Genomic DNA, 57671 nt, shown 5'->3' with positions numbered 1-57671 from the left:
CAACATATGAAACAGTCATGGTGGTGCTAACAGCGTTAGCATTTATTGTGTCTATTATAGGAATCATTGTAAAGTTACTTCTTATCATCATAGATAAAAGTGCAAAAAAATAACTACCTCACCCTCTGGAAAAGTATGAGTTAGTTATTTTAACAAAAATACAAAATCCAAGGACAACCGCTTACTGGCAGTTCCTTTTTTCAACTACATTATAGTTTATACAAAACTGAAAGTCAATATACTAGTTCGTCAGTAAATGCATACCTACAGTATATCTACTGTATAGCTACGGGCATTTATGATTGCTTGTAAATTCAAGAATATTTGATGAAAAAATGAATGTAAAATTGTAATTAGAATGATGAAATTTATAAATTTAAAATTATATATAATAGAGAAAAACGGATGCAGATGTATCCTTTTTTTGTTGGAGGAAAATAAAATGTGAATAAGAAAAGAACAACGATCTGGCTAAGTCAAGATGTGATGGACAGACTGGATGAAATGACAAAAACGGATGACAGTAAAAGTCGAAGTGAGTTTATTGAAAGAGCAATTAAGTTTTATGATGGGTACAATCGTTCAACGTTGGAAAATCAGTATTTGCCTGTTGCTATTTCAAGTGCTGTTCAAGGAACTGTTAAGTCAAGTGAAGATCGTATTTCAAAATTGCTTTATAAAAATACAGTGGAGCTTTCAATGGTCATGAATGTTCTTTCAGCAATAGCTGATGTTGATAATGACACTCTTAAAAAATTAAGAGTGAAATGTATGAACGAAGTTAAAGCAACCAATGGCAAGATAAGTTTTGAAGAAATAAATAAATATCAAAAAGGTTCCTGATTCATAATAGCTATATAAAAACTGTTGTGATAGTATGTCGTCTAGAAAGGAATGATCTACATGTCAAAACAGGATGAATTTATAAAACAACTTTATTATGGAGATGACTTATTCTATGAAAATACTAGAAAGGATTCTTCAAAAAAATGTGAGTTAAATAAAATCAGAGATGAAATTCATAAAAAAATTATGAAGGCATTGATACAAGTATATGGTGAGGAAGAAGCAAGCAAAATAAATGAAGAATGGATAGGATGTTCATCAGAAATAGAACTTGAAAATGAAATAGTTATTTTTAAAGAGGCATTGTATTTGGGATATGATCTTGCAGATGTATTTTTTAATAGAAGATAGGAAGTATATGTTAGGAAACTTTAAAAAGGTTTCCTTTTTTATTTGGTAAAGATTATGGTAAGGATTATTGTTAAGTCAGGATATATGAAAGGTAAAAGTCATAAAGAATATTATGTGAATTATATTGCTACCAGAGAAGGCGTAGAAAAGTTCAAAAGTGATTATGGAAATATGAAGGCAACAAAGAAACAGCATAAACTTATTCAGCAGCTTATAAATGATTATCCAACTGCAACAGGGATGTTTGAATATAATGATTTCAAAGAAAATCCAACAAGAGAAAATGCCAGTGAATTTATATCGAGTGTGATAGATACTAATCTTGATGATATTGCAACAAAGGAAAATTATATAGATTATATTTCACATCGTCCTAGAGTAGAAAAACTTGGTGAGCATGGTTTGTTTTCAGATGCAGGTCTTCAATTTGAACTGAATGATGTTGTCAAAGAAATAGGAGAACATGAAGGCAACGTCTGGACACATATCATTTCTATAAAAAGAGAGGATGCTACCCGTTTAGGCTTTGATTCAGTTCAAAGCTGGATGTCACTTTGTCAGGAAAAAAGAAATGATCTGGCAAAGGCAATGAAGATAGATCCGAACAATCTCAAATGGTTTGCTGCTTTTCATAATGAAGGGTATCATCCTCATATTCATATGGTTGCCTATTCAAAGAATCCTAAAGAGGGTTATTTAACTAAAAAAGGAATAGAGTCAATCAGAAAACAGTATGCTGGAAGTATTTTTAAAAATGATCTTTTACATATTTATGAAAATCAAACTGCCAATCGAGATGAAATAAAAAAATACAGTAAAGAAAAAGTCGTTGAAATTTTAAATGGAATGGATCATGAACATTTTGACAGTTCACAGATTTTTAATGACCTTTTAAAACTCAAAATGAGCTTGAAAGATTATCATGGAAGAATGATGTATGCCTATATTCCAAAGGAATCAAAGCAGATCATCAGTGATATTTTAAGAGAACTTGAAAAGGATGAAAATATTGCACAGCTATATGAACAATGGTATCTATATAAACAACAAGTCAATGAGACATATAATGACACTGTCCTTGAACGTTTACCACTTCTTGAACAAAAAGAATTTAAAAGCATCAAGAATATGATTTTAAATATGGTCATGCAGGATTTTGAAGATATTCATAATTTCGGCAATAGTGAATTGGATGATGTGACTAATGAATTAGGTGTGGAATTTAATGAAGAAAATAGTTTGTTGAAAGAATATAAAATAAGGCGGGACTATAGAAAAATAGGTGATATCAATTTAGCAATTAAAAACAATGAATTTGAAATGATTCCAGAAAGTATAGAATGGCTTGAAAAATGTGAACTTCCATTATCTAAATATATACTTGGTAAAATCTATCATGATGGATTCTATATAGATCGTGATTTGGATAAGGCAATAGAATGTTATAAACAAAGTGGTGATAACAAATTTGCTTATAACCGACTAGCAAATATCTATAGGGAATTAGGGGATGATGATTTGTATGTTCATTATCTTTATCAGTCGGCAGATGAAAATTTTTCAGTAGCACAATTTAAAATTGGTAAAATTCTTGTTGAAGGTGAAGTTACTGAAAAGAATGTAGAGCAGGGAATTTATTATTTGAATAAAGCCTGTGAATATAGAAATGAATATGCACAGTATTATTTAGGCAAAATGTACCTTTTAGGAAAAGATGTTGAAAAGGATAAAGAAAGAGCTATAAAGCTATTAACATTGGCCGCTGAAAATGGAAATGAATACGCTCAATATTTTTTAGATCATATAGATGATATAAAAGAAGTTCCATTAAGTATGATGACAACAAGAATGTTTCGTCATATTGGAAGAATCATTGAAAATGAGTTGCCAATAAGAAATACCATTCTTACAGGAGTCGAACATAAACTCAAACAGAAATTAATAAGAAAACGAAGTGCAACGGGTCATAGAGAAGATGATCATTCATTTCGTTTTTAATTTGAAGAAAAAGGTGAAAGATATGAAGGATAAAATTAAAAGCATTACGCATATACAAAAAGATGAATCTATGAAAGTAAAGTCAATCAAAGGTAAAAAGCAAAACAAAAAGAAAAAAGCAGGGAGGCATCAGTAATGGCAAGAATGTTCAGTGAAGAACAGATTGCAATGGCTAATTCAGTTGATATTGCATCTTTTCTTCAAATGCAAGGTGAAGCACTCATAAAATCAGGAAAGGATATGAGATGGGCAAGGCATACAAGTATTACTGTAAGAGGTAATCGCTTTTATGATTGGAAGGCAGAAGCAGGTGGTTATCCAATAGCGTTTGTTCAAAGATATTTTAACTATAATTTTAAGCAGGCTGTGGAATTTCTTCTATCCAATGTGGGTGATCTTCAAATGTCAGTTCCTTATGAAAAAACAGAGAAGGCAGAGTTTAAACTTCCTGAAAAAAATGAAACTTTAAACAGGGTCTATGGATATCTTTTAAAAACAAGATTTCTTGATAAGGAAGTCATTGATGAATTTGTAAGAAAAGGTTTGATCTACGAAGATAAGGAATATCACAATGCTGTATTTGTTGGTTTGGATGAAAATGGTGTGGCTCGTCATGGGCATAAAAGAGGTACTGCAACTTATGGTAAAAATCAGTCATTTAGAGGAAATATAGAAGGCTCTGATCCATTATATCCGTTTCATTATAAAGGATCATCCAACAAGGTCTATGTTTTTGAAGCACCGATTGATATGCTTTCCTATATTTCTTTAAACAAAGAGAATTGGATGGAAAACAGTTATATTGCTTTGAATGGACTTTCTAAAATAGGACTGGATCATTTTTTAGATGTTTATCCAAATATTAATGAAATTTATTTGTGTCTGGATCATGATATTGCAGGTATCGAAGGAGCAGAGAGAATAAGTGATTTTCTAAATGAAAAAGGCAGTTACACTATTTCATGTATTCGTGCAAGAAATAAAGATTTTAATGAAGATCTGAAAGAACAAAACAATGTTGAATTTATTAAATCAACGGACAGTCCCAAATATCAGGAAGCAATGAAATATGTTTCAAATATTAAAAGTGATTTTAAAACAATTGTAAAAGACAGATTTCAAGAAGATGAATTTGATTCGCTTTTTGCCAAGTTCTATTATTCTTTTAATGGAAAAGAACCACGAGATGATTTTAAGTTTCAGACGCAGTTGGATAGACTTTTAAAAATGACAATGATTCATGAGCATTCTCTTTTAGGATTCTCTCACCCATTATCAGATGATTCACCAGTCTGGTCATATTTGAAACAGGATTATAGAAGTTATAGGGACAATGGCAATACAAAAAAGATGTTTGAAAATGTTTGTCAGTCAGTAGCTGACTATAAAAACTGTGTTAAAGAAAATAACAGAAATAATCTAGTAAAGGCGTGTAGAAATTTATCTACAGGTCTTTTTTATATGGATGTTCATTATAGAAGGGAGATTTATAAAGCTATGGAAAATAAACAGGCATATGGTCTTCTTGAAGAAGAACGACCAAAGGCAAAGATGATAGGTGAAGATGGAAATATTTTTAATCTTATGGGTATTGCCTCAAGAACATTGAAAAGTGCAGGGTATGAAGAAAAAGCCAACGAGATGTTTGAAAGAATAACTTTCAATGCGAAAAGCTATGATGAGGCTTTGAATATTATCAGTGAATATGTTGAACCAGTTGAAAATTATGAGGAGTCTTTTCAAATGAAAGGATTTGAATGAATAGGTGAAGAAGGTGAGAAAAAAAGATGACAAAATCACAAGGAATATTTATAGCGTTTGGTATTTTATTTTTTCTTTTTATAGGATGTGCTGTGTATTTTAATGGAAACTATAATCTGAATAAGATCAAATCGAAAACAGTTGGTGATGGACAATACGGAACAGCTCGATTTGCGACAGATAAAGAGGTTCATCAAAGCTTGAAATATATTGAATTTGACAGTGTGAAGTGGAGAAAAGGTATTGATCTTCCGAAATCACAGGGATTGGTTGTAGGAAGTAAAATAAACTTTGGAAAAACATTTGGATATGTTGATTGTGATGATATTCATTTGTTGATGATTGGTGCAGCTGGTGTTGGAAAAACAGCCCATTTTTTATACCCAAATTTAGAATATGCCTGTGCCAGTGGAGTCTCTTTTATAACAACAGATACAAAAGGTGATCTGTATCGTAATTATGGTGGAATTGCTCATGACTATTATGGGTACAATATTTCAGTTATTGACTTAAGAAATCCTCTTTTTTCAGATGGAAACAATATGCTTCATATGGTCAATAAATATATGGATCAGTACAAACAAAACAGAAATGATTTGTCTTTAAAAGCCAAGACAGAAAAGTACGCCAAAATAATTGCTAAAACAATTATCTTTTCTGATGGAGAAAGCGCATCAAGCTATGGTCAAAACTCATTCTTTTATGATTCAGCAGAGGGACTTCTTACAAGTATCATTTTAATTATTTCTGAATTTTGTGATGACGGAGAAAGGCATATTGTCAGTGTATTTAAACTTGTTCAGGATCTGTTGAAACCTTCTGGAATAAAAGGGAAAACACAGTTTCAGATCCTGCTTGATTATTTGCCTGACAATCATAAAGCAAAGTGGTTTGCTGGAGCTGCTTTGAATACAGGAGAACAGGCAATGATGTCTGTTCTTTCTACTGTTTTATCTCGTTTAAATGCATTTATTGATTCTGAGATTGAACAGATATTGTGTTTCGAAACCACAGTTGATATAGAGAAATTTTGCAGTGAAAAATCTGCAATCTTTCTGGTAATGCCTGAAGAAGATAATACAAAACACTTTTTGATTTCTCTTTTTATTCAACAGTATTATCGAGAAATGTTGGTTTGTGCTGATAGTCAGGGTGGAAGATTAAAAAGAAAGGTTATTATGTATCTAGATGAAATTGGAACTATCCCTAAAATTGAATCAGCAGAAATGATGTTTTCGGCATCCAGATCAAGAAATATTTCCATAGTGGCAATTATTCAATCATTGGCACAGTTAGAAAAGAATTATGGAAAAGAAGGAGCGAGTATTATTGTGGATAACTGTCAGGATACACTATTTGGCGGTTTTGCACCTAATTCAGAAACAGCGAAAGTAATGAGTGAAAATCTTGGATCAAAGACTGTCATGAGTGGATCAGTTAGTAAAGGGAAAAATGATCCATCACAGTCTTTACAAATGATAGAAAGACCTCTTATGACAACAGATGAATTAAAGAGTATGCCAAAGGGTCATTTTATTTTGATGAAGACTGGAATGCATCCAATGAAAACAGTATTAAGATTATTCATTAAGTGGAAGATAAAGTTGGACAAGGAATATCAAGTCAACCAAAGAGTACAGAGAGAAGTTAAATATGCAGATATAAATAAGATCACATCAATTTTAAAATATAAATTTGAAAAAGATGACAATATAAAATTCGATCTTAAAAAAATAATAAATGAGGCGGGTGTCAAAGTTGAATAAGGATTATATGTATTTTTATACAAAAGTATCAAGTGCAAATGTAACTCCAGCAGGAAGAATGGTATATAGAGCATTACTACGATACGCAAACAGGAAAACATGGTCTTGTTTTCCATCAGTTAAAACAATTGTCAATGATACAGGACTGTCAGAAAGAACAGTAAGAAAGCAAATAAAGATACTTGTAGAAGAAGAACTCATAATAAAAATCCCAAGAAAAAGAGAAAACAATGGAAATACATCTAACATGTATTTTTTTAATTAATCTTTATCTTGGGATATTTGTAATTATATAAGTACATAGGGATGGTGCAGTTATGTCATCCCTGTAACTAGTTGCCTAAAAATTATTACAGGAAGTAAAATGCTTTATATATTAGAAATAGAATAAGTAAACTTATATTATTTTTCTTAATTGACCATCTGAAACAGGTAATTGTTGTCTGTAGGATTTTGTAAATATAAAATCTTATTCAAAAAGATATGTCATATGGTTCATTAAGTTATTTTTCAAAAGCTACGTAACTTGAATTGTTTAATTTCGTTGATTTATTTATGAATAATATACCATCAAATTACACAATATGTTAATAAAATTGAGAATATGAAAATTATAAATTATATTTTAAAAACTAGATGTTGATATTATATGGTGTTTACATGATCATTAAATTCTCATTATAAAGCTTTAAGGTGGAAAAAATGAAACATAAATATGTATTATTTAAAATATATGTTACAATTGTTCGTGATAAAAGAACTGACGTATCGTGTTAGGCATTTATAATAATGGATAAACTCTTATTTGAGGTGAACTATTATGTCTAAAAATACGAACTCAGCAGGAAATATAATTAAAGAGGCGAGAGAAAGTTATAATTATACAACGGAAGAATGTGCAGAAAAATTAGGAATTTCTACTAGATATTTACAAAAAATAGAAAATGAGGGTAATTTGCCTAGTTATGGAACATTACGAAATATAATACAATTGTTTTCAATTGATGCAAATTATTTATTTTATGATAACTATGATAAAGAAGATTTTTTAAGGAGCAATGTTATACAAAAAATTAGATTATGTAATGATTATGAATTAAATGTAATTTCTGCAACCCTTAATGCATTACTTGATAAAAATAGAAGGTGAACATAATGTTAAAAATGATAATTTGTGATGATGATAAGATATTTTGTTCTAGTTTTGAAGATTTAGTCATAGAAATATGTAGAGAACGGAATTTAAAATATGAGATTTTCATGTTTTATGAAACAACAAAATTAAAGAAGTTCTTAGAAGATAATAATGACATAGATCTAATTTTTTTAGATATTGAATTAAAAAAAACATTGGGATATGAATTAGGAAGTTACATAAGGAATGTGCTTAATCTACAAAAAATAGATATAGTATATATATCAAATAATTCGTCTTATGCAATGGCATTATTTAAAACGCGTCCTATTGATTTTCTTATTAAACCTATTAAAAAAGAGGATTTAAGAAATGTTTTAGATCAGTATCTTAAATTGAATAAAGAAAAGAAAGAATTTTTTAAATTTAAAAATAAAATAGGTTATCAAAGGATAGATGTACAAGATATTTATTACTTTGAAAGTGAAAATAAGATAGTTAAAATTCATTGCATAAATAACATTATAAAGTTTTATGGCAAGTTGAATGATGTTGAACAAAAGTTAAATGATTCATTTATAAGAATTCATAGTTCTATTTTAGTGAATACTGTTTATATTGCACAATTTAAATATAATGAAGTAAAGATGATAAATGGAGAGTTGCTACCTATAAGTCAAAGTAGAAGACAAGATATAAGAAAAAAACAAATGGATAGATGGGAGAATAATTCATGAAAGATATTTTACATCTAAATATGTATCTTATAACGAATTTATTGACTGTATATACTGTTTTTAAATTTTTTAAAATATTTTTTGATGAAGAAAGATATCAAAAATACAAAATTGCAGTTTATTTTTTATATTATATAACCACAACGAGCGTATATTTGTTTTGCCATAATTCACTTTTGACATTAGTAACTAATATTATTTGTATGTTTGTGATTACTAATTTGTATAAATCAAGTTTATCAAAAAAGTGCATTGCGGTTGCTTTAGTATATGGTGTTTCAATGTTAGTAGAATGCATTGTTGTTTTGATTGGTATTTTTTTAAAATGGGGTAATGTGGAAATAACAGGACTTATTGTAAGCAGAATTATTTTGTTGATAATAGTTCAAATACTACATACAAATACATTCATACAAAAAGAGATTCTAATTCCAAAGATACAATGGATTTCAATAATAGTATTTCCATGTGGAACCGTACTACTTTTTTTACTCTTAGATAAGGGTGATTTTTCTAATAATTTGCTTTTACCAAGTGTAATGATTTTATTATTTTTTAATATTCTAATTTTTTATATATTTGATAAGCTTAATAGCGAATATATAAAATCCATTGATGAAAAAATAAAAGCAAATAAAAAAGAATTAGAGGCAAGATATTATTTACAAGAAAGAAATGTTTTTTATAATCAACTTTTAATTGCACAAGATACAGGGGAAAAAGTAAAAATGATACAACATGATATTAAAGGACATGTATTTGCTTTAAGAAAAATATTAGAGAATAATTGATATACAAGAAGCGCTAATTTATTTGAAAAGAATTGATGATTCTTCGAAAAATAAAGATGATTTTGTAAATACAGGAAATACTGTTATATCAAGCATTTTAAATTATTTTATAAAAAATGCATTATCAAAGGGAGTTTCTGTTGATTATAGCATTAAAATTCCAGAAGAAATTAGTATTGAGCCGTTTGATATAAGTAGAATTCTAATAAATGTTTTACAGAATTCAATAGAGGCAATAGAAAAATGCTCTAATGATAAGTATTTAGATATAAAAATGAAATATGATAAAAATATCTTATATATCATGGTAAAAAATACATATAATAGCACAATAACGAAGATTGATGGGAATTTACTAACAACAAAAAAAGATAAAAGAAACCACGGAATTGGAATTCAAAGTATAAAAAATAGTGTTGATAAATATGATGGTACGATGGAATATATATACGATGATAGGTATTTTAAAACATATATAATGCTTTACTTAAAATAGGTAAGGTTGGTGTTGGTTCAGGCAAGATTCAAAGAATCTTGTCTTTTTTTGTAGATTTCACCAAAAAAAGTTTAAATTTCGGCAATATTACTTTGCAAATCATAATATGGGATATTATGTGATAAAGAATGGAGGGAGAATATATATGAAAAAAAAACTATTAAAATTATTAGCAGGGTCAGCATTTTTGATGACATTATGCAATGTAAACATGACATGCTTTTATTGGATCAATCAACCAACTGTACCTGAAAAAGCAAAAAAATTGAGAAGATTCTAAAATGCTTTCAAAAGTATGTAATAAAATAGTAAATCTGCTAATTGAAAATCATATTATTCAAAAGGATGATCGAGAAATTTATTATTTTGGTTTGTACCAGATGATATCTTTTATTTTTAATACAATTACTACTTTAGTAATTGTTTCATTTTTTAATATGTATATAGAAGGTTTACTATTTTGTGTATTTTATTACTTATTACGTTGTTACGGTGGAGGATACCATAGTAAATCAGTTATAGTGTGCTATATTTTATCAATTTTATTAATAATAGCAGTTTTATGTATAACTATTAAAATAAAGCTAAGTATGTTGTTTTTATCTATTTTTGTAGCAAGCTTTATTTTTGTATTCCTCGTATCGCCAGTCGAAACAAGTACAAAAAAATTAGATGAAAAAGAAAAAAAAGTTTATCAGGGAAAAACAAAAGTTATTCTTATTGTTGGAATAATAGTAATTGTGTTGATGCTAATAAAGGACTTCTATCAAGGAGTTATCAGTATGTCACTATCAATTATTATCGAAGCATTTATGCAAGTAATTGGATTAATAGATAATAAATGTGGAAAACAACAATTTAAATTGGGAGGATAAATTATGCGTTTTAAGAAATGGACGACAAGAAATATTATTGTTGGACTCATCGTATTTTTATCAGTTGTTGGTGTAAGTGGTGTCGTTTATTATCAGACAAGTCAAAAAACACAGGCAATTGAGGATAATGGCTATTATGAATGCAGTGGGAAATTTGACAGTAAAATGACACCTGTATCTAATATGCTTATTATTTTGAAAATAATAAACGGAAGTAATTTCTGTGACGATGGGTGGTATCAAGAAGTTCAGGAATGTCAGAGTATTTTAAATAAACAGATTCAGGAAAACTCTAACAGTAAAGATCCTTATGTCAGACAAATGATGGAGCTGCAACAGGCTATCGTAAAGAAGCTTCATTCATTTTCGACAAAAGCATGGGTCGATATGTTATGTGAAAAAGATGTAGATGATCTTCAAAAAGCATACAATGCCTACCATGATTATTATTATCAACATTATAGTAATGAGGAGGCTGTTTAGATGAAAGCTGTACTTAATAAAATAAAGATAGCCATCATTTCTATGATAGTTCTAGCTATGGCAATTGGTCAGCTTGAACTGTTTGGAAAAGTATATGCAGAAGAACTTGAAAAAATCAAGGAACAGGATCCATATGGAGAATATTATGATGAAAATATCAATAATGTTCATAAGACATCTGCACAAATAATAGAAAAAGGAAATCCTGATGTTATTACAAAAGAACCTTCGGTAGACGAAGAAGATACTTCCAGACAAAATGATCAGGAAATCGTTAAATTAAGAACGGAAAACACAAAAACTTATAAACTGTCAAGCGGGGAATATGTGACAGATTTTTATTTCGAGCAGATACATAAAAAAGAAGATGGAAAATATGTTGAGATTGATAACGATATAGAAAAGAAAGCATCGTTATTCAGATCAACATCCTCTTATGAAAATAAAGATGGTCTTTATGACATCAACATTCAAAAAGGCGTATTAGAAATTACAGATCCTAAAGACAATGTGCTTACAGTTATGCCTTCTGGAAGTCTTACAAATTATGCTATCAAAGAAAATGTTATTCTGTATTCAGAAGTAGAAAAAAATTTAGATTTAGAATATAGAATCAATTCAAATACGGTTTCACAAAATATCTATATCAATGGGGAACTTGATAAAGATACTTATTCATTTGAAGTTTACAAAGATGACTATAATGTCAGTAAAAATGATGCAGGATCTATTGTTTTTAAAAAAGATAAAAAAGAAGTCTTTGTATTAAATGCGCCTTATCTTGTTGATAAGGATGGAAACAGAAATCAGGAAGTAGGATATGACTATAAGGAACTTGATAATGGCAATATCAAAGTTACATTGTCATTAACAACATCTTGGTTAAGTGAAGAAGACAGAGTCTATCCTGTTGTTGCCAGATCAAATGTGGCAGTTGAAAATGTGGATGTTATTGATCTTGAATCAAGCTATATCCGTTCAGGAAGACCAAATATCCAAAGTCAATATTCAGATTTGTTTGTTGGATATGATGATAACTTCTATGGTGGTAAAAACAGTAATATTAAAATTGCAAGAACATTCATCTATTTTGCAATGCCAAATATCGGTGAAAATCAAAGAGTTGAAAATGCTGTTTTGAAACTTTATAAGGAACAGGATCTGGATCGTGCCAATGAGTTAAATGATATCAATATCTATAACTCCAGCTATGTTGATCCTGGTAAGGTTACATGGAATACACAGCCGGCAGATAACCAAAAACAGTTTATTTCAAATACCAAGTTTTCTAAACCAAAAGGATTTAAAGAATTTGATATTACAAAGCACGTCCAAGAATTAAAGGATGGGCAAAAGAAAACATTGATTCTGCAAGTTACGGATGAATCGCCTAACTGGAAATGTAATGTTTTTAATTCAGAATCAACAGGAAATCTGCCAAAGGTAGAAATTTATCATTGTGATGATTTTGATGTCGATCCAAATCTGGACATCAACGAGTTTGACAATGAATTAAGAGTTTACAGTAAAGACGGTCAATATTTCGAAGCAATCAGCATGGATGGTATTGCCAAACCAAACAGTGATATTGATTTTGATCTTTATGCCAAAACAAATGAAACAGATTTTGAACTTGTAAAATCACAGCATGCCAAAGAAAAAAGTTCACCTTATTTCATTGATCCAGTTTATATAACTGATCCAATTGATGGAACCCAAAAATATGAAAAGGGTGAAGTCAACTATACGACAAGCTATCTAAAAATTGGAGATATTCCAAAATACGATACGTTCTATGAATATCGAATGAAAGTTAAAAAGGATGGCACTGAGTCAGAAAAAGAACTGATTACAGACGGGTTTATTATCTATAAGGTAAAACTTGGAGATAATCTTAAATCTATTGCATCACACTATGGCTTGAAGGTAGATGATATTAAAAAAGACAATAATACATCTACAAACAAGGTCAAAGAGGGAGATGTTCTTTTCTTAAGATTTGCAAAAGATAATCCAAAAGTACCTAAGGATGTCTACAGACCACCATTAAAGCTTTCATCTTTTGAGGCAAAATATGTTTACAGAGGGCCTGCATGCTACGGAAACTGTGCAGTTGCCGATCCAGTTAATACAAGTATTGGAAACTTCTATCATGAATCAAAAGATTTTACTTTAACAGATTTTGATGAATTAAGCTTGACGCGTGTCTATAACTCTTATGGAGAAGATAATGCATCGATTTTTGGAAACAATTATTCATCAAATATTGAACAGTATATTTCCTATGATAAAGACGATAACATGATCTTTTACAGAGGAGATGGAAAGATCTTAAAAATTGAAAAGAAAGATGGAAAATATGTACCTAAACTTATTGATCGTCTTACTGTCAATGTTGATGGTGACTATGTTTCTATTAAAGATGATAAAGAAGATGTTACATATATCTTTGATGAATATGGAATTCTGACATCTATTAAAACGAAAACGGGATTTGAATCACGTATCAACTATGATGAATATGGATTTATTACAAATATTGATATGGGAAACAAACAAGTAACGTTTGAATACAATGATTATCATCTTGTCAGCAAAATCAACTTGCCAAATGGTACAAATGTACAATATCAATATAACGCAGACAGACAGCTTACAGTATTTATTGATGCCAATGGAAACAGTGAACAATACAGTTATGATAAAAATGGCAAGGTAAAAAGTATTACAGACAAAAATGGGAATACTTTGGCACAAAATACTTATAAGGATAACGGAGTTGTCGTTTCACAAACGGATGCCAATGGAAACAAGGTCTCTTTTGACTATAAGGGAAATACGACAAGTGTTACCTATAATGATAAGGAAACAGAAAAGTATGTTCTTGATGACAGCTATAAGGTAACAAAAATTACAAAGGCGGATGGATCATCGAAAAGTTACAGCTATAATGATGCTGGAAATATGATTGGTGAAACAGATGAAAAAGGTCAAAAGACAACATATGAGTACAATAAAAAAGGCTATCTGACATTGCAAAGCAATCCAGATGGAACAAGTGAAAAATATACCTATGATGAAAATGATAATGTAACATCAAAAACATCTGCGGATGGTACGAAAGAAACCTATAAATATGACAGCAACAGCAATCTGATTTATGAAAACAGTGAAGACAGAAAAGGTGTGACTTATGAATATAATGAACAGAACCTTCTTGTCAAAGAAACAGATGCTCTTGGTGTATGGAAAAGCTATGCCTACGATGGTAATCAGGTTGTAACAGTTACTCACAGCAATGGTCTGGTAGAAAACTACAGCTATGATGCCATGGGAAATATTGTTAATGAATCTGATTCAAACGGTCGTACAACAGCATATGTCTATGACAATCGCAATCAGATCATCAAGAAAACAGATTCCTATGGAAACAGTGAAGAATACAAATATGATGGAAATGGAAACGTTGTTGAATATATCGACAAGCTTGGAAGCAAAACAGTTACAGTATATGATAAAAATAACAACGCTATCCAAACTCAAAAGGGAAATCTAAAAACATCTAAGAAGTATGACAATCGTGATCGTATTATCAGTGAAACAGATGAACAAGGACTTATTAAAAAATATACGTATGACGCCAAAGGACAAATCGTAAAGGAAACAGATGCCTATGGTCAGGTTACAACGCATACTTATGATGCAGTCGGTCATGAAATCAAGACAGTTGATGGAAAAGGAAATACAACATCAAATGAATATGATGGAGATAATCTTGTAAAGACAACAGATGCAAGAGGAAATGTTACATCCTATGAATATGATGAGTTTAACAGAATTGTAAAAACAACTTTACCTAATGGAAAAACTGAAACAAAAGAATATGATAAAAATGGAAATATCATTAAGACAGTAGATCAAAGAGGACTTGCCAATACCAAAGAATATGATATTTTTGACAGGGTCATTAAAGAGGTCAATGAGCAAGGTGTTGCTATTTCAAATAAATATGATGTCTATGGTCAACTGATTAAAAAGACAGAAGATAAAAAGACAACAACATACAGCTATGATGTTTATGGAAACACTCTCAGTGAAACAGATACCTATGGAAATACAAAGACAAGTGAATATGATAAGCTCGACAGACTTGTTAAGGAAACGGATGAACTAGGCAATGTTACACAACATAAATATGATGCAATGGACAATGAAACAGAAACGATTGATGCTAAAGGAAACAGCGAAAGAAAAATTTATGACATCAACAGTATTCTGGTTCAGGATATTGATAAACTTGGAAACATTACAACTTATAAATACAATGACAAGGGTCAACAAGCCGAAACGGTTGATGCCTATAAAAATACAACAAAATTTGAATATGACAAGTTTGGGAATGTAACTAAGACAACAATCAATGATACACCGGTAGAAATCAAATCTTATGATGAATACGGGCGTGTTACAAAAACAAACAAGATCAGTGAGGTCACTGTTGAAGAATATGATAGTTTTGATCAGGTCATCAAGTCTACGAATCAGACAACAGGACTTGTTACAGAAACAGAATATGATAAAAATGGAAATGTAACCAAAACATCTGATAATGGTGGAAAAGTAACAACTCATGAATATGATGACTTCAGTCAGGAAGTCAGCTCAACAGATCCATATGGCAGAGTTTCAAGCAAGACATATGACAAGTATGGTCGTGTTGTTAAAGAAGTAAGCAATACAAATGAAGCAACAGATTATGAATACGACAAATATGGAAATGTAGTCAAGACGACGAATCATCTTGGTTCGGTAACTGATTCGACATATGATCTGTTAAACAGAAAAGTCAGTGATTCAACAGATGGCAAGAAAACATTAACATACAGTTATGATGCCAAAGGTCAGCTTGTTTCAACACACGATTCATTTACTGATAAAACAGATACGGTCAAATATGATGCTTTAGGACAGGCTGTTGAAAAGACAGACAAGCTTGGAAATGTAACCAAGACAGATTATGATGCCAAGGGTCAAGTCATCAAGGAAACAGATGCTGCTGGAAATGCAACGCTTAAAGAATATGATATTTATGGCAATGTTATTAAGGAAACGGATGCCCTTGGAAACAGTTCACAGACACATTACAATGCCTTTGGACTTGTTGAAAAAGAAGTTGACAAGAGAGGATTTGCAGTATCTTACGTTTACAATGACAAATTCCATCTTACTGAAATGACAGACAAGCTTGGAAACAAAGTAACATTTGAATATAATGACCAAGGATTCGTATCAAAAGCAACAAACCAAAATGGATTTGTCAGCGAGTATGAATATGATATTTATGGTCAAAGGACCAAAGAAACAGATCCAAATAAAAATGTTACAGAAAATGAATATGATCTGCTTGGTCAGGTAGTAAAAACTGTTGAACCAAGAAAGACAACAGTCAATAAATATGATTCTCTTGGCAGACTTGTTTCTGTCAAAGAAAATGATAAGACAACAAAAGAAAATGAATATAATGATTTGAATCAAATCGTTAAATCAACAAATGCCTTAAAATATGTTTCAACTTATGAATATGACAAATATGGAAATAAGACAAAAGAAACCTATGAAGAACATGAAACAGTTAACAAATATGATGTCAATTCACAACTTATCAAGAAAACAGAAAATAAGGATAAGGTGACAACATACAGCTATGATGCTTTAGGAAGAGAAGTAAGTCAAAAACAAAACGACAAGGAAATCATTTCAAAAAAATATGATGCTGTAAGCAATGTTGTTGAAAAAACTGAAAAGGGTCTTACAACACAATATCGCTATGATGCTTTAAAACATCCAGTACAGTATCTTTACCCATCATTGGAAGATGGAAGCATGAAAGCAATTGTATCTGTTGATTATGATGAAGAAGGCAACGCTGTTCAATATAAAGATATCTATGATCATGTTATCAAAAGAGAATATGATGCCAACAGCAATATGATTGCAGAAACAAACAGCAATGGCTTTATTACAAGATATCAATACGACAGCTTAAATAACATGACAAAGGTACAAAGTCCTCTTGAAAGAGTGATGAAGTACGATTATGACGGAAACAACAATCTTGTTGAAAGAAGTTATAATGATCAAAAAGCAACTTATGAATATGATGAAGCTGATAATCTTATTAAAGAAGTAAGCGAATATGGACTTACTGAAACTTATCAGTATGATGATTTCGGTCAAATGACATCTTATACAAAAAACGATGGAACAACGATCGATTATTCATATGATGCATTGGGAAGAAAGCTTTCAGAAGGAACAAGACAGTTCAAATATGATGCCTATGACAACCTTTTAGAAGCAGACTATAACAATAAGAGTGTCAAGTATACCTATGACAAGTTCAACAATATTACAAAGGTTAAAGATGCCAACGACAATAATGTTGAATATAAATGGGATATCTATGGAAATAGAACTGAAGTGAAGTATAATGATTATACAATCGGCTATACCTATAATCAGTTTGATAAAATAGACAAGGTTTCTAAAAATGACAAGGAATATGCATCTTACAGCTATGATGTAAGAGGAAATACAAAATCATTAGAAAGAAATGGTATTACTACAGATTACAGTTATGATGAACTAAATCGTAGAACAGCTTATGTCAATACTAAAGGTGACAAGACACTGTCAGAATACAAATATGAGTATGACGGACAGGACAATGTTATTTCAGAAACAATCAATGGTGTCGTTAACAGCTATGACTACAATGAATCGGATGAATTGAAAGCTTCAACAAAAACGATTGATGGAAAAACAGTCATAACTGAATACAGCTATGATCTTTTTGGAAACAAAGTAGAGTCATCAAGTGATGGAACAAATAAAATCTATCACTATAATGACAAAAATCAGTTGACAAGTATTAAATCAAAAGATGGACTTACTGATATCTATTATGATAAAAATGGAAATGTAAGAGATATCTATTATGCTGGTGGATACAAAGAATATTATCAATATGATGAATTTGGTCAATTGACTACTTTAAAAACAAACAGAGACAGAACTTACAATTATGAATATGATGGTGAAGGTGATCGAATTCATGAAGAAAAGATCATCAACAGCCCATATGATTTAGATTACAAACAGGATACAGAAGAATGGTTCGACTATATGCAGTCATTACCATTTACTGAAGTAGAAGAACTGTTGGATGCGAAAAAATCAGATGAATCATTTGATGCAATGAGATATCAGCTTACATACAGAAGAAAAAATGGATTGTGTGCAAGTAATCTCATTAAGGATCCAAAATCCAATGAAAAATGTGAATACAAAGATTATCTTTTAGATAAGACAGCTGAAAATACACTTGTGCTTTCTGAAAATGATGATGTTCATATCTATGGAGAAGAACGAATCTCAACAGAAAGTGCAGATGGAACACAAACTTATCTAAGTGGAAACAATCAAAGTGTAATGGCTGAAATATCATCAAAAGGGACAATGTCACAGATTGAATATGATGACTTTGGAAAAACAGATGATAAAACAAGCGGTTATGGTTATGATGGAGAAAAGCTTGATACAACAGGAAACATCTATTTAAGAGCAAGATACTACAATCCAAGAATTGGACAGTTCGTACAGATAGATGATTATAAGGGAACACAAGATAACATTACAAGTCAAAACCGATACACATACTGTTTGAATAATCAATACAAGTATGTAGATCCTAGTGGACACAAAAGCATCTTATCAATCATTGCTAGTGCCGCAAATAGTGTTATAAATGCTGTTGGAAGTATTTTCAGCAATAAGAAAGATGAAAAGAAAAAGACAGTAAAGAAACCAACGACGGTGCCATCAAAAACAACAGGTGCAATTGCTTCGGCAGTTTCTAATGCAGTAAAAATAGTTAATGAATCAACGAAGGCAGTAAAAAAAGTTATACAACCTGTAAAAAAAGTAAAGGCTAAAGAACCGCAACCGTGTCCATCACCTAAGTCAGATAAGATATTAGATCAACTGCAATTTATAATTGATGTTATTGGATTTTTACCAGTAGCAGGGGATGTATGTGATGCTGTTAATGCATTAATATATTTTGCAAGAGGAATGATTATAAGTGCAATTATTTCCATTGGCTGTATTGTATTTACAATGGTTGCAGATTCCTTACTAAAACCATTAAAATGGGCTGCTGGAAAAGCAACGGATCTTGCAAAACGTATTTTAGAAAAGCTTCCTGATTTTCCAAAAAGAACAATTTCTTATTTGAAGAAAGTACCTGGAAAAATAGAACAAATTCCTTTGGTTAATAAATGCTATTCAACAGTGAGCAGTTTATGTTCAAGACTTTCAAGTTATATTGATGACTTATTTGGAAGAGTATCAACAAAAGTTGCTGAAGAGTGGAGCTTACCTGCAAAATTACGAGGTACAATAATTGAGGAAAAACTTGCAAAAATTCAATATGCAGCATATGAGCATGTTGGAAAATTAGCAGATGGGTTCTTCCCAGTATTTGATTTTTTCAAAAATGGAGAAGGAATCAGCGTTAAAACAATTGATGTGACGTTACCAAGTTATGAAAAGGACAGTGCTATACTAAGAAAAGTTAAACAGTATGCTTCTGATTTAAATGATGATGTCATCTTAAGAAAAGTAAATAACTTTAAAAAAGGAAAAGAATTAGGTGATAAATTGAATGAGGTTAGAAAAGTTAGTACAAAAAGATTGGATATTTATATTCCAAAAGGATCACTTTCAAGGACTAAAGATATACCGGGTCAGATAGGAGATGTCCTTATTCGAATATTTGAATACTGATATTAACATGATTACTGCATTGCATCATTAATTATGCAATGCAGTAGATTTGATAAAAAGGAGTTTTTATGGATAGGATTTCAATAAAGATTACATTTATTACAAGAGAATTTGTCAATACAGAATTTATGAAAAGCTTATTAGCTCAATTAAATTTAAGAGAAAATCTTACATGGAGCAATATTCGTTCCGAAAGATTCTCATCATTGCTTTCAAAAAATGCCAATGAAGAAACGGAATGGGTTTTAAATAATGGCAATTTATGGTATTGGTATTTGTCATTTTTTTCCTTTAATGATGATCTTTATTTTAGAATGGAACAGACAGAGCATGTTATGGGAATTTCGTATATTCTTTTAAAGTGTAAAAATGATACATCAATTATTAATCAATGTTTGGATATTTTAAAGGCTCTTTTTCGAGATCGCTATTTTATGATTCATGTGATAGATGAAAAAATATACGAATATCAAGCGCAAGCTCAAGAAGATTTATATAATAAATGGTTTAATCGTTTCAAAAAAATGAAAGCTAATTATAAATTGAGAAGCGATTCATTACGAATTTATGATGAATTAGGAATCAACGTTGGCCTCAGCAGGAAAATGTATTTTGGTCGCTATATGCTTGAGTATTTTGATAAAGAAAGATTGTTATCATGTCCCTATGTTTATCATTCAGAAGAAACAAAGAATGGTATTGAAATACAACTCTATGAAGATTTAATGCAGGAAAGAGTTCTTTTTAAAGAATGGAAAATTAGGCATTATTATCAAATAGATAAAATTGCAAAAGAAATTTCTTCAAAATTAAGTCTGTTAGAGGGATCGGATTGTCTTTACAGTATGGAAAATCTTATACCTTATAAACCAATTTATTTTTATAATAATTCAGTTCAAAAAGAGTCAAGAAAAGGATTGAAAAATAAACACATTATTCCCGCAGATATTTTTTATAAAGAAATATTATTAAGTAAATATAAGAAAACTCATTTTAGAAAGATGGATGAAGACTGTTTAGTCGATGCGTCTTTATTGGGATTGTTGTTGTATATTAAAGATGAAGAGTCAGATGTAAAAAGTATTTTTGAGACAGAAGCAATGATTTCAATTGAACAATTTGAAGATGATCCATATGAATTTGCGAAACAAAAGGGATATCAGTTTTCAAAAATTAATGAACATAAGTATTTATTAGAAAAAGAAGATGAAAAGATTGTTGATAAACAATATTACTATGAAGATGAAGATCTTAAATTTGTTATAAATCTGGAAATACGAAAAGATAAATTGAATAAAACTGAAATAAAAGAAGTTGTTTCGGAATTTGATAGAATGAATAGAAGTGCTAAAATAAGAAAAATGAAATAGGAGGAAAACATATGTTTTTTAAAAAGAAAAAAAGAAATTTAATAGACGATTTAGAATTAGCTTCTAAATGGGTAGCCAAAGCATTAAATTCATCAAATTATCAAGCTGATTATAGTGTAGAAAGTTTAAAAGAAATAGATCGTTTCTTTAAAGAAGAAAATAGGCCAGATGGTATTTTAAGTAAGAATGTAGGACAAATTCTCTTTTCTTTAGGTGCTTACGTAGGAGATGTCTTTATTAAAGAATTTGGTGGAAAATGGGTAACAGATGATGGAAAAGATGCTGAAATCAATGTACAAGTTGTCTTAGACAATGGAATCAGTTTTTTACCAGTTGTTTCTTGTATGAAAGTATATCAAGCTAGTGAAGAAAGCAATCTTTATACGCTTTATCTTGCTATAAAACAAGCCGCAAGTGAATAGATAATTCAATAAATGCGAATGGATTATAAATATGTAAATTAGTTTATTTGAATTTTAGAAACATACAATTACTAAAGTTTATAGTAGAAATGCTATAAACTTTATCTTTTGCAAAAAATTATTTTTATAACTAATTTAAAATAGGACAAATAATAGAAATTAATTAAAAATTATAATAATCAATAATTACGGTTTCTAATACATTTATAAAAATTAATGAGTAATTCATAATTTTTTAAATGTGATTAAAATTTATTTTAAGAAAAATATTTTTAAATATTTAGGAGGAAGAAAAATAAATAAAATGAAAACAAAATCTAAATTAACTTATTTAATAAACATAATAATATGTATGTTAATAATTACTGGAATTTATTTAGGTGGTATTTTTATATTAGATTGTTTAAATAGCCATGGATTTATAAAAAATCACTTTAGTACATTTTATCAAGATGCAATAAGACAAAGTATAAGTGTTTTTGGAACATTTTTAACAATTGGTACAACTTGGTCAATTCATCATATGGACTCAAAAAAATATAAGGATAAAGAAATTGAATTGAGATATATAGAATCAAGACCTTTTTTTCATTTGAAAAATATCGAGGGCAAAAAGGTGATTAATTTTAAATCCCTTAAGCAAGAGGGAATTGTATTAATTAATGTTAAAGTATTTTATTTTGGTTTTAATGCACGTTTACTTCATATTGATGAATTGCATGATATGTCTTGTGGTGAGAATGATACAGGAATTGATAATTATATTGTATTAGATCAAGAAAAATATTTCTTGTCTCAATTTATAGCTGTAAAAGCAACGACTATTTATAATGAATCGGTTTATTTTGTAAATGATTGCTTTGAACAAAGAGGATATAATTTTATAAAAGAAATAAATAAAAATAAATCAACACTTGTTCAATTCAAAAATATTAATGGAGATATTATAGGTGAAGAAAAATTTAATAAAAAAATTAGTTCAATAATTAAGTATCTAGATGATAATTATGATGTATCAGTGTATAGAGATCAAACACTGGTTAATGATATTAAACAAGCTATGATAAAGCTCCAAGAAAGAAATATAAATGATTTATCTCTAATTATTACTTTGATAAGAAATTATAGAAATGATATTAAATGCGATGAAGTTATTAGGTTGTTACAAAGTGCAAAAAATATCCTTAGTAATACTGATGAAACAGCAGGTAATGAAGTACCCGCAGAGGAGTATGGATATTTTATAGGTAATCTTATATGTACTGAAAATTTTAGAAACAAATACAGTAAAATATTTGAAAATGCTATGTCAAATAAAGTTGATAGCAAACAAATTATGATAGATTATTTAAATGATTATATTAATGAATACGTAAGTGCTAAAATAAGTGGTGAGGAAATAAATAAAGATTATCCACTAAGAAATTTAGAAGTTTATTTTTCACATTATGTAGAATCTGTTACTAAAATTGATAATAATGAAATAATGGGGCATATGGCAAGTCTTTTAGACAGGGTTGAGAAAGAGAAATAAAATGAATGAGATTATAAATATATTTGAAAATTCAATGTCACTAACTGTTACAACCGTAATAGCAGCTATTGGAGTAGGATTAAACGTTTGGTTTAAGAAAAAAGCAACAGGTGATCCAAAAAGGGAAGAATTGATAAAAAGTAAGTTTGAAATATATAAGGATATGTATTTGCAAATAGTACTTATAAAAAGAAGTCATTGCTTAAATAAATCAGCAAGTGAGATAGATGAAATAATAAAAAATTATTATAAAAATTTAATAGAAAATGAAAGAGATAAATTAGTTCTGCTTGATGGACGTACCATAAATTTGTTCGAAGATATATTTAATGAAAAACATACAAATAATACTAATACAGAACATACAGTCAATACAGAAGCCGATAGTGAAAAAAGGTGGGAACAATCTATGCGATCATATAAAAAGTATAAATTGGAATCTAATATAAAAAAAGAGTATAAAAGATTAAAGAAAAGAATGAAATATCCAATGCATTATGCACGATATATTATTGCTAACATAGGCTTTTTTGTAATGATTATATGTACAACAGGGTTATTGAATGCATCTGAAAGTGATATTAGCGGGCATAGTTATGTAGTGGGCGCACTTCTAATAGCGTCTATTATCTCTATAATAATTACAATTTGTAATATTAGTTATATTGGAGAATATTAAAACATAGGAGAGTTGGTGTCAATAACATGATGATAAGCCAATTCTATATATAGTTTTATTATGAAAAAGTTAATAATTGTATCGGTAGTGAAATTAGACGAAGTCTAAAGCACTACTTTTTTTATACCCCGCTTTAGACATTGTCTATTAAGGGGATGTATTTGTGCACAAAATCAGATCTCCTCCTGATTATCTTCAGCCAAAAAAATACGGGAGGAAGATAGGATGGAAAACGATTATAAAAGAAACTATTTTTGGATCAAAAGAGATCTTAAAGGAAACAAACACTATTATTTTAAAATAAAAGGTCAATACCATGAGGTATCGGAAGAAGTATATAAAATTTGTTATAACTCATTTAAAAAAGAAGAACGAGAAAAAGAAAAGAGAAACGAGTTTAAAGTATTCAGTTTAGATCAGTTAGATAATAATAATACAGCACTTGTTGATAAAGTTGCGGATGATAATAATCAATATGATACTTTAAATATTAATGAAGAAGTTGAAAATGTAATGAATATCATTAATCAGCTTTCAAAAGAAGATAGGGATCTTATTACAAATCTTCTCATTAAGAATAAAACAGAAAGAGAACTTTCAACCTTGATGGGAGTTTCTCAACCAGCGATACATAAACGTAAAAAAAGAATAATAGAAAATATCAAAAATAAGTCAAAAATGTAACTTATTTTTTTATTTGGTTATCAAGATATAAAAAAATGTCCAGTTATATATGAGGGGAGTTATTAAGCATCTCCTCTCAAGAGGACATTGAAAACAGAATAGTCTGAATCAGCAACAAAAAGTTTTCTAGCACGTTGATAGTTGCGCCAAGAGAATATGTGAACATAGAAATGTAAGGTCACAATAAAATGTGAATTTCTTCTCTGTTTCGTATTGGAGCGAGAAACAACTGATCATAAAAAGGTGGGGATAGACCTTTGCCGTTATGAAAGCGTAAATGATACTTCACTCTATTCAATAGTCGAGCGTGAACAAACCGTCGCAACAATTGAGGAGTGGTCTTTGACACGTGTGTCGTATGTTCTTGATGATCCTATACAGAAGCTGGTTTGGACATTGGAAAACAGACTTGAACCGATACGTTTATTGATAGATCGTGACACCTGTACTTTTTGCAGGTGTCATCATTGTGTTAATAAAAGAAAGGATTGATCTTATGAAAAGAGTACATATTTTAACACCTGAAGAAAATAAACTTTCTTCGAAGCAGTTAGAGGAATATATGGAGTTTGCTGCTAAAAACAATTATGAACTTACTGGAGAATTGCATTTTCATTTTTCCAATGCTTTTTATGAACCAGAGAAGTTTGTGAATACAATAAAGGATCTTACAACAAGCAGGACATTTGTTACTGATGGTGACTGTATTGTGTTTGCTAATGCATTCAATGATGGAAGACTTCTTAAGGCATTTGAAGATAATGGCTTTGAAGTCTATGAACGTGACAGTGGTCGTCTTATTCAGAATGTGTTCAATGAATTCAACGAAAGACAGGTTCATACTTTGAAAGCTGTAATTAACAGTGCATTAGAATCAGCTGTTAATAATAAGCCACTGTTTGTAACTAGCAATTCAAACAGTGAAGCCACTCATGATTGTGTACGAGAATATGTATCCAAGTATGATTTGGATCATGCTGTTGTTATTCAACTTTCAAATCTGAATGAAGAATTTAAAAAACAGATTGGAGATGTCATAAAAAATGAAAAGTGTGACCATCTGGTACTTATTGAACCTGATTCTTTTTCAAAACAAATGCAACAGGATGTTGTTGACTTTGCATTGGAAAATAATCTGAAAGTAGACAGTTACTATGCACAGCCAGAAGCTGAAATTTCATTACAGATGAAAGGCATGGTTAACTGATTGAATGGATATCTTTGATTACTATTACATATATACATGCCTGAAGAAACTTGTCACCTATAAAAAGATCACTAAAAATGTTGCCAATAAAGTTCTGAAAAAGTATGAAGAAGAATGTAATCCACTTGTCAGATATCATTTTTAAATTCACAAAATAAAGTGAATAATATCATGGATAGATCGAAAAAGTTGTGGTACTGTATGTGGTGATAAGAAAGGGGATTTTTAGAATGGCTCATGCTCAAAAACAAGTACGCATTATCGAACCACTGGAAAGATTTGTAAACAGAATCAATCTTGTTGGCTGTTATGCAAGAGTCAGTTCAGACAGTGAAGATCAGCTTAATTCATATAACAATCAGGTTGACTTCTATGAATCCTATGTCAACAGTCTTGAAAATTCGAAACTGGTTAAGATCTATACAGATGAAGGAATAACTGGAACAAGAATGGACAAGAGAGATGGTTTTCTTCAAATGATTGAAGACTGTCGAAAAGGTCTTATAAATAGAATAATTACTAAATCGATCAGTCGATTTGCACGAAATATAACGGAGACACTTTCAGTAGTAAGAGAACTGAAATCAATAGGTGTCTCCGTTTATTTTATGACAGAAAAAATCGATACAGCAAAAATGGGAAGTGAAATGATGCTTGCTGTCTATGCTGCCTGTGCCGAAATTGAATCAAAAGCAATTTCAAATGCACAGAAATGGGCATTTCGTACAAGAGCAAAAGAAGGAAGATATAACCAACCGAAGTTGCCGTTTGGTTATCAAAGAATAGATGGTGAAGTAAAAGTCATAGATGATGAAGCAAAGATTGTTGAAGATATCTTTAATAAATATGTGAATAAAGATTTTTCGGTAACAAAACTTGTGGATTATCTGAATAAACATTATTTCAAAAAGAAAAAGTGGTCACAGTCCACAGTTTCATCAATGCTTAAAAATGAAAGGTATTGTGGAGATATGCTTCTTCAAAAAAAGTATTCACCTGATGTCTTTCCTTATAAGTTAGTCACAAATAAAGGTGAACTTGCACAGTATTATGTTTACGATGTGTTCCCAAAAATCATTGATCGTGAACTTTTTGAAAAGGCAAATGAAAAACTTGTGAACAACAAGTTGAAGTTCAATAAAAATCAGACAGATGGAAATAGAGAATATCTGCTGACATCAAAAATAAAATGTGAACATTGTGGTGGAACTTTTAAAAGAAGTGTGTTGAGGAATAAAGAATATTGGAGTTGCAGTAATCATGTTACTTCAGCAAAGAAATGTGAAGTAAAAATGATTGGAACGGATGAAATAGAAGATGCATTTTTAAAAATCTTTTATAAGCTCAAAGAAAATATTCATGTTTTGGAAGCCTATAAAAAACATATTGTGAATTTTACGACAAATGACGATGACAAATGTGAACTTGATCTCGTTAATCGTGAACTTAAAAAAGTAAGCAGTTCTATCAATACACTTGTTCGATATTATCAGAAAGATCTTATAAGTCTGGAAGATTATAAGAAAAAGCATAACGAGTTGCTGGTAGACAAATCAGTTTTTGAAATGCAAAAGTGCAAACTCAATGAAAAAATCTATCAGAGATTTGAAGTGATACAGACACAGATCATCATTGAATGTCTGGAATCAGTAAAAGAAATCACTGCACTGGATGAAGAAATCTTCAATACTTTAGTTGATTCGATTGAAGTGGGAACATTGGATATCCAGTTCACATTGAAAAACGATCTTAAGTTAAAAGTAGAAAGGAAACAGTTCTAATGGATAAAGAAAAGGCAAAAGAAAATAGAATGATACAGCAGTTTTTTAAAAACAAGGTCTTTTGGGGAATTGACAGTATTCCTTTAAAAAGAAAAATCTACAGAGGTAAAAGAGATAAGAATGGATCTCGAAAAAATGAATGCTTCTATGTAAGTGAAGATCAGAAATATCGAATCGAAGAAAGTGTTCTGGTCAAGAATGTGAATTTGTTGCTGGAAGAAGTTATCAATATGAAAGACAAATACATACAAGGATGGAACAGTGAATCAAGTGAACAGTATTTTGAAATATTGAATAGAAATGCACTCCAAAATATGAATACAGAAAGTGACTACAAGAACTTTATTTGTGACTATTTGAATCAGCAAAATTCACAGGAATATGAAAATGTGAAGTTAAAAAGTAATATAGAAAAATGTGAATTCAAGAATATTATTGAAAAGATTGAGGTATATGAAACAGGAATACTGAGTATTTTCAATAATGGTCTTGAACTTTTTATTAATTATTAAGGAAAGGGGGTAAGATTGTGAACTATATTATCAGAGATGACAAAGAACATGAAACAACTGCACCGAAGGTTAAAGTGATTGCTCCAAGAAAGAAGTTCCAGCCATCATACAATGACAGGCAAAACAGGAAAATAAAAGTTGGAGCATACTGTAGGGTTTCAACAGATTCTGATGAACAGGAACTGAGTTATGAAACACAGTGTGAATATTATGAAAACTATATAGGTAATCATGAAAGCTGGGAACTTGTTGCCATTTATTCAGATGAAGGAATAACAGGTACATCAACCAATAAAAGATCAGATTTTATGCGTATGATTGATGATGCTCGAGCAGGAAAACTAGATATGATCATTACAAAAAGTATTACACGATTTGCAAGGAATACTGTTGATTCGCTGATGTATTTAAGAATCCTCAAGGAATACAATGTCGATGTCTACTTTGAAGTGGAGAATGTTCACAGTCTAGAAGCAAATGAGATGTTGCTGACGATCCTTTCAAGTGTTGCCCAACAAAGCAGTGAAGATAAAAGTGAAAGTATCAAGTGGGGATATCAAAGGCAGTTTGAAAAAGGAAAGGTTTATGCTGCCAATATGTATGGCTATAAGTCAAACAGAGGAACACTTGATATTATTGAAGAAGAAGCAGAAGTTGTTCGAGAGATCTTTTCTAAATATCTTTCAGGAATGAGCGAAAGCAAAATAGCAAGGTACCTGACGGAAAACAAAGTTCCCAAGAAGAACGGGAGTACAAAATGGGATTCAGGAACAATTGGCAGGATGCTGCAAAATGAAAAGTACAGTGGTGATGCTCTTTTAAAGAAGACATTCAGCATAGATTTTCTTCATAAGAAACGGTATAAAAATGAAGGTCAGAAGAAAATGTACTTTGTGGAAAACAGTCATCCTGCGATTGTGACCAAAGAAGTATTCAAAGCAGCTCAAGTAGAAAGAACAAAAAGGAATATGAAATCAAATGATGAAAAAGAAGTTGTGGAAAGTCACCATCAGAATCGCTATTCATCTAAAAATCCTTTAAGTAATAAAATCATCTGTTCAGAGTGTGGCGCCTTATATAGAAGGGCTGTCTGGACAAAAAGAAATAAGGAAAAAGAACCTGTATGGAGATGTTCAAACAGGTTGAAGAATGGAAATGCAATCTGTCCCAACAGTGTGACTTTAAAAGAAAAGCCATTACTGGATGCTTTAACATCATTGATCAATGGAAAAACAAAATCAAAAGAAAAAACACGACTTGAACTTGCTAAAGAATTATCGGAATATTTGAATCCAAAAGATATTATTGAAAAGAAACAAAAACTGAATTGTGAATTAGAAAATGTGAATTCACAAATAAATGAATTATTAGATAAAGGAATGTTACTTGTTGCCAGAGGCGTTCAAGACGAAAGTCAAATTGAGGAACACTTGGCACAATGTTATCAAACCAAACAAATGCTTAAAAAAGAACTGAAAAAGCTTGATGACAAATACAATGCATTAAAGCAAGGCAGACAGGAAAAACTATTAAAAACGTTAGAAAAAAATAGCAATGAACATACTGTTATGACACAAGAAGATCTTGCAGTTTTTATTGATAGAATTATTGTAAAAAAAGACAAGATTGAAATAGAAACAATAGATGATCAAAAATGTGAACTCCTATTAAATCAGATAAGTTAGAAATTTTTTTAGATGAATGCAAATGATTATTAAATATAGTAAAATATATTTAATAATTACTAAATAGATGGGAGGAACATTATGAATATAGACACAGGAGTTACAAGAATATTGTTGATTGGTAATGGGTTCGATTTAGCACATGGGTTACCAACATCATATAGTTATTTTCTTGATTTTTGTGATAAGGTATCAAGGATGTTTACATATCTAATGCATATAGATGACAAAGCATATGAGAAATCTGCTCTTAATACTTGGGATGTAGATGATTCTATAAAAGACAAGTTACTAGAGTGGTATAAAAAAAGAAATGATAATCCAGATAAATTAGCTATTGAAATATATGATAATATTAAAGAGAATATTTGGATACATTATTTTTTAAATATTAGATATACTCTTGGAAAAAACTGGATAGATTTTGAATCTGAAATTTCAAATGTAATACAAGCATTTGAATGCATAAGAAATAATATAGAAAGAAGAGAACGTATACAACAAGGTGAAGGGAGCAAAGTCATAAAATTAGAAGTTGTACAGAATTTTGTGAATATTTCAAAAAAACTTAAAAAGTTTAAAAAATCAAATCTAGATGATATGTATACAAATTTAGAAATTTTTGATGAATATATTGAAAAAATGACTCTGGATTTGGATAAGTTAATAAGGACATTGGAAATCTATATTTGTGAATTTATAAATAAAATAGAAGTGTTACAAAAAAATGATGATATCAAAGATATTAATCCAGATTATGTTTTGTCATTTAATTATTCTAATACATATGAAAGAATATATGATCAATCAAATAAAATTGAATATGATTATGTACATGGTAAAGCGGATATAAATAATAATGTAGATACTTGTAATTTGGTTCTTGGAATTGATGAGTATCTAGAAGGTCATGACAGAGATGAAAAGTTAGAATTTTTAGCATTTAAGAAATTCTATCAAAGAATTTATAAATCTACAGACAGTTTTTACATGGAATGGGTAGATAAGATAAGACGTAATTTATTTTCATCATATGAACTTTATATTTTTGGTCATTCATTAGATAAAACTGATAAAGATATTTTAAAATTATTAATATGTAATAATAATGTGAAAACTAAAATATACTATCATCGAAAAAATAAGGATGACAAAAAAGAGTTAAGTAAATTAATAAGAAATCTAGTACAAATTATGGGAGCTGATGAATTGATAGATAGAACGTGTGGAGCATATAAAACTATTGAATTTAAACCACAGACACTTCCTGAAGCAGATTAAAGTAATCAGTTATTTCTACTTGTTAAATTAAAGAAGTATGTGGGTTCTGAATTCTTGTTAGTATATTTTTAATATGATATACTAATCTTGTTTAAAAATTAAATATTCGATTTGATATATGCGGCAAAAGTGATTGTAAGAATTTTATATATGGTGCCAAGTTACTTTTTTGAAAGGCTAAAAATACATTTAATGACATCTGTATTGACTCCTAAATTCAAAATTAAGAGTTAAAATGGATATCATCGAAAAAACACAGATGGAATCAATATTTTTTAAGATATTTTAAAGAATCAAAAAATAGCGATTTACGTGGATGTCACCTATATAAAAGGGTGTCACTACCAAAAAATCGCTATTTTTTACTTCAAAGATGAGGTAAAATGGATGTCATTAAAAGAAAGCAGGAAACCAAATGAAATTTTATATTAACAATAAAGAATTAAGTGAAAAAGTATTTTGGAGAACACTAGAATCATTAGTAAGTCCAATGCAAAGAGTACATATCTTGGATGGGATGAAAGTGAAGATTGCCGATTATTTATGTTGGATTGAAATAGTGTAATGCTTTTAAAAGTGAATATGACAGATGAGATAGTAAATCAAGTGATTTACTATTTTTCTTTATTTATATGTCCATTTTCTATAATTGAAAAATCATAATTTACACAAAATATTTTACCCTATTAAATAGAAACAATAGATAATCAAAGGTGTGAATTTACTATGAGTAAATTAAAATAAATGTTATGATAATATAAACAAGTTTATTTAGTAAAATTTGTTGAAAAATGTAATATTTGATATTATTAAAATAATAAATAATATCAAATTATTTTAATTTAAAAATATGTAAAGGAGAAGAAATATGCTATTTGATGAAAGAGATTTAAGAGTTTTCGACAATCCAGATTCTCGACAATATTTTGAAGAAATTTTACAATGTTACTATAGTAAAAATTATAGAGCAACTATTGTTTTGTTATATTCATTTGTTATTTATGATTTGTTTATGAAATTACAAACTATGGCAAGTGAGGGGAATAATAAGGCTGAGGAAAAATTAGCAGAAATTAATGAATTAATTTTAAAAAATGAAAAATATTTAGAAGTCGAAAAGAAAATAATTGAATTCTTTAATAAAAATTGTAAGTTGTATTTTAATCGATTTACAGAGGACGTAAATTATTTAAGAGAGTGTAGACACAAATGTGCTCATTTGAAGGTCAATGATAATACATTATATGTTCCAGAGGATTATCAAGCTAGAATGTTGATATGTTCAATGTATGATAATATACTTTCTGTTAAAGCACCATTTATTATGGATTTATTTTCTATAGTAGAAGAAGTTGTTGAAATTTATTCACAAAGAATTGATGATATTTCTCAAAATAGTCTGGATGAAAGAATAAAAAATGAAATAACCAAAAACTATTTGGAACGTATGACATATGATTCACTAAAAATGTCGTATAAAACATTTTTAAAATTATTATTTATTACTACTGATAAAGATGCAGAAAGAAATGCTTATGGATTATTTGCATTTGTTTACGCTATGACAGATCATATAAGGAAAAATGGGTTTGAAAGATTATTTAAAGAAGAAGATGTTAGAAAAAAATTATTAAGTATTAGTATTGAAAATTTAGAAAACTCTTCTGAAAGAAAACAATCCTTAATAGAACTTATTTTAAATTTTCCAATTTTATTGGATATAATCAAAGAAGATGTGTCATTGTTTGAATATATCAGCAACGAAATTTTACTGAACCCAAATGGGATAAAATATTATAGACTATTTTATCCACGTTCTAATAAAACTCCATATGAATTTTTCAAAGATAACAGTATAGTTCAACAACCACTTTATTCAATGACATTATATGATGCTGTAAAAGAAAGTGTAGATTTCGATTTAGCAGAATTTTCTAAAATCTTAATAAATAAAGTACCACCTTATAATGGATTTAATGATGCTGATGGTTTCATGAACTTTTTTAAGAAACATTTACAAGATTTAGCTATAGAAGATATAGAATCGGTAATGAGTATATATATGAGTAGTAATCAATGCGTTTATCGTTCTAGACATTCAGAGGATTATCAAGAAGTCAGTAAGTATTTAGAAGAATATAAAGTTCATGATACTTCAGAGGACGAAAGTAACTAAATATAAAAAAGATAGCTAATTGTAGTAATAAATATATAGAACAAGAATATTGAAGAATTATGTGATTTTCGTATTCTTGTTTGTACTTTTTAAATATGTATACTAATCATGTTTAAAAATTAAATATTAGGATGTATTAATGAAAAAAGAAGTAATGGACATATACGGCTTAGAGATGTTGTTTGAAATATAGAACTGAAAAGAGTGTTGTGCTAAAATTGATTTTGGTTGTCTTATAAAAAATATAAAAAGGGTAGGGAATCAAAATGAAATTCTATATAAATAATAAAGAAATGAGCGAAAAAGTGTTTTGGAGAACATTAGAATCTTTAGTGACGCCTCTTCAAAGAGTTCATATTCTAGAAGGGATGAAGGTAAAGATCGCTGATTATTTATGTTGGATGGAAATTGTCAAATGAAAGAATGAAAAGGAATTTGCATTATTGTAAATTCCTTTTTCTATGTTCTTTTTGATACTTTTTAGGTGATAAAGTGTATGCCCCATTAAATGTTTGGATATAATGATTTACATTTTGAAAACCAACTTTTTCAGAAATTTCAGTAATATTGAAAGTAGAATCTAAAAGATAATCAATACTTTTTAATAAACGATAGTGAATTAAATAATCATAAGGAGACATTTTAACAATCATTTTAAAATAATGATAACATTGAGCTATGCTCATATTTCCACTTTCAGCAATATCTTGTAAAGAAATACTTTTATAATAATTTTGATGAATAAAGCTTAACATATTTTGTAGACGCTTTTGTTGTTTAAATAATGAAATGATTTGTTTGAATTGATCAATAATCAATTCATTAGCTATTATATAAGCATGTAAATCAGTATTATCTAAATCTTTAGGTTTTAAAGAAGTTGGCATGATTCCGGGAGGTTTTATGTTAAAAGATGGTAGTTATTCAAATATGTATATCTTATATTTGTCTTTATTATAAAAAGTACTTGACCATATCCTAAGGTTATACTGTTTAATAAGGGTAGAGGTGATGGATATGACAACACATGAAGTAGAAGAAATGTTATCAATAACAAAGAAAACACTGATTTATTATGAAAATGAAGGTTTGGTAAAACCAGCAAGAGATAGCAATAATTATCGAAATTATAATCAAGAGGATGTTTCAAGAATTAAATTTATTTTATTATTAAGAGAAATGGATGTCACGATTGAAGAAATCAAACAAATTATAAATGATAAGAAGTCGATTAGAGATGTTTTAGAAAATAAAAAAGATATGATTAAAAAACAACATCTTGATTTAGAAAATATAGATGAAAGAATTAATAATTATATTAAAAGAAGAAAAGTTAAAATAGCAGTTGATCACGTTTTAGATTATGGAACGATTTCTGATCGCTTATATTTTTATAAAGATTATCTTCAATATGGACAAACAAAAATAAACTATAGTGATGTAAAATATTTTAAATTATCTATGTCTAGTTCAATAGGTCTAATGAGAGTGTTAGTTGCTCATATGAATTATTATGTAGATTTAGATGTTGTTACACAACATGATACATATTCTTTTCAAATTATGAATAATGAAGTTGTTTATCAAATGATGGAAAGAATTAAAGATTATTCAATAGAAGATCCTCTTGGATTGGTTGATATTTATCTTAATAAACGAGACATGGTACAACTTAATCAATATATTAATAGACATTTTAGAAAATGGGCAAAAGAATATCATTTAGATAATCCAAGAGAGAGTATTCTAAAAAAAGAATAAAGACCAAAATGTTCTTAAATAAAAATTATTTAATTATAAATGATAGAATAATTATGCATATAAAATGTGTACTATCACTGGTGATGATTGTCCATATGTTTACCTTTCGTGATAGTTTGTGAAGCTAGGAAACTAGCTTCTTTTTAGGATAGAATTTATTGATGGTGATTGATATAATGAAAATAAGGAGATGATAGTGTGAATGGTTTTGTAAGAATTAGAGAATTTGAAGAAAGTTATACATCGACAGAAAAATTAATAGCGAAATATATTCTTGAACATGGTAATGAGATTTTAAATTATTCTGCACAAACATTGGGAGAGAAGACAAATACTTCTGCCGCAGCTATTATTAGGTTTTCTAAAAAAATAGGTTTTAAAGGTTTTAGTGATTTAAAAATGAATTTAGCACAATCTCATTCAAATGAGCAACATGATTTAGATGTAGATATTATTTTTAATGAAAATGATGATATGACATCTTTAGTAGATAAAGGATGTCGTTTAAATATGAATACGGTATTGAAAACATATCAATTGATTAATGTTAGTGATTTAGAAAATGCTATAAATCTTTTATGCAATGCATCAACTATTTATCTGTTTGGAGTAGGTGGCTCTTCAGTTATTGCTAATGATATTGAACAAAAATTAATCAGAATTGGGAAAAAGGTTATTTATAATAATGATTTACATATTCAAATGACATTTACGCAAAGTATGACAAAGGGTGATACGGCATTGATCATCAGTTATTCAGGAACAACGGCAGGATTGGTAGATATTTCTAAAATCTTAGTTGAAAAAAATATTCCGTATATTTCAATTACACAAATTAATCAAAATCTTATATCAAAAAATAGTACGGTTGCACTTAGAGTACCAAGCGAGGAAAAGGAGTTACGTATAGGAGCAGTTTCATCAAGAATTTCTTCTTTTGTAATTACTGATTTATTGTATTATGGTGTGTTTAAAAAGAACTTTGATAAAAATAAAGATAATTTGATTGATTCAAGAAATAATGTTTCAATTCTTAAAAAGTAGATTCATTTCAAGATGAATCTTTTATTTTAGGAATAATATTTTAAAATATATCAATTATTATTGAAATAATATTTCAATAATAATATAATGATATTGGAAGGAGGGGCCATATTAATGAAATTAAATCAGTTAGATACAGAAAAAGTAAACCAAAATTCATTACATATTGATGAAATGTCAACTATTGATATTTTAAAAACAATTAATAATGAAGATCAAAAAGTAGCATTTGCAGTACAAGACGTCATATTACAAATCGCTCAAGCGGTTGATTGTATCTATGAAAAAATGTGTTTAGGTGGAAGATTAATTTATGTAGGTGCTGGAACTTCTGGAAGGCTAGGAATACTAGATGCCTCTGAATGTCCACCAACTTATGGAGTTGAACCTACTCTTATCCAAGGAATTATTGCTGGAGGGATTAAAGCTGTTACTCAAGCAGTTGAAGGTGCAGAGGATTCGAAGCAATTAGCGCAAATTGATTTAGAAAAAATAAATTTAAATGACAAAGATGTTGTTTGTGGAATTGCTGCTTCAGGAAGAACACCTTATGTAATTGCAGGATTGCAATATGCGCGCAAAATTGGCTGTTCTACAATTTCATTGTGTTGTGTTCAAAATGGAGAGATTTCAAAGTACGCTAATTATCCTATTGAAGTTGTTGTAGGGCCAGAAGTTGTCACTGGCTCAACAAGAATGAAAGCTGGGACAGCACAAAAGATGGTTTTAAATATGATTTCAACTTCAGTGATGATTAAAAGAGGAAAAGTATTTGGAAACTTAATGGTTGATGTTCAACCAACAAATGAAAAATTAAAAATGAGAGCTGTTTCTATTGTTTGCCAATCTGTTGATTGTGATGAAGCAGAAGCAACAAGACTATTAAATAAAAGCAAGTTTAATGTTAAGATTGCTATTTTAATGGGTCTTACGGGTAAAGATGAAATAGAATGTCAAGAAGCTCTTGAAAAGAATAAAGGTAATATTAGCCTAACAGTTAGAAGTTTTTTATAGGAGGAATAAGCAATGAAAAGATATGTTGTAAAAAATGAAAAAAATAAAACATATAAAAATATGTTTGGGGTAACAGACTATGATATTCCAATGTTTGGATTTAAAAGTGCATTGTTGATTTTAGGTGCTACAATGTTATCTTTAATTGTTTGTGTAAATGGTTTTCATTATTTACATATTGATTTTCGCCTTCCTAATGCAATTATTAGTTCAATTGTATGCGGTTTATCTGTTGCTTATTCACAATTTTATATTGAAAGAAAAAAAGGAATGTGTAAAAGCTTTTGGATTGTTGCAGGTATATTTACAATCATGGCTTTTGTGATGATATTAATGATTAGATAGGAGGAGAAAATATGTTTGAAAAGTTCTCGAACATTATTGAAGGTAAATTTGCTGGTCCTTTGGAAAAACTTTCCAATCAAAGACATTTACGTGCTATTCGTGATGGGATCATTGCTACTTTACCAATTATTATTGTAAGTTCATTATTAATGGTTGTTGCATTTTCATATAATCAAATGCCTGAATCATGGGCTTTGGCGAAGTTTATCAAAGCTAATGCAGTAGCTATTTTATTACCATATAGAATGTCAATGTATATTATGACATTATATGCAGTTTTTGGAATTGGTTATTCACTTGCAAAATCTTATGATTTAGATGGATTAAGTGGAGCAATTATGGCAGAGTTAACATTCTTATTAACGATTGTTCCTGTCTCTATTCCAGATGTGACTGATTCAATTACTGCATTAGCAAGTAAAAATGCAGAATTAAATGCATTTTTACAACAACTTCCTTCAGGATATGTTATTCCTGCAGAAAACTTAGGATCAGCAGGTATGTTTATTGGAATTTTATCTGCATTTATTGGAGTTGAAATTTATAGATTTACACAAGTAAAAGGTATAAAAATTACGATGCCTGCTGCTGTTCCATCAGCAGTAGCAAGATCTTTTGAATCTTTAACACCAACAATTATTATTATTTTAGGAATGTCTACCATTACAATGTGGTTAGGTATTGATGTTCATAGTATTGTCGGAACACTTATTAAACCATTAGTAAATGCAACAGATACTTTACCATCAACATTAATTATTATTTTCTTAATTATGTTTTTCTGGTCATTCGGTATTCATGGAGATTCTATTGTTAGTTCTCTTGCAAGACCAATTTGGTTAATTTTATTAGACCAAAATACAGCTGCGGTAGCTGCTGGAAAAGTAGCAACACATATTGGTGTTGAACCATTTTTACAATGGTTTGTACATATTGGTGGATCAGGAGCAACACTTGGATTAGCTATCTTATTCTGTTTTAAAGCAAAATCTAAATATGGAAAAACTTTAGGAAGAACAACAATCTTACCATCTATTTTTAACATTAATGAACCAATGATTTTTGGGGCACCAATTGTTTTAAATCCGATGTTATTAATTCCTTTTATTGTTATTCCTTTAGTTCTAGCAACAATTGCTTGGGTTGCTACAGCAATGCATTTAGTTAATTGTGCTGTTACAATTGCTCCATGGACATTACCTGGACCAATTGGTGCTTATCTTGCATGTGGAGGAGATTGGAGAGCAGCAGTTTTGAATATTATTTTAATTGTAATCTCTGTTGTGTTATATTATCCATTCTTTAAAATGTATGATAAGGAATTATTAGAAGAAGAAAAAGCTAAAGAAGCTATTGAAGGATAAAAGGTGAAATTTATGTATATAGGTATTGATGGTGGTGGAACAAAGACAAAAATGGTTTCTTATGATGATGATGGAAATATATGTCAAGAAATAGTTTTACCAACTGTTCATATTCTAAGTCAAACACCAAAAAAATGTATTGAAATATTAAAAGCTGGAGTTGAACAATTAGATCCACAAAGTGTTTCAAAAATTGGTATTGGTTTAGCAGGATATGGACAAGATAAAAAAATAAGAAAAGAAATAGAGGATATTTGTTTAAAAGCATTTAAAAATAGACCATTTGTTTTAAAAAGTGATGTACAAATAGCAATAGAAGGTGCTCTTGATGGTCAAGATGGTATTGTTGTGATTGCTGGAACGGGTAGTATTGCGCTTTCTTTGAAGGAAGGTATGTTACAACGTTGTGGTGGTTGGGGCTATCAATTAGGTGATGAAGGAAGTGCTTATTGGATTGCTAAAAAGATGTTGAATGTTTTTTGTCAAGAAGTTGATGGTCGTTTAGAAAAGACGATTTTATATGATTTAATTAAAAGAGAATGTCATTTAGTAAATGATTATGACATTATTACTTTTATGAATAATTTAAATCATGATCGTACAAAAATAGCTGCTTTAGCTTATATCAATGGCTTAGCAGCAAAAGAAAAAGATCCTAATGCTTTAAAAATATATAAACAAGCTGCAGAAGAAATATATAAACTTATTAACTTGTTATCTAAAAATTTTAAATCTCCCATTAGCGTCTCTTATATAGGCGGCGTATTTCAACATGCAGGTTCCTTTATTATTCCTCATCTTCAAGATCAATTAGGAAATCGTTTTAATCTTATTCCACCTATTCATACACCAGAATATGGTGCCTATATACTTGCAAAGAAACTAAGGTGAGAAATCACCTTAGTTTTTAAAAGGAGGACATAAAATGGTATATATACAAAAGAAAAAAGATATTCTTTGGGGTGGAGCAACTGCTAGTAGTCAATATGAAGGGGGTTATGATTTAGATGGAAAAGGTTTAGATACACAAGATTGTAGACCTTATTTAAAGAGAACTTCTGATGCTACAACAGCAACACGCTTACTCACACAAGATGTTATAGATGAAGCAAAAAAATGTCAGGGTATTGGAAATTATCCTTTTAGAAAAGGCAGTGATGGATATCATCATATAGATGAAGATATTGCTTTATTAAAGGAATTAGGGATTGATATTTATAGATTTTCAATAAGTTGGGCAAGATTATATCCTCAAGGTGATGAGTTAGAACCAAATAAAAAAGGAATCGCGTTTTATGATCATATTTTTAAAGAAGTTCATAAGGCGGGTATGAAAATATTTTTAACAATGAATCATTATGCTGTACCACTATATTTAGTAGAAAATTATGGTGGTTGGACAAATAGAAAATTAGTTACTTTTTATGAAAGATTTGCGAGAACTGTTTTTGAGCATTGGGGACAATATATTGATTATTTCTTACCATTTAATGAAATAAATGCAGGTTATTTTAGTCCTTATAATGGCGTAGGTTTAGTTAAAGAAAAAGACAAATCCTATAATCAAAGTCTTGTTTTTCAATCACTTCATCATCAATTTATTGCAAGTGCACAAACAATTAAAATAGCAAGAGAATTATCTCCTAAAAGTCAATCAGGATGTATGGTCGCATGTTTTTGTTATTATCCTTTAACATCTTCACCAGAAGATAATTTAAAAGCCGTTAGAGATGAAGAAATACATCAATGGTTTGCAGTTGATATTTTAGCTAATGGTCATTATCCAAGTTATATGGATCGCTTTTTTAGAGAAAATGATATTCATTTAAAAATGGAAGAGGGCGATGAAGCATTGTTAAAAGAATATGCTTGTGATTTTGTTAGCTTTTCTTACTATTCAAGTTCAATTGCTACTGTTCAAGAAGATGGACAACAAACAGCAGGTAATTTAGTAGTTTCAACTAAAAATCCTTATTTAAAAGCAAGTGAATGGGGATGGCAAATTGACCCAATTGGTCTTAGAATTATGCTCAATAAAATGTATGATCGTACTCAAAAACCAATTTTTATTTCAGAAAACGGCTTAGGAGCAAGAGATCAATTAAATAGTGATTTTTCAATTCATGATCCTTATAGAATAGATTATTTAAAACAACATTTTAAACAAATAGAAGAAGCCATTGATGATGGTGTTGATGTTATTGGTTATATTATGTGGGGTGTTATTGATATTGTTTCAGCTGGAAGCTGTGAAATGGCAAAAAGATATGGAGTTATTTATGTAGATGGTGATAATTTAGGAAATGGTACATATAAACGTTATAAGAAGGATAGTTTTAAGTGGTATCATAATTATATTCAAGCTCAACATCAACAATTTAAGAAATGATTAATTTCATTTCTTTTTTCAAAACAATATTTTAAATTTTTTAATAAAAAAATGAAATTTTATGTATGAAAAGGCTTTCAAAATGATTTTGTTTTTGTTACAATACATATTGTACAACATGTCTAGACAATATTAAGTGCAAAATTGAGGAAGGAAATATAAAAATATGGGAAAAAGAATGAAGAAAGTTCTAGCATCTGCTATGTCCCTATCAATGGTTGCATCAATGGCCATGTCAGGGGTAAGTGCTACAACTTCAAGAGTTGATAGTTTGTTATCCAATATGTCATTAAGACAAAAGATAACACAAATGATGATGGTTGATTTTAGACAATGGAAAACAGCAGATGAAGAAGCAAAATCTGATTTTACTAAAATGAATTCAGAAGTACAAAAAATTGTAGAAGATTATGATTTTGGATCAGTTATTTTCTTTGCTAATAATATTAAAGAAACTGAACAAAGCTTCAATTTAACAATGGATTTACAAAAAGCAGCAACAAAAGATAATGGTATTCCATTATTGATTACAACTGATCAAGAAGGTGGAATTGTTTATCGTTTAGGATCAGGAACTGCTTTACCAGGTAATATGGCATTAGGAGCAACAGGTGACGTCAATAATGCTAAAATCGCTGGAGAAATTATTGGTAGTGAATTAAGTTCTTTAGGTATTAATACAACATTAGCACCAGTTGTTGATGTAAATAATAATGCTAATAATCCGGTTATTGGATTACGATCTTATGGTGAAGATGCTGAAATGGTTGGAAAAATGGCATCAGCTGAAATTGAAGGATTAGCTGAATATAATGTTATTGGATGTGCAAAACATTTCCCTGGTCATGGAGATACTGCAACAGACTCACATTATGGATTACCAATGGTTAATAAATCAAAAGAAGAATTATTGAATAATGAATTAAAACCATATCAAGTAGCAATTGATCAAGGTATTGAAATGATCATGTCAGCTCATATTCTTTACCCACAATTAGATGATACAACAGTTCATTCAGATAAAACTGGTAAAGAAGAAAAATTACCTTCAACATTATCTCATAAAATCTTAACTGATTTATTAAAAGGAGAAATGGGATTTAATGGTGTTGTAGTTACTGATGCAATGAACATGGCAGGTATTGCAGCAACTTATGATGAAGTACAAGCTGTTAAACTTGCTATTAATGCAGGGGTAGATTTAATTTGTATGCCAACAAATATTACTTGTTTAGAAGATATGTCTAAATTAGATGCCATTATCGATGGTGTAGAAAAAGCAGTAAATGATGGTGAAATTCAAGAATCTAGATTAGATGATGCAGTAACAAGAGTTTTAACATTAAAAGAAAATAAAGGAATTTTAGATTGGAAAGAATCTAACTATTCATTAGAAAAAGCATTAGCAACAGTAGGTTGTGATGAAAACAGAGCTAAAGAAAGAGAAATCGCTGCTAAAGCAGTAACAGTTGTTAAAAATGAAAATAATACATTACCATTAAATGTTACTAAAAAAAGTAAAGTATTATTAGTAGCAGCTGAAAATAACCAAAGATCATTAATGAAATATGGTGTAGAACGTGCTAAAAAAGCTGGATTAATTCCAGATGGAGCTGAAGTAAAAGTTACAAGATATATGGACCGTACACTTGCTTCAGATGCAACAGTTATTAATGCTGATGGTTCAACATATACATCAGCAATGACAGATTTACTAGATTGGTGTGATACACTTGTTGTTGTTTCAGATAATAGTGGATTAAATGTGAAAAAAGCGCATTATGAAAATAATTATACTGGAACACCTTATAACTTAGTAGATTACGTTGAAAAATCAGATTCTAATAAAACAACAGTAGTTATTTCTGCTAACAAACCTTATGATGTACAAATGTATCCAAATGCTGATGCAATTATGGCTGTTTATGGATCAAAAGGAGATCCAACAGAACAATTAATCGGTGGAGCAACAGGATCTACTTCAGCTTCTGGGCCAAATATTACAGCTGGTGTTGAAGTTGCATTCGGTGTCTTTGGATCATCAGGAAAATTACCAGTAAGTATTCCTAAATATGTTCTTTCAACAGCTGATAATGGAACTGAAACAGGTTCATTCTCTGATGAAATTTTATATGGTAATGGTTATGGAATAACATACGATGCTAAAACAATTAATAGAGATGAATTAGAAAATAAAGTAGCAGAATTAGAAAAACTTGAAAAAGGAAACTATACTGATGCATCATGGTCAGTATTTGAAATTGCATTAAATGATGCTAAAGAAGTATTAAGTAAAGTAAGTTCACAAGAAGATATTGATGAAGCATTAGCAACATTAAATAAAGCATATGAAGCATTAACAGAAAACAAAAAAGAAGAACCAACAAATCCATCTGATAAAAAAGATGAATCAACAAATAAAAAAGACGAAACAGTTAAAACAGAAACAAAGAAAAACACACAAAAATCAAAAGTAAAAACAGGAGATAATACAGCAATTACAGCATTTGCAGTAATGATGTTTATTTCAGGATGTGTATTTGTATTAGCAAGAAGAAAAAGAAATGATTAATTAAAATGTCCTCTTCGTTGAAATCAACGAGGAGGATTTTTTTATTTTAATCACTTTGATTATCAAGTATAATTAAATAAATAAACAAAGAAAGGATTAGAGTGATGATTGATTTAAGAGAATATTTTTATAATAAGATAAAAAATGAAATGGATCATTGGGATATGTCAGATGCTTATTCTATTACCTTTTTTCTATATAGTAATGAAGCATATACATATAAAGAATATTCTAATGTTTGTGAATTTAGTATTTCTTTAAATAATGAAACTTTCTTTAAAAGTGAATATTCTGGAGATGATGAAGGTCTTTATAGTGAAGAAAGATGGAATTATGCATATTTAGAGCAAGATGATAAAGATATGCTTGATGAAAAAGGAATGGAAACTTTATTTGCGTGGTATAAACAAGAAGGTATAGAGAATATTGGTTATGAAGATCCTGATTGTTATGATGAAAATTGTAGATATATAGGAAAAGGTCCAGTAGGGTATTATGAATTATTAGAAGTGATTAGTGATGTTGCTAGAAGATTAATTGAAGAAGATTATTTTCTACAAAGATGTGGTAAGAGAATTCCTATTATTATTCAAGATTTAGAATTTACGTGGTATGTTCTTGAGGCAACAAAGAAAGTAAATATCCATGATGAAGCACATGATTTTTTTAAAGCATTAGAATCTGGAAATATGTAACTTATTTGTATTTTTTAATAAGTTTTGATAAAATCTATTCAGTTTAGAAATGAGGAATAGGATGACTACTAGAGATATACAAAGAGAAGAAACGAAAAAGAGAATATATGATGTTGCTTTTAAGTTATTTGATGAATTTGGATATGATAAGGTAAAAGTAAGTGATATTGCTAAGGCAGCAAATGTTTCTGTAGGATCTGTGTATTATCATTATAAGAATAAAGAAGCAATTATTGATTATGGCTATTATGAATTTGATCAAATGTTAAAAGAAGCTTACGAAAAGCAAAGTTTTGATAACGAAAGAGAAGCTATTTTATTTTTAATAGATTTTCAAATTAAAGATGTCTTTTTAGATATTGGATTAAAGATGACAACTATTTGTTTTAAAAATCAAATAAATGCTGAAAATACATATTTATATTGTGATGAAAGATATTTATATCAAAAGTTATTAGAAAATCTTAATCATATTCAGCATATGAATAAGGAACATGCAGCTAAAATGATTTTAAGAATTAGTAGAGGTAGTATTTATGATTGGTGTTGTCATAATGGAAGTTATGATTTAGTTGAAGCTGTTCATGAAGAGATTTCTATTGTATTAGATTATATTGGTTTATAGGAAGACGAAAGTCTTTCTATTTTTTTTATTTATATGTGAAAAAATTATTAAGTTATTGACAAGTAATTTATTAAGGGTTACGATGTATATATAAGTTAACTGAATAAATTCAGTGAACTAATTCGAGGAGGGATTTGGTATGACTAAATATCAACATTTGTTTTCACCGATTAAAATCGGTACAGTAGAAGTACCTAATCGTATTGCATTACTTCCAATGGGTGTCTTTTCATCACGTATGATGAATAATGATGGAAGTTATACAAAAGATGGGGCAGATTATTATATTGAAAGAGCAAAAGGAGGAACTGGTTTAATTATTACTGGTTTAGTTCCTGTACCAAAAGGAGCAGGACTTCCTAGTATTGTTAATGATGTTAAAAGCTACACTGAAAATATGAAATATTTAGCAGATGGTGTGCATAAATACGGTTCAAAAGTATTTGTCATGTTAACTGCTATGTCTGGTAGAGCTTCTATTCATCCTACAGATCCAGCACCTAGTTCAATGCCTAATGTATGGGATCCATCTAAAAATAATCCTGAAATGAGTATTGAAGATATTCATCAATATATTGAATGGTTTGCTCAAGGAGCAAAAGCTGCTAAAGATGCAGGGATTGATGGAGTTGAAATTCATGCTGTACACGAAGGTTATTTATTAGATCAATTTACAATTGCAGCATGGAATAAACGTAATGATGAATATGGTGGAAGTTTAGAAAATCGTTTAAGATTCCCATGTGAAATTGTAAAAGCTATTAAAAAAGCTTGTGGGGAAGATTTCCCAGTTTCTGTAAGATATTCTGTTGTAAGTAAAACAAAAGATTTTAACAGAGGTGCTTTACCAGGTGAAGAATATCAAGAATTTGGTAGAGATTATGAAGAAAGTGAAAAAGTAGCTAAGATGTTAGAAGAAGCAGGTTATGATATGCTTGATTGTGATAATGGTTCTTATGATGCTTGGTATTGGCCACATCCACCAGTATATATGCCAAAAGCATGTAACTTGGAAGATGTTGAAAAGGTAAAACAATGGGTTAATATTCCTGTTATTTGTGGTGGCCGCTTTGATGACCCTGAACTTGCTGAAAAAGAAATTGCGGCTGGTAAGATTGATATGATGGGTATGGGTCGTCCGTTACTTGCAGATCCTGATTTAGCTAATAAGTTTAAAGAAGGAAGAGAAGATGATATTAGACCATGTATTTCTTGTCACTTTGGATGTTTAGCACGTATTTTCCAAGTTGATATGAAAACAATGTCTTCTAAAGATATTTCATGTGCTTTAAATCCACGTTGTGGAATGGAAAATCATTATAATATTACTAAAGCAGATGTCTTAAAGAAAGTCGCTGTTGTCGGAGGTGGTATCGCTGGTATGGAAGCTGCGCGCGTGGCTGCTCTTCGAGGACATAGTATTGACTTATATGAAAAAACTGATCGTTTAGGTGGTGTATTTAATGAAGCAAGTGCTTTTGATTTTAAAGATGATGATCGTCGTTTATTAGCTTGGTATAAAAAACAAATCAAAGATGCAGGAGTTAATGTTAAATTTAATACTGAATTTAAAGTAGAAGATAAAGCAAATTATGATGTTGTTTTTGTTGCTACTGGAGCAAGTGAAAAACGTTTAGATAATATTCCTGGATTTGATCAACCAAATGTAAGATATGCAGTTGATGTTTTAGATAAACAAGATATTAAAGATCAAAATGTTGTCATCATAGGTGGAGGTCTTACAGGTTGTGAATTAGCTTATGACCTTGCTAGAAAGAATAAAAAAGTTTCAGTTGTTGAAGCTTTACCTACCATTATGAATGTAGAAGGTCTTGCAGCTCCAAATTATAATATGCTTGTTGAATTAATGGAATATTACCATGTTGATCTTTATAAAAATGCAACAGTAAAAGAATATAAAGATGGTAAATTGATGATTGATGTGATAACAACAAACGAACCAAATATTAATAATAGAGCACGTATGATGTCATTATTTGGTGTACATCATACATCAAAAGCAATTGAAGCTGATACAGTTGTTGTATCTGTTGGTTATAAATCTAATCAAACATTATATGATTCAATTAAAGGAGAAAATGTCTATTTATTAGGAGATGCTATTCAACCAGGTAACTTAATGACTGCTATTTGGGGCGCATATACAACAGCTTTAAAAATTTAAGATAATACGAGACAAAATTGTCTCGTATTTTTTTATTAGAAAAATACAAATAATGGATTAGAAATTTTTATTGATGCTGTTAATCAAAATTTACACGATCTTTTACCATTAGATTTAGAATTAAGTAATGAAGGATTAAAAAATGGCTTCAAAAAAGGACAATTCCTAGAAATAGAGCCTATGCTTCTAATTTTTTATCACGATTAGGATTAAATGAGAAAGATACAAAAGGTATTATTGATATATGTCAAGGCTTATCATTGAATGATAGTTATTGGGTTGTACAAGAAAATTGTAAAGACTTATTTAAAGATAAAAATCTTTATCATAATTCTTTTAATACCAACATTGCTTCTATTGCTTTTACAGGATATGGAAGTTATACAAGAACTTTATTTAAATCATCACCTGAATTTACAACAAATGGGATGCTTGCAAAATCATGGAGAAGAATAAAAAATAATATTTTTCTTTATAAATCGGGAACAGAAGGATTTGCGAATAGTGGCTTAGAACCTTATAGTGAATATTATGCTTCACAGATTGCAAAAATAATGGATTTACATTATGTGGATTATGGGCTTTCTAAATGGAAAGGAAAGCTTTGTTCAACATGTTTACTTTTCACAAATGAAAACATATCTTATATTCCAGTTGGAAGAAATTATTCAAAAAAGAGTTTTAGAATTATTAGAATAGTAGAGCACATCTACTATTTTCATTTTAAATTAATAAATTACTTGACTATATCCTAAGGTCATACTGTTTAATATAAGTAGAGGTGATAGTTATGACAACACATGAAGTAGAAGAAATGTTAGATATTACAAAGAAAATGTTGATTTATTATGAAAATGAAGGTTTAGTGAAACCATTAAGAGATAATAATAATTATCGATGTTATAATCAAGATGATGTTTCAAAAATTAAGTTTATTCTCCTATTAAGAGAGATGGATGTCACTATAGAAGAAATCAAACAGATTATTAATAAAAAGAAATCAATTAGAGATGTTTTGGAAAATAAAAAAGATTTGATAAAACAACGACAACTTGATTTAGATCATATAGATGAAAAAATTAATAATTATATTAAAAGAAAAAAAGTTAAAATAGCAGTAGATAATGTTTTAGATTATGGAACGATTTATGATCGTTTATATTTTTATAAAGATTTTCTTCAATATTTTCAGACAGAAATAAAATACAGTGATGTCAAATGCTTTAAACTATCAATGTCCAGTTCAATTGGATATATGAAATTCATGGAAGTACATATGAATTATTATGTGGATTTAGATGTTATTACACAATATGATACTTATTCTTTTCAAATTATGAACAATGAAGTTGTTTATCAAATGATGGAAAGAATTAAAGCTTATCCATTAGAAGATCCTCTTGGATTGGTTGACATCTATCTTAATAAACGAGATATGGTTCAACTTAATCAATATATTAATCGACATTTTAGAAAGTGGGCTAAAGAATATCATTTAGATAATCCAAGAGATAGTATAATAAGAAGATACAAATAAGACCAATTTGTTCCAAAATAAAAAGCTGATTCTAAAAGAGAGTATGATTAAAAGGCACATAGAAATGTGTCTATCACTAATCCCTCTCCATATATGAGTTCATTTTCTATTGCAATCATGTTAGTGATAGGAGGAGAAATTCTCTTTCTCCTTTTTTAATTGACAAAAGAAAGAACAAAGATTAAAATATAAATAGGAATTATTCCTAGCAAGGAATAAAAGGAGGAAATAAACATGGCTAATAAATATGCAGGAACACAAACAGAAAAGAACTTAATGGAAGCTTTTTCAGGAGAATCACAAGCAAGAAATAAATATACTTACTTCGCTTCAAAAGCAAAAAAAGAAGGTTTTGAACAAATTTCATCTTTATTCTTAAAAACAGCAGATAATGAAAAAGAACATGCTAAAATGTGGTTTAAAGAATTAAATGGTATTGGAAATACAGCTGAAAACCTAGTAGCAGCAGCTGAAGGTGAAAACTACGAATGGACAGATATGTATGAAGGCTTTGCAAAAACTGCAGAAGAAGAAGGTTTTCCAGAACTTGCAGCTAAATTCCGTATGGTTGGAGAAATCGAAAAACATCATGAAGAACGTTATAGAGCATTATTGCATAATGTAGAAATGCAAGAAGTTTTCGCTAAAAGTGAAGTAAAGGTTTGGGAATGTCGTAACTGTGGACATATCGTTGTTGGGGAAAAAGCACCTGATGTTTGTCCAGTATGTGATCATCCACAAGCGTACTTTGAAGTTCATGCAGAAAATTATTAATAAGAAAGGTGCTTTGGCATCTTTTTTATTGTTTTTATATAAGAATATTTTTTAAGTTTTTTGTGCTCTTTTCATAAATAAAAATATTTATTCGTATAATAATAGCTGTCAAAGAAAGGCAGATGAAAGTGAATAAATGTTATAAATATGTTTTATCTTTAGGTTATTTATGTTAGAAAGCATTTAATTTGCTGTATTACCATAAAAGAATGAGCATTACCAAATGTTGCCGTAAAGCTCCCAGCTTTAGCTGTGGAGATATAGGCAACTTTTTTTAGTTTTTATCAATAACATATATCATTAGATATCTTTTAGTAGTATAATGTGTTCATGAAGTACAAATCAAATAATAATGTGATCTATTCCTGTAAATATCATGTTGTATTTTGTCCAAAATATCGACGTCCCGTTCTTGTAGATGGTGTTGATGATCGCTTAAAGGAGTTGATTAAAGAAACCTGTGATCAATTGAATGTCGAAATCATTGAAATGGAAATCATGCCCGATCATGTACATTTGCTTATGGAAGTAGATCCACAATATGGAATTCACAAAGCAGTTAAAAGAATCAAGGGCTATTCTTCTAGAGTGTTGAGACAGGAGTTTCCTTGGTTGAAATCAAGGATCCCAACGCTATGGACCAATAGCTATTTTGTATCTACAGTAGGTGGTGCACCACTTTCTGTAATCAAGCAGTATATTGAAGATCAAAAAAACGTTTAGGTGATATCTATGCAATTAACAGAAACAGTCAAGCTTTATCCAAATAAATATCGGACAGAATTAATCAAGGCAACGATGTCGGAGTATATTTCTACAGTCAATCATCTTGTTCTTGATGCAATCAATGGAAGAGCTATTACAAAAATAACAACAGCAGATGTAAATGCTGCTCTTCCAAGTGCCTTATGCAATCAATGTATTCGAGATGCCAAGTCCATCATAAGAAAATATAATAAGGTTTTAAGAAATTCAGATACTCAAGTAAAACTTCCTGTTTTGAAAAAAATGTGTTGTTATATCAACAACCAAAACTTTAGGATCAATGATGACTGTATTAACTTTCCAGTAATCATCAATGGAAAGTCAAAACGTATATCAGTCAAAACAAAAATATCAAAAAAACAGAAATCAATTTTTTCATCCAGTAAATTAGGAACGATGCGTATTGTTGTAAAAGGACATGACCTCGTAGCACAAATCGTCTATGATGCCAAAGAAGATGCTGCTTCTTCAAATGACAATGTCATGGGTGTTGATTTTGGAATCAAATGTCCTGCGGTAAGCTATTGCCCAGATGAAAGTGTCAAGTTTTATGGAAATGGTAGAAAAAACAAATATATAAGAAGACACTACAATAATCTTAGAAAAAGATTTCAAAAAGCTAAGAAGCCAAAGGCAGTTGCTAAGATCAACAACAAAGAACAACGTATCATGAAAGATATAGATCATAAGCTAAGTCGTGAAATCGTAAATACAGCAAAAGCTCATGATGTCTCAGTAATCAAATTAGAGTGACTTCAAAACATCCGCTCTACGACAAGAACAAGTCGAAAAAACAATCATAGCCTGCATACATGGTCATTCTATAGACTAGCTACATTTATAGACTACAAAGCAAAACTGGCAGGCATAGAAGTTGAGTATGTAGATCCAGCATATACAAGTCAGATCTGTCCGATATGTGGAAGAATCCAACATGCAAAAGACAGGAATTATACGTGCAGATGTGGATATCAAACACACAGGGATCTGCTAGGAGCTATAAATATATGCAACTCAACTGAGTATATTGGTAACAGATATACTGCCTAGAGAACTATAGGTTCTGCTCTAGGAAGGGTAATGGCATACCCCTAACTTGCACTGCGACCTATCAGAAATGAACTGGTCAGCCAACAATGTTGGCAGGTAGCAAGAATCCCCTGTCTTTAGACATGGGGAGTGTCAAACCAAAACACTATCAAAAATAACTTTTTAATCATCGTCAAAATAATTTAAAAGACATTTAGGAGAAAAGATTATGTATTATAAAACAACATATAAATCACCCTTAGGAATTTTATATTTAGTAAGTGATGAAGAAAATTTAATAGGATTGTGGCTTGAAGGACAAAAATATTTTCAGGCAACATTAAAAGAAGAGCCCATCATTAACGATCAAATAAAAATACTCCAAGAAACCAAAAGTTGGTTAGAGCGTTATTTTAAAGGAGAAAAACCAGATATTAAAGAGCTTTCTTTAAAACCACAAGGAAGTCTTTTTAGACAAGAAGTGTGGAAACTTCTTTGTGAAATACCTTATGGTGAAGTCACAACTTATGGAAAGATTGCTAAAGTTGTAGCTCAAAAACTTCATAAAGAAAAAATGTCAGGACAAGCCGTAGGAAATGCGGTAGGTCATAATCCTATTTCAATTATCATTCCGTGTCATCGTGTCGTTGGTACAAGTGGCAGTTTAACGGGATATGCAGGTGGTATTGATAAAAAAATTGCTTTATTAAAACATGAAGGTGTGGATATGACACGTTATTTTAAACCTAAAGCCAGATGATTCTGGTTTTTCTTTTATTTTACTTTTATTATAGTATAATAAAAGTCGGGTGAGGATAATGAATGCATTAAAAGAAACGAAGAAAAAACATTTATTAGCTATTTTAAAATATCTCTATCTTCATAATAGTTCAACAATGAACGAATTAGTAGGAAATCTTCAATTATCACAACCAAGTATTCGTAATATGGTAAGAATACTTCAAGAAAAACAATTGATTCAAGAAGTAGGAAATGACTTATCAAGTGGCGGAAGATGTCCAACACGTTTTGCCTTAAATGAAAAAAATTATTTAATTCTATGTCTTTATATTCAAGTGGATAAAATCATTTATCAAGTAAGAGGTTTTAGTGAAATAAAAAAAGAAGATACTTTATTTTATCAAGGGGAAGAAGAATTAAAAAAAATAATAAGACAATTAGTAGATAAAAATGAAGTTCATTGTTGTCAAATAGCGGTTGAAGGAATTGTTTATGAAGATGAATACGTTACTGATCATCAAAATATTCTAAAAAAACATCATTGGGTGAAAGATATCAAAAAAGAAATAGATCTGCCAATTCAACTCCAAAATGATGTCAAGATGATTCATCAAGGATGTTATTTTACGTATCAACAAGACACTACTTATTATCTATATATAAATGAAGTGGGAATAGGAAGCTCTTATTTTTATAAAGATGAACCGCTATATGGAAATACTGGAATCATGGGTGAAATAGGCTTGATATCTTTTAAAGGAAAAACGATTAATCAACGCATTCGTGAATGTCAAAGTCAAGATGAATTTAATGAACTTCTGGGGTTATTGGTAAGTATGATTTTTACAATGCTTGATCCAACGCGTTTAGAACTGTCATTAGATTTAAAATGGAATTATGAAGAAAAGATCATTAAAAATATATTAAATAAAATAGATAAAAATTGTTTTAAAAATCTTTATTTTCATAAAGATATTTCTTCGATGTTATTTGAGGGATTGGCTTATCGAGGTATTGTTTATTTATTGAAAGAAAGGATTGAAAGAGATGAAAAAATATAAAGCGATTATTTATGATATTGATGGTACACTTTTAGATACTTTAAAAATGAATATGTACCCCCTTATGAAAATTATTAAAGAAGAAACAGGAGAAGATTGGACTTTTGAACAGGTTTTAAAATTTGCAGCCTATCCAGGTATGAAGGTCATGGAAGAATTAGGTGTTAAAGATCAAGAAAAAACCTATGCTAGATGGGTGCAATATGTAAATGACTATGAAGATGGTGCTACTTTATTTGAAGGATTTGAAGAAGTTTTGGAAACATTTAAAAACAAAAAAATCAAACAAGCAATTGTCTCTTCTAAACTTAGAGAACAATATGAAATTGATATTGTTTCTAAAGGAATTGATCAATACATGGAAGCTGTTATTTTACAAGATGATACTACTTTTCATAAACCTCATCCGGAACCACTATTAAAATGTATTGAAAAATTAAATTTAAAACCTGAAGAAGTTATTTATATTGGAGATGCACAATCGGATTATGAAGCATCTAAAAACGCACACATTGATTTTGGTCTTGCAAAATGGGGTAGTGTTGCTACGCAAGAAATACCAGCCACTTTGGTTTTCAAACAACCAAAGGACTTATTGCGATTATTAAAAAAATAATTTTTCTTTTAGAATTATTTAGTTTTTCTTTAGAAATAGTTCACGGCTTGTTCATATAACTTTTTTATGCTTTTTTTAACAAAAGGAGGCATCTATGAAGTTACGTTACATCTACCAAAGTGTTTTATTTATTATTGGACTATTCTTTATTTTATTAGGATTCGTTGGTTTATTGCTTCCAATTGCTCCTCAAGTTCCATTCTTTATTATTGGAGCAATTTGTTTAATGAAATCATCAAATCGTATTAGAGATTGTGTAAAACAACATGCCCTTTATAAAAAGCATTGTCAAAAATTTATAGAAAAATCGAAATTATTAAAGCGAATACTTGGTTAGTACTCGCTTTTTAGTATTTCTATAAAATTTTTTTGTAATAAAGAAGTAGGTTTCTTTTTTTAATAAGGTGCCAATGATATAAAGGTATGTTTTCTTTAACCATTATTTTTACGTTTTCTGGTAAATCAAAAATAGCGACAATTTGTTTGTTATCAATAAAATCAGGTATTTCTTGATTTTGCATGGCTTGTCTAGCGACCATTATTTTTTCATCTTTAAGATCTTTTTCTGCAATGATTTTTTTAGAAGCGAAGGGATGTACTTTAAAAGCAAGAATATCTAAAGAATTTGTACTCTTTAAAGGGATTCCTTCATAAAGATTTCTATCGTAATCATGAATAAAAAGACCAAAATCAAGAAGATTTCTTTCTAATTGTTTTAATAATTTTTCTTTATCATCACTTAATAAATGAAATTGTACATGAGGATAACGCTCTTGAAAGAGTTTCATCATTTTCACAATTTCACTTAAATTATCTGTTTGCCCTGTTCCAATATAGAGAGGTCCTGTTAAAGGATCGCTTTTCATTTTTCTATTATTAAAGGATATGGATTTAAGGAAACAGAAAGGGAGGTCAAAGAAATGTGTGATTATGCAAACTATCTTGAAAGAAAAGCAAGAAATGAAGGAATTAGTCAAAGAATCAACCAAGGCAAAAAAATAGAACGTAAAGAAAAGAATATAGAGTATGTAAGAAAACTAATGGAAAGATTACAAATGTCATTTAAAGAAGCGGTTAGTTTATTAGAAATACCAGAAAAAGAAATTAAAGAAATAGAAAAATACTTTCAATCATAAATAATGAACTTAAAGGTAAAAAAGATATTTTTAATTAGAGTAAAAGAGGCTTTTGTAGCCTCTTTTTAAGCAAGTGTTTTTTTCACAAAATGCTTGAAATAAACACCATTAAGAATTGTTGTCATTAAATCCGAAATCGGTTCTGCTAGAACAACAGCATAAACTCCATAACTTGGTAAAATAAATGGTAACAGATAAATCAAAGGTATTAATAAAATGATTTTTCTAAAGAATGCAAAGAAAAATGCATTTTTTCCACAACCTAATGCATTATAGGTTTGTTGAAAAGTAGAGAAAGCACCCATGATAATAAAGCCAAAGATATAGATTCTTAATAATTGATAAGAAAGTTGAATTAACTGAGTATTATTAGCAAATAAGGAAACAAATACTTGAGGGAAGGCCTCCATTAATAAAACACCAATAATTGAATAGGTTAAAGCTACTTTGATCGTAATTTTAATAGTCTCTTTTACACGATCATATTTTTTTGCGCCAAAATTGTAACTAATAATAGGTTGTGCTCCTTGGGCAATTCCTTCCATAGGAAGAGATAGGATTTGTGACATTGAAAGAAGTATTGTCATAGCACTTACCGATAAATCTCCACCATAAAGAAGAAGTTGTCTATTAAAGGCGACTTGTAAAATTCCTTCTGTTGATGACATAAAGAAAGGAGTAAAACCTAAACCTAATATCTTTTTCATAATATTTTTATCAAATAAAAGATATTCTTTTCTTATTTTTATAATTGTCTTTTTACCAAATAAAAAAGATAACACCCAAATACATGAGACGAATTGTGAAATAATGGTTGCAAGGGCAGCACCAGCAACATTCATATGTAAAACATAGATAAAGATAGGATCTAAAATAATATTTAAAATACCACCAATAAGTAAAGTCATCATGCCAAACTTCGCATAACCTTGAGTGTTGATAAAATAATTAAGACCGACCGTTAATTGGATAAACACAGTTCCAACTGTATAAATTCTTAAATAAGATAAAGCATAAGGAAGTGTTTTTTGACTTGCTCCAAAAAGAATAAGAATTTTATCACCCCAAACCAAAAGACAAAACATAATTATAAGAGAGGTCAAAATTAAACTACTAAACGCATTTCCTAAAATTCTTTCAGCTTCTTTGGGGTTCTTTTCTCCTAATTTAATAGAGGCAAGTGGAGCACCACCTCGACCAAAAAGATTACTAAAAGCAGTAATGATTGTAATAATTGATGTACATAAACCAATTCCTGCAATGGATAAACCACCATCGGGAAGTCTACCAATATAAATACGATCAACCATATTATAAATAAGTGTTGCAAGCTGTGCCAAAATGGATGGTAAAGCGAGCGAGAATAAAAGTGATGACACTTTTTCGTTTTCTAATCGATGATTCATAAATACCTCCAAACAGTCTTAATTATAAATGTTTAATTATAAAGGTCAATATGATAAAATTATGGAAAGAAAGAAGGGAAAAGTATGGCATTATTTGATGACTTAACAAAAAAAGCGGTAAAGTTTACGGAAAAAACAATTGAAAAATCTTCTGAACTTGCAGATACTGCAAAAACGAAAGTAAGTATTAAAAGTGCAGAAGCTGATTTGGATGATCAATTCATTGAATTAGGGAAGTTGTATTATGAAGTTTTAAACAAGGACAATGTCTTTGATGAAAAAGCTGCTCCAGTTGTTCAAAAGATTGATGAAATCAATCAACGTATTGAAAGTTTGAAATTAAGCCTTGAAAAAGAATAACGCAATTACTGTTCATATTTACTATACTGGAGAAAATGGAAGTGCGAAAGCTTTTGTCAAAGAGATGTTAACAAGTGGTCTTGTTGATGAAATTAGAAAAGAAAAAGGAAATAGACGTTATGAATATTTCTTTTCAGTAGAAGATGAAGAAACGGTTTTATTAGTGGATAGTTGGGATAATCAAGCAGCAATTGATTTACATCATGCTTCTAGTATCATGGATCAAATAACGGAACTAAGAATCAAATATCATCTACATATGAAAGTTGAACGTTATTTTTTAGATGAAACAGGAATACCAAAAGAAGATCAAAAGTTTATTCAAAAATAAGGGCCTATTGAGGAAATAGGTCCTTCAGACTATTAACATTTTATTTGTTAACAGTTTGAAAGAAGGCTACTAAAAAGGTCTTCTTTTGCTGTAAAAACACAGTATATTATTCAAAAAAGGGAAAAAGGCAAAAAAAGAGTATGATAAAAAACATCGATACAGAGGGAAAAAAGAAAGGGAAAGAGAGAAAAAGATAAAAAAAGATAAAAAAAGATAGAAAAAAAGCTTTACAAAAGGGAGAGGGGATGGTAATATAAATGGGCACTCGACGAGAGAGTCAAGTGAGAGGACATTGAAAACTGAACAGGAAAGAATAAAACACAACGTCAATTAAGTTAAAGAAATAAAAAAGAGCTAAACAGACCAAAGTTGTCTGAAAGAAATAAGACAATGGAGAGTTTGATCCTGGCTCAGGATGAACGCTGGCGGCGTGCCTAATACATGCAAGTCGAACGCTTCACTTCGGTGAAGAGTGGCGAACGGGTGAGTAATACATAAGTAACC

Annotated in this window: 53 protein-coding genes and 1 rRNA gene; 51 read left to right on the top strand and 3 right to left on the bottom strand. The window is 29.6% G+C overall.

Annotation, left to right across the window (positions count from 1 at the left end):
- Positions 1 to 444: 444 nt before the first annotated feature.
- The 26 genes from C7U54_RS08275 to C7U54_RS08155 all read left to right on the top strand — a co-directional run bounded on the left by C7U54_RS08275 (position 445) and on the right by C7U54_RS08155 (position 33417).
- Entirely contained in the window at positions 445 to 843 is a 399-nt protein-coding gene (locus C7U54_RS08275) for a ribbon-helix-helix domain-containing protein (RefSeq protein ID WP_032089689.1), read from the top strand.
- Between the two features lie 60 nt (positions 844 to 903).
- Positions 904 to 1197 carry a hypothetical protein gene (locus tag C7U54_RS08270; protein ID WP_107029968.1) on the top strand — a complete coding sequence of 98 codons (294 nt, stop codon included), beginning with the start codon at positions 904 to 906 and terminating at the stop codon, positions 1195 to 1197.
- A gap of 54 nt (positions 1198 to 1251) precedes the next feature.
- Positions 1252 to 3195 (top strand): MobP3 family relaxase, encoded by a 1944-nt coding sequence (gene mobP3 / locus C7U54_RS08265; RefSeq protein WP_107029967.1) that lies wholly within the window; start codon positions 1252 to 1254, stop codon positions 3193 to 3195.
- Between the two features lie 135 nt (positions 3196 to 3330).
- Positions 3331 to 4956 carry a DUF3991 domain-containing protein gene (locus tag C7U54_RS08260; protein WP_107029966.1) on the top strand — a complete coding sequence of 542 codons (1626 nt, stop codon included), beginning with the start codon at positions 3331 to 3333 and terminating at the stop codon, positions 4954 to 4956.
- Positions 4957 to 4982: 26 nt separating this feature from the next.
- Entirely contained in the window at positions 4983 to 6722 is a 1740-nt protein-coding gene (locus C7U54_RS08255) for a VirD4-like conjugal transfer protein, CD1115 family (protein WP_107029965.1), read from the top strand.
- The gene (locus tag C7U54_RS08250; protein ID WP_107029964.1) at positions 6715 to 6987 is read left to right on the top strand and encodes a helix-turn-helix domain-containing protein; all 273 of its coding nucleotides are present in this window, start codon (positions 6715 to 6717) and stop codon (positions 6985 to 6987) included. Before C7U54_RS08255 ends, C7U54_RS08250 begins: the two co-directional genes overlap by 8 nt.
- A 555-nt stretch (positions 6988 to 7542) precedes the next feature.
- Complete coding sequence (locus tag C7U54_RS08245; protein ID WP_107029963.1) at positions 7543 to 7872, top strand: helix-turn-helix domain-containing protein; 330 nt, start codon at positions 7543 to 7545, stop codon at positions 7870 to 7872.
- A gap of 5 nt (positions 7873 to 7877) precedes the next feature.
- Complete coding sequence (locus tag C7U54_RS08240; protein ID WP_107029962.1) at positions 7878 to 8594, top strand: LytR/AlgR family response regulator transcription factor; 717 nt, start codon at positions 7878 to 7880, stop codon at positions 8592 to 8594.
- A complete protein-coding gene (locus tag C7U54_RS08235; protein WP_107029961.1) occupies positions 8591 to 9385 on the top strand; it encodes a hypothetical protein in 795 nt (264 codons plus the stop codon). Before C7U54_RS08240 ends, C7U54_RS08235 begins: the two co-directional genes overlap by 4 nt.
- A 22-nt stretch (positions 9386 to 9407) precedes the next feature.
- The gene (locus tag C7U54_RS08230) at positions 9408 to 9881 is read left to right on the top strand and encodes an ATP-binding protein (RefSeq protein ID WP_162297503.1); all 474 of its coding nucleotides are present in this window, start codon (positions 9408 to 9410) and stop codon (positions 9879 to 9881) included.
- Positions 9882 to 10026: 145 nt separating this feature from the next.
- The gene (locus tag C7U54_RS08225) at positions 10027 to 10161 is read left to right on the top strand and encodes an AgrD family cyclic lactone autoinducer peptide (protein WP_158548324.1); all 135 of its coding nucleotides are present in this window, start codon (positions 10027 to 10029) and stop codon (positions 10159 to 10161) included.
- 1 nt (position 10162) lies between these two features.
- A complete protein-coding gene (locus C7U54_RS08220; protein WP_107029958.1) occupies positions 10163 to 10756 on the top strand; it encodes an accessory gene regulator ArgB-like protein in 594 nt (197 codons plus the stop codon).
- 3 nt (positions 10757 to 10759) lie between these two features.
- Positions 10760 to 11239 (top strand): hypothetical protein, encoded by a 480-nt coding sequence (locus C7U54_RS08215; RefSeq protein ID WP_107029957.1) that lies wholly within the window; start codon positions 10760 to 10762, stop codon positions 11237 to 11239.
- Positions 11240 to 20086: an RHS repeat-associated core domain-containing protein gene (locus C7U54_RS08210; protein WP_107029956.1), complete on the top strand. Its 8847-nt coding sequence runs from the start codon at positions 11240 to 11242 to the stop codon at positions 20084 to 20086.
- A 68-nt stretch (positions 20087 to 20154) separates the two neighbouring features.
- Complete coding sequence (locus C7U54_RS08205) at positions 20155 to 21456, top strand: hypothetical protein (RefSeq protein WP_022000995.1); 1302 nt, start codon at positions 20155 to 20157, stop codon at positions 21454 to 21456.
- A gap of 11 nt (positions 21457 to 21467) precedes the next feature.
- A complete protein-coding gene (locus C7U54_RS08200; protein ID WP_022000994.1) occupies positions 21468 to 21878 on the top strand; it encodes a hypothetical protein in 411 nt (136 codons plus the stop codon).
- Positions 21879 to 22182: 304 nt separating this feature from the next.
- A complete protein-coding gene (locus C7U54_RS08195) occupies positions 22183 to 23412 on the top strand; it encodes a hypothetical protein (RefSeq protein ID WP_107029955.1) in 1230 nt (409 codons plus the stop codon).
- Position 23413: 1 nt separating this feature from the next.
- Positions 23414 to 24091: a hypothetical protein gene (locus tag C7U54_RS08190; protein ID WP_022000992.1), complete on the top strand. Its 678-nt coding sequence runs from the start codon at positions 23414 to 23416 to the stop codon at positions 24089 to 24091.
- A gap of 225 nt (positions 24092 to 24316) precedes the next feature.
- The gene (locus C7U54_RS08185; RefSeq protein ID WP_022000991.1) at positions 24317 to 24775 is read left to right on the top strand and encodes a sigma-70 RNA polymerase sigma factor region 4 domain-containing protein; all 459 of its coding nucleotides are present in this window, start codon (positions 24317 to 24319) and stop codon (positions 24773 to 24775) included.
- A 436-nt stretch (positions 24776 to 25211) separates the two neighbouring features.
- Positions 25212 to 25982 carry a hypothetical protein gene (locus C7U54_RS08180; protein WP_146137621.1) on the top strand — a complete coding sequence of 257 codons (771 nt, stop codon included), beginning with the start codon at positions 25212 to 25214 and terminating at the stop codon, positions 25980 to 25982.
- A 230-nt stretch (positions 25983 to 26212) separates the two neighbouring features.
- The gene (locus C7U54_RS08175; RefSeq protein ID WP_107029953.1) at positions 26213 to 27763 is read left to right on the top strand and encodes a recombinase family protein; all 1551 of its coding nucleotides are present in this window, start codon (positions 26213 to 26215) and stop codon (positions 27761 to 27763) included.
- Entirely contained in the window at positions 27763 to 28275 is a 513-nt protein-coding gene (locus C7U54_RS08170) for a hypothetical protein (RefSeq protein ID WP_107029952.1), read from the top strand. Before C7U54_RS08175 ends, C7U54_RS08170 begins: the two co-directional genes overlap by 1 nt.
- 17 nt (positions 28276 to 28292) lie before the next feature.
- Positions 28293 to 29960, top strand: a complete 1668-nt coding sequence (locus C7U54_RS08165; protein WP_107029951.1) for a recombinase family protein — start codon at positions 28293 to 28295, stop codon at positions 29958 to 29960.
- An 81-nt stretch (positions 29961 to 30041) separates the two neighbouring features.
- The gene (locus C7U54_RS08160; RefSeq protein WP_107029950.1) at positions 30042 to 31241 is read left to right on the top strand and encodes a bacteriophage abortive infection AbiH family protein; all 1200 of its coding nucleotides are present in this window, start codon (positions 30042 to 30044) and stop codon (positions 31239 to 31241) included.
- Between the two features lie 415 nt (positions 31242 to 31656).
- The gene (locus C7U54_RS14585) at positions 31657 to 31806 is read left to right on the top strand and encodes a hypothetical protein (protein WP_022000981.1); all 150 of its coding nucleotides are present in this window, start codon (positions 31657 to 31659) and stop codon (positions 31804 to 31806) included.
- A 303-nt stretch (positions 31807 to 32109) separates the two neighbouring features.
- Positions 32110 to 33417, top strand: coding sequence for a hypothetical protein (locus C7U54_RS08155; protein WP_107029949.1), 1308 nt, complete (start codon positions 32110 to 32112; stop codon positions 33415 to 33417).
- Positions 33418 to 33857: 440 nt separating this feature from the next.
- On the opposite strand, the gene C7U54_RS08150 is transcribed toward C7U54_RS08155, so the two are convergent.
- A complete protein-coding gene (locus C7U54_RS08150; RefSeq protein WP_107029948.1) occupies positions 33858 to 34304 on the bottom strand; it encodes a helix-turn-helix domain-containing protein in 447 nt (148 codons plus the stop codon).
- A 130-nt stretch (positions 34305 to 34434) separates the two neighbouring features.
- Here C7U54_RS08150 and C7U54_RS08145 point away from each other — a divergent pair, with 130 nt between their 5' ends.
- The 21 genes from C7U54_RS08145 to C7U54_RS08050 all read left to right on the top strand — a co-directional run bounded on the left by C7U54_RS08145 (position 34435) and on the right by C7U54_RS08050 (position 54271).
- Positions 34435 to 35178 (top strand): MerR family transcriptional regulator, encoded by a 744-nt coding sequence (locus C7U54_RS08145; protein WP_162297502.1) that lies wholly within the window; start codon positions 34435 to 34437, stop codon positions 35176 to 35178.
- A gap of 198 nt (positions 35179 to 35376) precedes the next feature.
- Positions 35377 to 36222 carry a MurR/RpiR family transcriptional regulator gene (locus tag C7U54_RS08140; protein ID WP_107029946.1) on the top strand — a complete coding sequence of 282 codons (846 nt, stop codon included), beginning with the start codon at positions 35377 to 35379 and terminating at the stop codon, positions 36220 to 36222.
- A gap of 114 nt (positions 36223 to 36336) precedes the next feature.
- The gene (murQ, locus tag C7U54_RS08135) at positions 36337 to 37236 is read left to right on the top strand and encodes an N-acetylmuramic acid 6-phosphate etherase (protein WP_106988931.1); all 900 of its coding nucleotides are present in this window, start codon (positions 36337 to 36339) and stop codon (positions 37234 to 37236) included.
- A gap of 12 nt (positions 37237 to 37248) precedes the next feature.
- Positions 37249 to 37581, top strand: coding sequence for a hypothetical protein (locus C7U54_RS08130; protein ID WP_032089731.1), 333 nt, complete (start codon positions 37249 to 37251; stop codon positions 37579 to 37581).
- A gap of 11 nt (positions 37582 to 37592) precedes the next feature.
- Positions 37593 to 38945: a PTS sugar transporter subunit IIC gene (locus tag C7U54_RS08125; RefSeq protein ID WP_107029945.1), complete on the top strand. Its 1353-nt coding sequence runs from the start codon at positions 37593 to 37595 to the stop codon at positions 38943 to 38945.
- Between the two features lie 12 nt (positions 38946 to 38957).
- The gene (locus tag C7U54_RS08120; RefSeq protein ID WP_107029944.1) at positions 38958 to 39836 is read left to right on the top strand and encodes an N-acetylglucosamine kinase; all 879 of its coding nucleotides are present in this window, start codon (positions 38958 to 38960) and stop codon (positions 39834 to 39836) included.
- A 34-nt stretch (positions 39837 to 39870) separates the two neighbouring features.
- Positions 39871 to 41334, top strand: coding sequence for a glycoside hydrolase family 1 protein (locus C7U54_RS08115; protein ID WP_162297501.1), 1464 nt, complete (start codon positions 39871 to 39873; stop codon positions 41332 to 41334).
- A 166-nt stretch (positions 41335 to 41500) separates the two neighbouring features.
- Positions 41501 to 43906, top strand: a complete 2406-nt coding sequence (locus C7U54_RS08110; RefSeq protein ID WP_107029943.1) for a glycoside hydrolase family 3 N-terminal domain-containing protein — start codon at positions 41501 to 41503, stop codon at positions 43904 to 43906.
- A 104-nt stretch (positions 43907 to 44010) separates the two neighbouring features.
- On the top strand, positions 44011 to 44601 hold the full coding sequence (locus C7U54_RS08105; protein ID WP_107029942.1) for a hypothetical protein: 591 nt from the start codon (positions 44011 to 44013) through the stop codon (positions 44599 to 44601).
- Between the two features lie 61 nt (positions 44602 to 44662).
- Positions 44663 to 45226, top strand: a complete 564-nt coding sequence (locus tag C7U54_RS08100; protein ID WP_158561762.1) for a TetR/AcrR family transcriptional regulator — start codon at positions 44663 to 44665, stop codon at positions 45224 to 45226.
- Between the two features lie 139 nt (positions 45227 to 45365).
- The gene (locus C7U54_RS08095; RefSeq protein WP_107029940.1) at positions 45366 to 47411 is read left to right on the top strand and encodes an oxidoreductase; all 2046 of its coding nucleotides are present in this window, start codon (positions 45366 to 45368) and stop codon (positions 47409 to 47411) included.
- Between the two features lie 260 nt (positions 47412 to 47671).
- Positions 47672 to 48166 carry a hypothetical protein gene (locus tag C7U54_RS08090; protein ID WP_107029939.1) on the top strand — a complete coding sequence of 165 codons (495 nt, stop codon included), beginning with the start codon at positions 47672 to 47674 and terminating at the stop codon, positions 48164 to 48166.
- Between the two features lie 35 nt (positions 48167 to 48201).
- Positions 48202 to 48948, top strand: a complete 747-nt coding sequence (locus C7U54_RS08085) for a MerR family transcriptional regulator (protein ID WP_107029938.1) — start codon at positions 48202 to 48204, stop codon at positions 48946 to 48948.
- A gap of 234 nt (positions 48949 to 49182) precedes the next feature.
- Entirely contained in the window at positions 49183 to 49722 is a 540-nt protein-coding gene (gene rbr, locus C7U54_RS08080; protein WP_022000948.1) for a rubrerythrin, read from the top strand.
- Positions 49723 to 50052: 330 nt separating this feature from the next.
- Positions 50053 to 50445, top strand: coding sequence for an IS200/IS605 family transposase (gene tnpA, locus C7U54_RS08075; protein ID WP_022000947.1), 393 nt, complete (start codon positions 50053 to 50055; stop codon positions 50443 to 50445).
- Positions 50446 to 50454: 9 nt separating this feature from the next.
- On the top strand, positions 50455 to 51240 hold the full coding sequence (locus tag C7U54_RS08070) for a hypothetical protein (protein WP_206603607.1): 786 nt from the start codon (positions 50455 to 50457) through the stop codon (positions 51238 to 51240).
- 9 nt (positions 51241 to 51249) lie between these two features.
- On the top strand, positions 51250 to 51537 hold the full coding sequence (locus C7U54_RS15545; RefSeq protein ID WP_206603609.1) for an RNA-guided endonuclease TnpB family protein: 288 nt from the start codon (positions 51250 to 51252) through the stop codon (positions 51535 to 51537).
- A 208-nt stretch (positions 51538 to 51745) separates the two neighbouring features.
- A complete protein-coding gene (locus C7U54_RS08065; RefSeq protein WP_022001391.1) occupies positions 51746 to 52276 on the top strand; it encodes a methylated-DNA--[protein]-cysteine S-methyltransferase in 531 nt (176 codons plus the stop codon).
- 58 nt (positions 52277 to 52334) lie between these two features.
- Positions 52335 to 53318 (top strand): ROK family protein, encoded by a 984-nt coding sequence (locus C7U54_RS08060; protein ID WP_022001390.1) that lies wholly within the window; start codon positions 52335 to 52337, stop codon positions 53316 to 53318.
- Positions 53305 to 53934, top strand: coding sequence for an HAD family hydrolase (locus C7U54_RS08055; RefSeq protein ID WP_022001389.1), 630 nt, complete (start codon positions 53305 to 53307; stop codon positions 53932 to 53934). Before C7U54_RS08060 ends, C7U54_RS08055 begins: the two co-directional genes overlap by 14 nt.
- A 94-nt stretch (positions 53935 to 54028) precedes the next feature.
- Positions 54029 to 54271: a DUF454 family protein gene (locus C7U54_RS08050; protein WP_022001388.1), complete on the top strand. Its 243-nt coding sequence runs from the start codon at positions 54029 to 54031 to the stop codon at positions 54269 to 54271.
- Between the two features lie 19 nt (positions 54272 to 54290).
- Here the strand turns inward: C7U54_RS08050 and C7U54_RS08045 are convergent, their stop codons facing one another.
- Complete coding sequence (locus C7U54_RS08045; RefSeq protein ID WP_107029936.1) at positions 54291 to 54800, bottom strand: LysR family transcriptional regulator substrate-binding protein; 510 nt, start codon at positions 54798 to 54800, stop codon at positions 54291 to 54293.
- Positions 54801 to 54854: 54 nt separating this feature from the next.
- Between C7U54_RS08045 and C7U54_RS08040 the strand changes: the two genes are divergently transcribed.
- Complete coding sequence (locus C7U54_RS08040) at positions 54855 to 55070, top strand: hypothetical protein (protein ID WP_022000935.1); 216 nt, start codon at positions 54855 to 54857, stop codon at positions 55068 to 55070.
- 65 nt (positions 55071 to 55135) lie between these two features.
- On the opposite strand, the gene C7U54_RS08035 is transcribed toward C7U54_RS08040, so the two are convergent.
- Positions 55136 to 56476 (bottom strand): MATE family efflux transporter, encoded by a 1341-nt coding sequence (locus tag C7U54_RS08035; protein ID WP_107029935.1) that lies wholly within the window; start codon positions 56474 to 56476, stop codon positions 55136 to 55138.
- A gap of 84 nt (positions 56477 to 56560) precedes the next feature.
- Here C7U54_RS08035 and C7U54_RS08030 point away from each other — a divergent pair, with 84 nt between their 5' ends.
- From C7U54_RS08030 to C7U54_RS08020, 3 genes are all read left to right on the top strand, one after another.
- Positions 56561 to 56836 carry a hypothetical protein gene (locus tag C7U54_RS08030; protein ID WP_022000933.1) on the top strand — a complete coding sequence of 92 codons (276 nt, stop codon included), beginning with the start codon at positions 56561 to 56563 and terminating at the stop codon, positions 56834 to 56836.
- On the top strand, positions 56823 to 57167 hold the full coding sequence (locus tag C7U54_RS08025; protein WP_022000932.1) for a putative quinol monooxygenase: 345 nt from the start codon (positions 56823 to 56825) through the stop codon (positions 57165 to 57167). The genes C7U54_RS08030 and C7U54_RS08025 overlap by 14 nt, the downstream gene beginning before the upstream one ends.
- 387 nt (positions 57168 to 57554) lie before the next feature.
- Positions 57555 to 57671 (top strand): 16S ribosomal RNA (locus C7U54_RS08020); the annotation flags it as partial.

This window comes from Faecalibacillus intestinalis (genome assembly GCF_003024685.1).
Classification (GTDB): Bacteria; Bacillota_I; Bacilli_A; order Erysipelotrichales; family Coprobacillaceae; genus Faecalibacillus; species Faecalibacillus intestinalis.
This window is presented reverse-complemented; position numbering and strand designations above follow the sequence as displayed.

Excerpts from the sequence above, each read along its gene's own strand:
- C7U54_RS08150 (WP_107029948.1), bottom strand. The coding sequence starts at position 34,304 with ATGCCAACTTCTTTAAAACCTAAAGATTTAGATAATACTGATTTACAT.
- C7U54_RS08130 (WP_032089731.1), top strand. The coding sequence starts at position 37,249 with ATGAAAAGATATGTTGTAAAAAATGAAAAAAATAAAACATATAAAAAT.
- C7U54_RS08045 (WP_107029936.1), bottom strand. The coding sequence starts at position 54,800 with ATGAAAAGCGATCCTTTAACAGGACCTCTCTATATTGGAACAGGGCAA.
- C7U54_RS08085 (WP_107029938.1), top strand. The coding sequence starts at position 48,202 with ATGACAACACATGAAGTAGAAGAAATGTTAGATATTACAAAGAAAATG.
- C7U54_RS08235 (WP_107029961.1), top strand. The coding sequence starts at position 8,591 with ATGAAAGATATTTTACATCTAAATATGTATCTTATAACGAATTTATTG.
- C7U54_RS08035 (WP_107029935.1), bottom strand. The coding sequence starts at position 56,476 with ATGAATCATCGATTAGAAAACGAAAAAGTGTCATCACTTTTATTCTCG.
- mobP3 (WP_107029967.1), top strand. The coding sequence starts at position 1,252 with ATGGTAAGGATTATTGTTAAGTCAGGATATATGAAAGGTAAAAGTCAT.
- C7U54_RS08210 (WP_107029956.1), top strand. The coding sequence starts at position 11,240 with ATGAAAGCTGTACTTAATAAAATAAAGATAGCCATCATTTCTATGATA.
- C7U54_RS08195 (WP_107029955.1), top strand. The coding sequence starts at position 22,183 with ATGAAAACAAAATCTAAATTAACTTATTTAATAAACATAATAATATGT.
- C7U54_RS08215 (WP_107029957.1), top strand. The coding sequence starts at position 10,760 with ATGCGTTTTAAGAAATGGACGACAAGAAATATTATTGTTGGACTCATC.
- C7U54_RS08070 (WP_206603607.1), top strand. The coding sequence starts at position 50,455 with ATGCAATTAACAGAAACAGTCAAGCTTTATCCAAATAAATATCGGACA.
- C7U54_RS08185 (WP_022000991.1), top strand. The coding sequence starts at position 24,317 with ATGGAAAACGATTATAAAAGAAACTATTTTTGGATCAAAAGAGATCTT.
- C7U54_RS08170 (WP_107029952.1), top strand. The coding sequence starts at position 27,763 with ATGGATAAAGAAAAGGCAAAAGAAAATAGAATGATACAGCAGTTTTTT.
- C7U54_RS08155 (WP_107029949.1), top strand. The coding sequence starts at position 32,110 with ATGCTATTTGATGAAAGAGATTTAAGAGTTTTCGACAATCCAGATTCT.
- C7U54_RS08270 (WP_107029968.1), top strand. The coding sequence starts at position 904 with ATGTCAAAACAGGATGAATTTATAAAACAACTTTATTATGGAGATGAC.
- C7U54_RS08105 (WP_107029942.1), top strand. The coding sequence starts at position 44,011 with ATGATTGATTTAAGAGAATATTTTTATAATAAGATAAAAAATGAAATG.
- C7U54_RS14585 (WP_022000981.1), top strand. The coding sequence starts at position 31,657 with ATGAAATTTTATATTAACAATAAAGAATTAAGTGAAAAAGTATTTTGG.
- C7U54_RS08125 (WP_107029945.1), top strand. The coding sequence starts at position 37,593 with ATGTTTGAAAAGTTCTCGAACATTATTGAAGGTAAATTTGCTGGTCCT.
- C7U54_RS08205 (WP_022000995.1), top strand. The coding sequence starts at position 20,155 with ATGGATAGGATTTCAATAAAGATTACATTTATTACAAGAGAATTTGTC.
- rbr (WP_022000948.1), top strand. The coding sequence starts at position 49,183 with ATGGCTAATAAATATGCAGGAACACAAACAGAAAAGAACTTAATGGAA.
- C7U54_RS08260 (WP_107029966.1), top strand. The coding sequence starts at position 3,331 with ATGGCAAGAATGTTCAGTGAAGAACAGATTGCAATGGCTAATTCAGTT.
- C7U54_RS08160 (WP_107029950.1), top strand. The coding sequence starts at position 30,042 with ATGAATATAGACACAGGAGTTACAAGAATATTGTTGATTGGTAATGGG.
- C7U54_RS08055 (WP_022001389.1), top strand. The coding sequence starts at position 53,305 with ATGAAAAAATATAAAGCGATTATTTATGATATTGATGGTACACTTTTA.
- C7U54_RS08220 (WP_107029958.1), top strand. The coding sequence starts at position 10,163 with ATGCTTTCAAAAGTATGTAATAAAATAGTAAATCTGCTAATTGAAAAT.
- C7U54_RS08200 (WP_022000994.1), top strand. The coding sequence starts at position 21,468 with ATGTTTTTTAAAAAGAAAAAAAGAAATTTAATAGACGATTTAGAATTA.
- C7U54_RS08145 (WP_162297502.1), top strand. The coding sequence starts at position 34,435 with ATGACAACACATGAAGTAGAAGAAATGTTATCAATAACAAAGAAAACA.
- C7U54_RS08115 (WP_162297501.1), top strand. The coding sequence starts at position 39,871 with ATGGTATATATACAAAAGAAAAAAGATATTCTTTGGGGTGGAGCAACT.
- C7U54_RS08065 (WP_022001391.1), top strand. The coding sequence starts at position 51,746 with ATGTATTATAAAACAACATATAAATCACCCTTAGGAATTTTATATTTA.
- C7U54_RS08175 (WP_107029953.1), top strand. The coding sequence starts at position 26,213 with ATGGCTCATGCTCAAAAACAAGTACGCATTATCGAACCACTGGAAAGA.
- C7U54_RS08030 (WP_022000933.1), top strand. The coding sequence starts at position 56,561 with ATGGCATTATTTGATGACTTAACAAAAAAAGCGGTAAAGTTTACGGAA.
- C7U54_RS08240 (WP_107029962.1), top strand. The coding sequence starts at position 7,878 with ATGTTAAAAATGATAATTTGTGATGATGATAAGATATTTTGTTCTAGT.
- C7U54_RS08225 (WP_158548324.1), top strand. The coding sequence starts at position 10,027 with ATGAAAAAAAAACTATTAAAATTATTAGCAGGGTCAGCATTTTTGATG.
- C7U54_RS08095 (WP_107029940.1), top strand. The coding sequence starts at position 45,366 with ATGACTAAATATCAACATTTGTTTTCACCGATTAAAATCGGTACAGTA.
- tnpA (WP_022000947.1), top strand. The coding sequence starts at position 50,053 with ATGAAGTACAAATCAAATAATAATGTGATCTATTCCTGTAAATATCAT.
- C7U54_RS08060 (WP_022001390.1), top strand. The coding sequence starts at position 52,335 with ATGAATGCATTAAAAGAAACGAAGAAAAAACATTTATTAGCTATTTTA.
- C7U54_RS08040 (WP_022000935.1), top strand. The coding sequence starts at position 54,855 with ATGTGTGATTATGCAAACTATCTTGAAAGAAAAGCAAGAAATGAAGGA.
- C7U54_RS08120 (WP_107029944.1), top strand. The coding sequence starts at position 38,958 with ATGTATATAGGTATTGATGGTGGTGGAACAAAGACAAAAATGGTTTCT.
- C7U54_RS08110 (WP_107029943.1), top strand. The coding sequence starts at position 41,501 with ATGGGAAAAAGAATGAAGAAAGTTCTAGCATCTGCTATGTCCCTATCA.
- C7U54_RS08255 (WP_107029965.1), top strand. The coding sequence starts at position 4,983 with ATGACAAAATCACAAGGAATATTTATAGCGTTTGGTATTTTATTTTTT.
- C7U54_RS08190 (WP_022000992.1), top strand. The coding sequence starts at position 23,414 with ATGAATGAGATTATAAATATATTTGAAAATTCAATGTCACTAACTGTT.
- C7U54_RS08100 (WP_158561762.1), top strand. The coding sequence starts at position 44,663 with ATGACTACTAGAGATATACAAAGAGAAGAAACGAAAAAGAGAATATAT.
- C7U54_RS08245 (WP_107029963.1), top strand. The coding sequence starts at position 7,543 with ATGTCTAAAAATACGAACTCAGCAGGAAATATAATTAAAGAGGCGAGA.
- C7U54_RS08050 (WP_022001388.1), top strand. The coding sequence starts at position 54,029 with ATGAAGTTACGTTACATCTACCAAAGTGTTTTATTTATTATTGGACTA.
- murQ (WP_106988931.1), top strand. The coding sequence starts at position 36,337 with ATGAAATTAAATCAGTTAGATACAGAAAAAGTAAACCAAAATTCATTA.